At 72.3% G+C, this 56,898-nt stretch carries 51 protein-coding genes and 1 tRNA gene (1 of these 52 only partly in view); 22 read left to right on the top strand and 30 right to left on the bottom strand.

The features are described 5' to 3' along the window. From B056_RS0111690 to B056_RS0111680, 3 genes are all read left to right on the top strand, one after another. On the top strand, positions 1 to 634 hold the 3' portion of the coding sequence (locus B056_RS0111690; protein WP_018502045.1) for a DUF305 domain-containing protein. It extends 308 nt beyond the left edge of the window; the window shows 634 of its 942 coding nt (coding positions 309-942); its start codon lies beyond the left edge, outside the window; its stop codon occupies positions 632 to 634. Positions 635 to 760: 126 nt separating this feature from the next. After that, entirely contained in the window at positions 761 to 2,440 is a 1,680-nt protein-coding gene (locus B056_RS36180; protein ID WP_230202970.1) for a SulP family inorganic anion transporter, read from the top strand. A gap of 138 nt (positions 2,441 to 2,578) precedes the next feature. Then, entirely contained in the window at positions 2,579 to 3,304 is a 726-nt protein-coding gene (locus B056_RS0111680; protein WP_018502043.1) for a YceI family protein, read from the top strand. A 91-nt stretch (positions 3,305 to 3,395) separates the two neighbouring features. On the opposite strand, the gene B056_RS36175 is transcribed toward B056_RS0111680, so the two are convergent. From B056_RS36175 to B056_RS0111665, 3 genes are all read right to left on the bottom strand, one after another. Continuing rightward, positions 3,396 to 5,081: a xanthine/uracil/vitamin C permease gene (locus tag B056_RS36175; RefSeq protein ID WP_018502042.1), complete on the bottom strand. Its 1,686-nt coding sequence runs from the start codon at positions 5,079 to 5,081 to the stop codon at positions 3,396 to 3,398. Positions 5,082 to 5,104: 23 nt separating this feature from the next. After that, positions 5,105 to 5,857 carry a cysteine hydrolase family protein gene (locus B056_RS36170; RefSeq protein WP_018502041.1) on the bottom strand — a complete coding sequence of 251 codons (753 nt, stop codon included), beginning with the start codon at positions 5,855 to 5,857 and terminating at the stop codon, positions 5,105 to 5,107. A gap of 429 nt (positions 5,858 to 6,286) precedes the next feature. Further along, positions 6,287 to 8,365: an MFS transporter gene (locus tag B056_RS0111665; RefSeq protein WP_018502040.1), complete on the bottom strand. Its 2,079-nt coding sequence runs from the start codon at positions 8,363 to 8,365 to the stop codon at positions 6,287 to 6,289. A 143-nt stretch (positions 8,366 to 8,508) separates the two neighbouring features. Here B056_RS0111665 and B056_RS0111660 point away from each other — a divergent pair, with 143 nt between their 5' ends. Further along, a complete protein-coding gene (locus B056_RS0111660) occupies positions 8,509 to 9,249 on the top strand; it encodes a TetR/AcrR family transcriptional regulator (RefSeq protein WP_018502039.1) in 741 nt (246 codons plus the stop codon). 164 nt (positions 9,250 to 9,413) lie between these two features. After that, positions 9,414 to 11,090, top strand: a complete 1,677-nt coding sequence (locus B056_RS0111655) for a protein kinase family protein (RefSeq protein ID WP_230202953.1) — start codon at positions 9,414 to 9,416, stop codon at positions 11,088 to 11,090. Between the two features lie 21 nt (positions 11,091 to 11,111). Here B056_RS0111655 and B056_RS0111650 read toward each other — a convergent pair whose 3' ends face one another. The 5 genes from B056_RS0111650 to B056_RS36165 form a co-directional block, all read right to left on the bottom strand. Next, a complete protein-coding gene (locus B056_RS0111650) occupies positions 11,112 to 11,591 on the bottom strand; it encodes a hypothetical protein (RefSeq protein ID WP_018502037.1) in 480 nt (159 codons plus the stop codon). Positions 11,592 to 11,839: 248 nt separating this feature from the next. After that, on the bottom strand, positions 11,840 to 12,523 hold the full coding sequence (locus tag B056_RS0111645; RefSeq protein WP_026239594.1) for a DUF4232 domain-containing protein: 684 nt from the start codon (positions 12,521 to 12,523) through the stop codon (positions 11,840 to 11,842). Positions 12,524 to 12,679: 156 nt separating this feature from the next. Next, the gene (locus B056_RS0111640) at positions 12,680 to 13,603 is read right to left on the bottom strand and encodes a TauD/TfdA dioxygenase family protein (RefSeq protein WP_026239593.1); all 924 of its coding nucleotides are present in this window, start codon (positions 13,601 to 13,603) and stop codon (positions 12,680 to 12,682) included. Between the two features lie 274 nt (positions 13,604 to 13,877). Continuing rightward, the gene (locus tag B056_RS46015) at positions 13,878 to 13,961 is read right to left on the bottom strand and encodes a putative leader peptide (protein WP_407672358.1); all 84 of its coding nucleotides are present in this window, start codon (positions 13,959 to 13,961) and stop codon (positions 13,878 to 13,880) included. A gap of 125 nt (positions 13,962 to 14,086) precedes the next feature. After that, positions 14,087 to 14,908 (bottom strand): AraC family transcriptional regulator, encoded by an 822-nt coding sequence (locus tag B056_RS36165; protein ID WP_018502034.1) that lies wholly within the window; start codon positions 14,906 to 14,908, stop codon positions 14,087 to 14,089. 479 nt (positions 14,909 to 15,387) lie between these two features. On the opposite strand from B056_RS36165, the gene B056_RS0111630 reads away from it, so the two are divergent. The 5 genes from B056_RS0111630 to B056_RS46010 all read left to right on the top strand — a co-directional run bounded on the left by B056_RS0111630 (position 15,388) and on the right by B056_RS46010 (position 20,424). Further along, positions 15,388 to 16,653, top strand: coding sequence for an amidohydrolase family protein (locus tag B056_RS0111630; protein ID WP_026239592.1), 1,266 nt, complete (start codon positions 15,388 to 15,390; stop codon positions 16,651 to 16,653). 287 nt (positions 16,654 to 16,940) lie between these two features. Beyond that, entirely contained in the window at positions 16,941 to 17,696 is a 756-nt protein-coding gene (locus B056_RS0111625; protein WP_026239591.1) for an NPP1 family protein, read from the top strand. Positions 17,697 to 18,048: 352 nt separating this feature from the next. Then, entirely contained in the window at positions 18,049 to 18,258 is a 210-nt protein-coding gene (locus tag B056_RS0111620) for a hypothetical protein (RefSeq protein WP_018502030.1), read from the top strand. Positions 18,259 to 18,371: 113 nt separating this feature from the next. Beyond that, on the top strand, positions 18,372 to 19,862 hold the full coding sequence (locus B056_RS0111615; RefSeq protein WP_018502029.1) for a flotillin family protein: 1,491 nt from the start codon (positions 18,372 to 18,374) through the stop codon (positions 19,860 to 19,862). Between the two features lie 88 nt (positions 19,863 to 19,950). Further along, complete coding sequence (locus tag B056_RS46010) at positions 19,951 to 20,424, top strand: ArsR/SmtB family transcription factor (RefSeq protein WP_018502028.1); 474 nt, start codon at positions 19,951 to 19,953, stop codon at positions 20,422 to 20,424. Between the two features lie 344 nt (positions 20,425 to 20,768). On the opposite strand, the gene B056_RS0111605 is transcribed toward B056_RS46010, so the two are convergent. The 3 genes from B056_RS0111605 to B056_RS0111595 all read right to left on the bottom strand — a co-directional run bounded on the left by B056_RS0111605 (position 20,769) and on the right by B056_RS0111595 (position 23,319). Continuing rightward, positions 20,769 to 21,401 carry a TetR/AcrR family transcriptional regulator gene (locus B056_RS0111605; protein ID WP_018502027.1) on the bottom strand — a complete coding sequence of 211 codons (633 nt, stop codon included), beginning with the start codon at positions 21,399 to 21,401 and terminating at the stop codon, positions 20,769 to 20,771. A gap of 105 nt (positions 21,402 to 21,506) precedes the next feature. After that, a complete protein-coding gene (locus tag B056_RS0111600) occupies positions 21,507 to 22,433 on the bottom strand; it encodes a TIGR03564 family F420-dependent LLM class oxidoreductase (RefSeq protein ID WP_018502026.1) in 927 nt (308 codons plus the stop codon). 142 nt (positions 22,434 to 22,575) lie between these two features. Continuing rightward, positions 22,576 to 23,319: an SDR family NAD(P)-dependent oxidoreductase gene (locus B056_RS0111595; protein ID WP_026239589.1), complete on the bottom strand. Its 744-nt coding sequence runs from the start codon at positions 23,317 to 23,319 to the stop codon at positions 22,576 to 22,578. Between the two features lie 256 nt (positions 23,320 to 23,575). Between B056_RS0111595 and B056_RS0111590 the strand changes: the two genes are divergently transcribed. After that, positions 23,576 to 24,859, top strand: a complete 1,284-nt coding sequence (locus B056_RS0111590; RefSeq protein ID WP_018502024.1) for a cytochrome P450 — start codon at positions 23,576 to 23,578, stop codon at positions 24,857 to 24,859. Positions 24,860 to 24,913: 54 nt separating this feature from the next. On the opposite strand, the gene B056_RS0111585 is transcribed toward B056_RS0111590, so the two are convergent. Further along, complete coding sequence (locus B056_RS0111585; RefSeq protein WP_018502023.1) at positions 24,914 to 25,960, bottom strand: aldo/keto reductase; 1,047 nt, start codon at positions 25,958 to 25,960, stop codon at positions 24,914 to 24,916. Between the two features lie 75 nt (positions 25,961 to 26,035). Here B056_RS0111585 and B056_RS0111580 point away from each other — a divergent pair, with 75 nt between their 5' ends. Next, positions 26,036 to 26,572 (top strand): TetR/AcrR family transcriptional regulator, encoded by a 537-nt coding sequence (locus B056_RS0111580; RefSeq protein ID WP_018502022.1) that lies wholly within the window; start codon positions 26,036 to 26,038, stop codon positions 26,570 to 26,572. On the opposite strand, the gene B056_RS45740 is transcribed toward B056_RS0111580, so the two are convergent. From B056_RS45740 to B056_RS0111535, 10 genes are all read right to left on the bottom strand, one after another. Next, positions 26,562 to 26,768 carry a HepT-like ribonuclease domain-containing protein gene (locus tag B056_RS45740; RefSeq protein WP_084647139.1) on the bottom strand — a complete coding sequence of 69 codons (207 nt, stop codon included), beginning with the start codon at positions 26,766 to 26,768 and terminating at the stop codon, positions 26,562 to 26,564. The two genes, B056_RS0111580 and B056_RS45740, sit on opposite strands and share 11 nt — an antisense overlap. Positions 26,769 to 26,794: 26 nt before the next feature. Beyond that, positions 26,795 to 28,084, bottom strand: a complete 1,290-nt coding sequence (locus B056_RS0111575) for a GGDEF domain-containing protein (RefSeq protein ID WP_230202951.1) — start codon at positions 28,082 to 28,084, stop codon at positions 26,795 to 26,797. 931 nt (positions 28,085 to 29,015) lie between these two features. Beyond that, positions 29,016 to 29,092 (bottom strand) — tRNA-Ala (locus B056_RS0111570). Positions 29,093 to 29,108: 16 nt separating this feature from the next. Beyond that, positions 29,109 to 29,729: a hypothetical protein gene (locus B056_RS0111565; RefSeq protein WP_020572447.1), complete on the bottom strand. Its 621-nt coding sequence runs from the start codon at positions 29,727 to 29,729 to the stop codon at positions 29,109 to 29,111. A gap of 757 nt (positions 29,730 to 30,486) precedes the next feature. Then, complete coding sequence (locus tag B056_RS0111560) at positions 30,487 to 32,517, bottom strand: gephyrin-like molybdotransferase receptor GlpR (RefSeq protein WP_026239586.1); 2,031 nt, start codon at positions 32,515 to 32,517, stop codon at positions 30,487 to 30,489. Positions 32,518 to 33,201: 684 nt separating this feature from the next. Further along, on the bottom strand, positions 33,202 to 33,834 hold the full coding sequence (locus tag B056_RS0111555; protein ID WP_018502019.1) for a GNAT family N-acetyltransferase: 633 nt from the start codon (positions 33,832 to 33,834) through the stop codon (positions 33,202 to 33,204). After that, entirely contained in the window at positions 33,831 to 34,367 is a 537-nt protein-coding gene (locus B056_RS0111550; protein ID WP_018502018.1) for a MogA/MoaB family molybdenum cofactor biosynthesis protein, read from the bottom strand. The genes B056_RS0111555 and B056_RS0111550 overlap by 4 nt, the downstream gene beginning before the upstream one ends. Then, entirely contained in the window at positions 34,364 to 34,828 is a 465-nt protein-coding gene (gene moaC / locus B056_RS0111545; RefSeq protein WP_407672357.1) for a cyclic pyranopterin monophosphate synthase MoaC, read from the bottom strand. The genes B056_RS0111550 and moaC overlap by 4 nt, the downstream gene beginning before the upstream one ends. Before the next feature lie 47 nt (positions 34,829 to 34,875). Continuing rightward, positions 34,876 to 36,150 (bottom strand): molybdotransferase-like divisome protein Glp, encoded by a 1,275-nt coding sequence (glp, locus tag B056_RS0111540; RefSeq protein WP_026239585.1) that lies wholly within the window; start codon positions 36,148 to 36,150, stop codon positions 34,876 to 34,878. Between the two features lie 375 nt (positions 36,151 to 36,525). Then, positions 36,526 to 37,497 carry a UTP--glucose-1-phosphate uridylyltransferase gene (locus B056_RS0111535; RefSeq protein ID WP_026239584.1) on the bottom strand — a complete coding sequence of 324 codons (972 nt, stop codon included), beginning with the start codon at positions 37,495 to 37,497 and terminating at the stop codon, positions 36,526 to 36,528. 435 nt (positions 37,498 to 37,932) lie between these two features. On the opposite strand from B056_RS0111535, the gene B056_RS0111530 reads away from it, so the two are divergent. Further along, positions 37,933 to 38,586, top strand: a complete 654-nt coding sequence (locus B056_RS0111530; protein ID WP_230202950.1) for a 5-formyltetrahydrofolate cyclo-ligase — start codon at positions 37,933 to 37,935, stop codon at positions 38,584 to 38,586. Between the two features lie 91 nt (positions 38,587 to 38,677). Continuing rightward, positions 38,678 to 39,064: an FmdB family zinc ribbon protein gene (locus B056_RS40580; protein WP_076784682.1), complete on the top strand. Its 387-nt coding sequence runs from the start codon at positions 38,678 to 38,680 to the stop codon at positions 39,062 to 39,064. A 925-nt stretch (positions 39,065 to 39,989) separates the two neighbouring features. Here the strand turns inward: B056_RS40580 and B056_RS0111520 are convergent. Then, a complete protein-coding gene (locus B056_RS0111520) occupies positions 39,990 to 40,220 on the bottom strand; it encodes a hypothetical protein (protein WP_195905892.1) in 231 nt (76 codons plus the stop codon). A 78-nt stretch (positions 40,221 to 40,298) separates the two neighbouring features. On the opposite strand from B056_RS0111520, the gene B056_RS0111515 reads away from it, so the two are divergent. Beyond that, complete coding sequence (locus tag B056_RS0111515) at positions 40,299 to 40,661, top strand: hypothetical protein (protein ID WP_018502012.1); 363 nt, start codon at positions 40,299 to 40,301, stop codon at positions 40,659 to 40,661. A 184-nt stretch (positions 40,662 to 40,845) separates the two neighbouring features. Beyond that, the gene (locus B056_RS43570; RefSeq protein ID WP_018502011.1) at positions 40,846 to 40,989 is read left to right on the top strand and encodes a hypothetical protein; all 144 of its coding nucleotides are present in this window, start codon (positions 40,846 to 40,848) and stop codon (positions 40,987 to 40,989) included. A 73-nt stretch (positions 40,990 to 41,062) separates the two neighbouring features. On the opposite strand, the gene B056_RS36155 is transcribed toward B056_RS43570, so the two are convergent. After that, positions 41,063 to 41,815: an alpha/beta fold hydrolase gene (locus B056_RS36155; protein WP_026239583.1), complete on the bottom strand. Its 753-nt coding sequence runs from the start codon at positions 41,813 to 41,815 to the stop codon at positions 41,063 to 41,065. Between the two features lie 326 nt (positions 41,816 to 42,141). Here B056_RS36155 and B056_RS0111500 point away from each other — a divergent pair, with 326 nt between their 5' ends. From B056_RS0111500 to B056_RS45365, 5 genes are all read left to right on the top strand, one after another. Then, positions 42,142 to 42,867 carry a GntR family transcriptional regulator gene (locus tag B056_RS0111500; RefSeq protein ID WP_026239582.1) on the top strand — a complete coding sequence of 242 codons (726 nt, stop codon included), beginning with the start codon at positions 42,142 to 42,144 and terminating at the stop codon, positions 42,865 to 42,867. Between the two features lie 112 nt (positions 42,868 to 42,979). Next, entirely contained in the window at positions 42,980 to 43,723 is a 744-nt protein-coding gene (gene biuH / locus B056_RS0111495) for a biuret amidohydrolase (RefSeq protein ID WP_026239581.1), read from the top strand. Between the two features lie 28 nt (positions 43,724 to 43,751). Beyond that, on the top strand, positions 43,752 to 45,341 hold the full coding sequence (locus tag B056_RS0111490; protein WP_018502005.1) for an allophanate hydrolase: 1,590 nt from the start codon (positions 43,752 to 43,754) through the stop codon (positions 45,339 to 45,341). Between the two features lie 191 nt (positions 45,342 to 45,532). Next, positions 45,533 to 46,210, top strand: a complete 678-nt coding sequence (locus B056_RS36150; protein ID WP_026239580.1) for an STAS domain-containing protein — start codon at positions 45,533 to 45,535, stop codon at positions 46,208 to 46,210. 69 nt (positions 46,211 to 46,279) lie between these two features. After that, complete coding sequence (locus B056_RS45365; protein ID WP_018502003.1) at positions 46,280 to 46,666, top strand: metal-sensitive transcriptional regulator; 387 nt, start codon at positions 46,280 to 46,282, stop codon at positions 46,664 to 46,666. Positions 46,667 to 46,694: 28 nt separating this feature from the next. Here the strand turns inward: B056_RS45365 and B056_RS0111475 are convergent, their stop codons facing one another. Next, complete coding sequence (locus tag B056_RS0111475; protein ID WP_026239579.1) at positions 46,695 to 47,162, bottom strand: MarR family winged helix-turn-helix transcriptional regulator; 468 nt, start codon at positions 47,160 to 47,162, stop codon at positions 46,695 to 46,697. Positions 47,163 to 47,287: 125 nt separating this feature from the next. On the opposite strand from B056_RS0111475, the gene B056_RS0111470 reads away from it, so the two are divergent. Beyond that, positions 47,288 to 47,977: an alpha-ketoglutarate-dependent dioxygenase AlkB gene (locus tag B056_RS0111470; RefSeq protein ID WP_018502001.1), complete on the top strand. Its 690-nt coding sequence runs from the start codon at positions 47,288 to 47,290 to the stop codon at positions 47,975 to 47,977. On the opposite strand, the gene B056_RS0111465 is transcribed toward B056_RS0111470, so the two are convergent. From B056_RS0111465 to B056_RS0111445, 5 genes are all read right to left on the bottom strand, one after another. Continuing rightward, positions 47,947 to 49,455, bottom strand: coding sequence for an MFS transporter (locus B056_RS0111465; RefSeq protein ID WP_018502000.1), 1,509 nt, complete (start codon positions 49,453 to 49,455; stop codon positions 47,947 to 47,949). The two genes, B056_RS0111470 and B056_RS0111465, sit on opposite strands and share 31 nt — an antisense overlap. Positions 49,456 to 49,548: 93 nt before the next feature. After that, a complete protein-coding gene (locus B056_RS0111460) occupies positions 49,549 to 52,356 on the bottom strand; it encodes a WD40 repeat domain-containing serine/threonine protein kinase (protein WP_076784681.1) in 2,808 nt (935 codons plus the stop codon). 106 nt (positions 52,357 to 52,462) lie between these two features. Beyond that, a complete protein-coding gene (locus B056_RS0111455) occupies positions 52,463 to 53,209 on the bottom strand; it encodes a hypothetical protein (protein ID WP_018501998.1) in 747 nt (248 codons plus the stop codon). 161 nt (positions 53,210 to 53,370) lie between these two features. After that, positions 53,371 to 54,015, bottom strand: coding sequence for a response regulator (locus B056_RS0111450; RefSeq protein WP_018501997.1), 645 nt, complete (start codon positions 54,013 to 54,015; stop codon positions 53,371 to 53,373). Between the two features lie 139 nt (positions 54,016 to 54,154). Next, a partial coding sequence (locus B056_RS0111445; RefSeq protein ID WP_018501996.1) for an ATP-binding protein occupies positions 54,155 to 56,898 on the bottom strand: 2,744 nt, incomplete at its 5' end.

The raw sequence follows: 56,898 nt of genomic DNA, 5'->3' as shown, positions 1-56,898 counted from the left end.
CCGCCCGCCCGCCGACGACTCGGTCGACGTGGGCTTCGCCCGGGACATGTCCGAGCACCACTCCCAGGCCGTCCAGATGGCGATGGTCGAGTTCAGCCACGGCGGCAACGCGGACGTCCGCAACATGGCCCAGGACATCGCGCTCAGCCAGCAGCGGGAGATCGGCGTCATGAGCACGTGGCTGGCCGGCTGGGGCCGGAGCTCGACGTCCGCCGACACGCCCATGGCCTGGATGGCCGGGGACGGCTCCGGCTCCGGCCAGAGCGGCCACGGCGACCACGACACCGGCGGCGCGATGACCGACGGCGCCATGTCCGACGGAACCATGTCCGGCGGTGCCACGACCGGCGCGGCCACCACCGGCGGGACAGGCGAGACCGTGCGGATGCCGGGCATGGCGACCGAGTCCGAGCTGGGTGCGCTGGCGGCGGCCAGCGGGCGTGAGCTGGACGTCCAGTTCCTGACCCTGATGATCCGCCATCACCGCGGCGGCGTGGCCATGGCGCAGTACGCCTCGATGCACGCCGGCGACGACCGGGTGCGGGCGCTGGCCCGGGCGATGGTGGTCAACCAGGCCTGGGAGATCGACCAGATGCAGCGGTACCTCGAGCAGCTGGGCGCGCCGCGGGCCTGACCGGAGCCGCCCGAGGAGAGGGCCCGAAGATCCGGTTTCGAGCGCTTTGTATCGTCATATCTGACCTACCGGAAGAGTTGGGGGACGTCCCCGCCTCGCGCCTTGTGAGAGTTCCGCGTGCCTGAGATGTCCCGGGGCCAGCCCCTGCCCCTGCCCCAGTCCGCCGACCGCCATGCCCGGCTCCCCCGGGCCCGGCGACGGCTGGCCGGTGTCCGCTGGCCGGGGCTGCGGGTGGTCCGCGTCGAACTGCTCGCCGGCCTGGTCACCGCGCTCGCGCTCATCCCCGAGACCATCTCGTTCTCGGTCGTCGCCGGGGTGGATCCCAAGGTCGGCCTGTTCGCGTCGTTCACGATCTCCGTCATCATCGCCTTCACCGGCGGCCGTCCGGCGATGATCTCGGCGGCGGCGGGTTCCATGGCGCTCGTGGCGGCGCCGCTGGTCCGTGAGCACGGCCTGGACTACCTGCTCGCGACCACGGTCGGCGTCGGCGTGACGATGTTCGTGCTCGGCCGGCTCGGGGTGGCGCGGCTGATGCGCTTCGTGCCCCGCACGGTGATGATCGGCTTCGTCAACGCACTGGCCATCCTGATCTTCATGGCCCAGATGCCGCACGTCATCGGTAAGTCGCTGCCGGTCTACCTGCTGGTCGGCGCCGGCCTGGCGATCATGCTCACGGTCCCGCGCCTGACCCGGGCCGTGCCTCCGCCGCTGGTCGCCGTCGGCCTGCTGACCCTGACGACCGTGGCGTTCGACCTGTCGGTGCCGACGGTCGGCGACGAGGGCGCCCTGCCCGGCTCGCTGCCGGTCCCGGGGCTCCCGTCCGTCCCGATGACCTGGGAGACGCTGCGGATCATCGCACCGTACATCGCGACGCTCACCGCCGTCGGCCTGCTGGAGACCCTGCTCACCGCGCAGATCGTCGACCGGATGACCGACACCACGCACGACGCCAACCGCGAGGCCTGGGGCCTGGGGCTGGCGAACATCGTCAACGGCTTCCTCGGCGGTATGGCCGGCTGCGCCATGATCGGCCAGACCATGGTCAACGTCTCCTCCGGCGGGCGGACCCGCCTGTCCACCTTCGCCGCCGGCGCCTTTCTGCTCCTGCTGGTGGTCCCCCTGCGGGGGATCGTCGGCGTGATCCCGATGTCCGCCCTGGTGGCGGTCATGGTCCTGGTCTCGGTGATGACCTTCGAGTGGCGCAGCGTGGCGCCGTCCACGCTGCGGCGGATGCCGCGCTCGGAGACCCTGGTGATGGTCGCGACGGTCGCGGTGGTCGTGCCCACCCACAACCTGGCGTACGGGGTGCTGGTGGGTGTCGTGCTCTCGGCGCTGCTGTTCACCCGCCGGGTCGCGCACCTCACCGAGGTCACCAGCGTGCTCGACCCGGAGGGGGGCGAGCGCCTCTACGCCGTGAGCGGCCCGGTCTTCTTCGGCTCCAGCAACGACCTGGTGAACGCGTTCGACTACGCCCACGACCCGCCCCGGGTCGTCATCGACCTCGCCAAGGCCCAGGTCCTGGACTCCGCCGGGGTGGCCGCGCTGGACGACGTCCTGCAGAAGTTCGCCGAGCGTGGCACCACCGTGCATCTCGCCGGCGCGGCCGGCGGCACGGCGGCGATGCTCTCCCGGCTCTCGGCGAGGGGGCCGGCCGTGACTCCCGCCACCGAGCCGTGCCCGGACGAATCACCCGGCGGCACCGCGGGATCGCCTGGCAGCACCGCGGGATCGCCCGGCAGCACGGCGGGATCGCCCGGCGGTGGCGCGGGTTCCCGACCCCGAGTGACGGACCGGCCGGACGCCTGAGCCGGGCCGGGCGTGCCGCGGCGGTAGCTGGACGGGTGACCCGACACGGTCACCGGCACCGCTTCCTTGGTTTTCGTTCAGGTTGTCTGTGCAACATTGCCATCAGGACGATTGAACCTTCAAGAAGGTAGGTACCCGGTGGCAGACAGCACGCCTCACAAAAAGCGGCGCTGGCCGCTCTTCCTGGTCGGCGCCGTCGTGGCCGTGGCGGTCCTCGTCGTGGGCGGCACCGCGTTCTACATCAACGTGATCAAGGAGGACGCGCCGGAGGAGTTCACCCTCGACGATCCCGCGCCCGGCTCGTCGGCCGCCGGCTCGACCGCCGACGGTTCGGTGGACGGCCGGTGGCGGGTCGGCGACGGCTCCGAGGCCGGCTACCGCGTCAACGAGGTCCTCTTCGGCCAGAAGACGACCGCCGCGGGCCGCACCTCGGAGGTCTCCGGGACGATGACCATCGCCGACAGTGCCGTCACCGAGGCGACGTTCGAGGTGCAGATGGCCTCGGTGCGCAGCGACGAGGACCGCCGCGACAACCAGTTCCGTGGCCGGATCATGGCTGTCGACACCTATCCGACGTCCCAGTTCACGCTCACCAGGCCGATCGACCTGGGCACGGTGCCGGCCGGCGACGAGACCCGCACCTACCAGGCCACCGGGACGCTGACCATGCACGGCACCGCCCGCGAGGTCACGATGGACCTGCAGGCCCGCCGCGCCGGCGACCTGATCCAGATCGTCGGCCAGATCCCGGTGACCTTCTCCGACTACAACATCCCGAACCCCAGCCTGCCGGGGATCTCGACCGAGGACCACGGCACCATGGAGGTCTCGCTGCGGTTCACCGGCGTCGAGGCGAACGAGTAGCTCCGCCGCGCGCCCGGCGGCCCACCCACCCGGTCGCCGACGCCCCCGACCGCCTCGGCGTACCAGGCCCGGGCGGTCGGGGGCGCGGGAGTCAGGACGTCGCCGCCGCCGGCTCGGCCACCGCCGCCGGCTCGGCCACCGGTGTGCCGGTACCGCGGGGCTGCTGCGCCGGCACGCCGTGCACCCGTTCCAGCTCGATCTCCTCGGCGTCGGGCACCCGCGGCGCGGGCTTCGTCAGGGCCCAGGTCGCGCAGACCACCGCCAGGAACAGGTAGCCCAGCGCCACCTGGCCGCTGGCGTTCCACTCGACCTTCTCGCCGTGGATCAGACCGACGAACGCCAGCGCGGCGCCGGCCGCGGACGCGATCGTCGCCTGGACGAACCGCTTGTCGATGATGAACGCCACGATCGTGCCCAGGACCAGGCCGGCCAGGACGGCCCCGTCACCGAGGACGTGCAGCCCGTGCAGCAGCACGCTGTTCGCCTCCAGGTCGTCGTCGGTGACGTTCAGCTGGACCGCCGGATTCAGGTTGGACGCCACGCCGACCGCGGTGGTGACCGTGTTGTCGATCAGCCCCGCCGCCCAGGACGCGATGTTCGGGATGATCGCCGCGACCACCGCGGCACCGTGCGCCTTCGGCGACACCTGGAAGGCCTGCGCACCGATCAACAGCCCGATGTAGAGCAGGATCGGCACGATCGCCGGCAGCGGCAGCACCGCGTTGAGCAGGCTGAACATCCCCAGGAAGCACAGCAGCGCGATGACGGCCCCGGTGGCCAGCGAGTACCCGGTCCGACCGCCGGCCGCCTTCCAGCCGGGATGGCCGATGTAGACCGCGGGCGGGAACGGGGAGCCCAGCGCCGCGCCGACGACCGCGCCCAGACCGTCGGCGAGCAGGATCGGCCGCAGGTTGTAGCTGTCCCCGGCCGACGCCGCGCTCTCCACGTTGGTCATGCCCTCGGTGAAGTTGTAGACCCCGAGCGGGATGGCCGTCGCGAGCAGCGGCGAGATGTCGGACAGGCCGTCGATCAGCTTGTCGAAGTGGAACGTCGGCAGCGAGACGGCGATGTCCTTCGCCGCGTCGCCGACCGCGGGGGCGTCCATGAAGCCGCCGATCCAGCCGATCGCCGTCCCGAGCAGCAGCGCGACCGCGCCGATCGGCAGGTTCCACGGCAGCTTCAGGTCGGTGAGCAGCCCGATCAGCAGCAGGCCGAAGACCGGCAACGCGATCCAGGCGGCGTCCCACATCTGCGCCGCCGGCCGCATCGAGATGAAGGCGATGGAGATGCCGGCGAGCGTGCCGAGCATGGCCGCCCGCGGGGCGTGGCGGCGGATGGTCGGGCCGACGAAGGCACCGATCATGACGATGATCCCGATGATGAACGCCCAGGCGAGGCCCGCCTGCCAGGCGGCCACCGGGTCCTTCGTCCTCAGGTAGATCGGCAGCATGATCACGAAGACGACGATGAACATGTGCGGCACGCTCGGCCCGTACGGCATGGCCGTGACGTCGTCCCGGCCCTCCCTGAACGCCAGCCGGCGACCGAGCCAGGCGTAGAAGAAGTTGCCGAGCAGCATCGCGATGCCCAGCGCGGGCAGGATCGCGCCGAACACGTCCCCCTTGGGGATGTTCACCACGAACAGGCACAGCGACGTCAGGACGATCACGTTGACCAGGACGTTGATGCCCAGGCCGAAGAAGGCGTTGGTGTCGCCCTTCGTCCAGTAGGGCAGGTTGAGCGACCTCTCGGCCGGCGGGCTTCCGATCTTGATCATGACGGGCACGGTCTCCCTGGGATTCAGGACGCGGCGACGGCGACGGAGGCGACGGAGGCGGGTACGGCGGAGGAGGGCGCGGCGGCGGGGGCGCCCAGAACCGCGAGGGCGTCGAGGAACCGCTCGGAGGAGGCGACCCAGCCGAAGATCCCGCCCTGCGCGGCGATCATCTCCAGGGCGACCCGCTGGAACTCGGGGAAGTAGGAGCCGACGCAGTCGGCGAGGACGAGGCACTCGTAGCCGCGGTCGTTGGCCTCGCGCACCGTCGTGTGCACGCAGACCTCGGTGGTCACCCCGGTGACGACGAGGCTGGTGATCCCGCGCGCCCGCAGGACGTCACCGAACTCGGTGGCGTGGAAGGCGCCCTTGCCGGGCTTGTCGATGACCGGCTCGCCCGCGACCGGCGCGAGCTCGTCGATGATGTCCTGGCCGTACTCGCCGCGGATCAGGATGCGCCCCTTGGGGCCCACGTCGCCGATCTTCAGCGTGGCGCCGCCCCGGTTGAGCTTGGCCGGCGGCAGGTCGGAGAGGTCCGGCAGGTGCCCCTCCCGGGTGTGGACCACGGTGAGGCCGACGGCCCGGGCCGCGGCGAGCACGGCCGCGAGCGGCTCGATCGTGCTCCGCAGCTGGGAGACGTCGTTACCCAGGCTCTCGCCGAAGCCACCCGGCTCCAGGAAGTCGCGCTGCATGTCGATGAGGACGAGCGCGGTGGTCGCCGGGTCGAACGTGTAGTCGTAGGGACGCGCACTCACGGTGAGCGGTGCTGTGGGTGTCATGGCGTGTCTTTCGCGCGAAGGGATGGGAGATCCCCTCCGGCCGGCCGGCGCGGGGCCCGGACGAGGGCCGCCAGGAGGATCCGGTCCAGGGGCGAATCCGCTGCCGGGCGGGCGGATCCGCGCCCCGTCGGCGGTCGGACGTCCGAAGACCATCCCCCGGTGTGCTGCATGCACGTCAGGGTCGAGCGCGGTCGTTTCAGCTCACGTCCTGTTACGTAACACGGCGATGAACATGTATCCCGACTTGTATCCATCTCCGTATACAGATCTTGGATGACAGGTCGGCCACGGCCGGATTCGTCGCCCCGGGAACGCGTAGGGGCCCGTCGCCACAGGCGACGGGCCCCTACGCGGACTGTTCGGTTCTCCGGACTCGGCGGTCTCAGTTCTCCGGACTCGGCGATCCGCCGGTCCGGACCGGCGGACGGGTCACGCCTCGGCGAGCGCCTCCACCCGCTCCCGCTCCGGCTCCGGCTCCGGACGGGCCTGGACCGCGCCCGCCCGGGAGACCAGCGCCTCCTTGCGCGGCATGAACACCGCGACCACGGCGGCCCCGAGCATGAGCGCCGCGCACACCAGGAACCCGAGCGAGTACCCCGAGGTCAGCGCGTCGGCCTGGTTCGCTCCCGCGGCCAGCTCGCTGTCGGTGTGCGTGTCCGCGATGATCGCCAGGACGGCCAGGCCGACCGCGGCGCCGATCTGCCGCGCGGTGTTGAGCAGCCCGGACGCGAGCCCGGCGAGCTGCGGCGGCACCCCGGCGGTGGCGGCGGTCGTCACCGCGACCATGTTGATGCCCATCCCGAAGCCCAGCAGCACGAGCGGCCCGAACACCTCGCTCCAGTAGGAGCCGTGGGCACTGAGGGCACTGAGCCAGCAGATGCTCGCCGCCACGATCACCGACGCGCCGATGATCAGCGGACGGGGGCCGAACCGGCTGACCGTCCGGGAACTGATCTGCGATCCGACAATGATCATGATCGGCATCGGCACCAGCGCCAGGCCGGCCTCGAGCGGCCCCTGGCCCTTGACCTGCTGCAGGTACAGGGTCAGGAAGAAGAACAGCCCGAACATGATCGAGCCCATCACGACGCCGATCATGTTCGCGTACCGCAGCGCCCGGCGTCGGAAGATGCCCAGCGGCACCAGCGGGTTCGCGGCACGCGACTCGATGATCAGGAAGGCCGTGAGCAGCACGGCCGCGGCCGCCAGCCAGCCGATGGTGACCGGCGAGCCCCAGCTGCTGGACTCCGTCCGCACGATGCCGTAGACCAGCGCCGTGAGCCCGGCCGTGACCGTGAGGGTGCCGGGAATGTCGAGGTCGCTCACCCCGCGAGCCTGGCCGCGGGACTCGATCAGCGCCGCCCGCGCGCCGACGATGAGCACCAGTCCGATCGGCACGTTGACGAACAGCACCCAGCGCCAGTCGGCGATCTCCGTCAGCACGCCCCCAGCGAGCGCGCCCATCGCACCGCCACCGGCCGCGGTGGCGCCCCACATCCCGAGTGCCCGGGCGCGCTCCCGCGGATCCGGGAACGAGGTCATCAGAATGGTCAGCGTCGCGGGCGCGAGCACCGCACCGCCGAGCCCCTGCACGGAGCGGGCGACGATCAGCATCGTCTGGTTGTTGGCCAGCCCGCCGACAAGGCTCGCCGCCGTGAACAGGGTGAGCCCGGAGATGAACACCCGGCGCCGCCCGAACAGGTCCGCCGCCCGCCCGCCGAACAGCAGCAGACCGGCGAAGGCCAGCGTGTAGGCGTTGACCACCCACTGCAGGCCCGACGCGCTCAGCTTCAGCTCGGACTGCATGGACGGCAGCGCGACGTTCACGATCGAGATGTCCAGGACGACCATGAACTGCGCGAAGCAGCACACCGCCAGCACCGCCCAGGCCGGCACCCGCCGGCCCCGGCCGGCCGGGGCTGCCGCGGCGGCCGGCTGCCCCTCGGGCTTCTCCTCCGCTTTCTTTTCCGTCTTCTCCGCGGCGATCCGGCCCGGCTCGACCGCCTTCTCTCCGGCGGCACCGCCCGGCGCGACCGCGGTCTCCGCGTTCTCATCCGCGACCGCCGCGGCCTGCGCTTCGGCTTCGGCTTCGGCTTCGGCTTCGGCTTCGGCTTCGGCTTCGGCTTCGGCTTCGGCTTCGGCTTCGGCTTCGGCTTCGGCTTCGGAGGAAGTCTCGACCGCGGGCTCGGAATCCGCTTCGACCGTGGCTTCGGATCCGATCTCGGGCTCGGACCTGGCCTCGACGTCGGCCTCGGCCGGGCTCTCCCCCGCGGCCTCCTCCTCGATCACCGCCGCGTCAAGGACCGCCGCCTCGGGCGCCGTGGCTTCGGGTCCCACCGCCTCAGACGCCACGACCTCAGACGCCGCGACCTCAGGCGTTACGACCTCAGGCGCCGCCGCCTCGCTCGGCGTGTCCGGCGTCTCCGTGCTGGTCTTCCCGCCGGCGGACGTCCGCCCGCCCGCGGACCTCGCGGACCCCGCTCTCGGCTTGCCCCTGCTCTTCGCCATCGCGCCCTCCCACAGCCGCGCCGGTCGTCGATCTGGCGGCCGCGCCGGCTCGCGACCAGGCCCCCGTACACCGTACGGACGTGCGCCCGACCCTACGTCGTACGCTGTACGGAAGCCAAACCGTATCCGGGGAGCAACGTGCGATGAACACCACATCCGTCGACCCGGCCAAGCCCCACGGAACCGGTGACCGACCGGTCACCAGCCGGGCCGGGCTGTCCCGTGAACGGATAGTGGCCGTGGCACTGGAGATCGCCGACGCCGAAGGGCTCGAAGCGGTCTCGATGCGGCGCGTCGCCGCCATGCTCGGCGTCGGCACGATGACGCTCTACACCCACGTGCAGGACAAGGAAGCGCTACTGGAGCTGATGCTCGACATGCTGACCGCCGAGCACATCCTCGCCGACACCGGCCCGGACTGGCGCACCGGCCTCACCCTGATCGCCCGCCTCACCCGCCAGAGTCTGCTGCGTCATCCCTGGGCGCTGGCGCTCGGCCTGCGCCCCGCCCTCGGGCCGAACAAGCTGCGGCACATCGAGCAGTCCCTCGCCGTCGCGGCCGGGCTCACCACCGACCCGGCGGCCCAGCGAACCATCGTGCACGCGGTCGACGACCTGGTCGTCGGCTGCGCGATGCGGGAGCTCGCGGCGCGGGCCATCGAGGCCGACGTCCCACGCCCGCTGTGTGGGCTGCGGCGGCGCATCGACGCCGAGCCCACCCTGCGCGAGCTGCTCCACAGCGGAGAGTTCCCGCACCTTGCCCGAATGCTCGCCGGGGACGCCCCCTTCGCCTCCGAACGCTTCGAACAAGCCCTGACCTGGCTGCTCGACGGCATCGAACGGACCTACCACCCGGCTCCGTCCAGAAGCGTGGCGGGTGAGTGAGTCCATGGGCCCCGTCACCCGCCACGCATCCACGGGGGTGGGGCTGAGGCAGGGTGAATTCGGTGGGAAGGGGGCGGACCGGTCTTCACGGAAACGGTCTGAGCGGCTACCTTCGACGAGGTGAGCACCGTCGGTCAGCACGCCGCCACCAGGCAGGGCTCCGCGTGACCACGGCCGCGTCCCGGATGAGCCCGGCCCTGCCCAGGCGGGTGCGGCCTCCGCTGGACGGCGACCCGACCTCGATCGGTCCCTATGCCGTCCTCGGCCGGATAGCCGAGGGCCCGGGCGGGCTCGTTCTCCTGAGCCGTGCCGTCGGCGGCACCCGGGTGGCGCTGCGTGTCCCGGAACCAACCACGACCGGCGAACAGGACTCGGCGCGGCTGCGACGCGCGTACCTGCGTGAACGCTTCGCCGCGGCCGTCGAAGGCGTCCGGGCCGCCGCCGGCCCGCACCGCTGCGCGGTCCTGGACTCGGGAGTCGTCGGCGGCGGGCCGGCCGCGCCGTCGGGGTTCGCGGGCCTGCCCTACCTCGTCACCGAGTTCGTCGACGGGCCCACCCTCGCCCAGGAGGTCGCCGAACGCGGGCCGCTCTCGCCCGCCGAGCTGCACGTCCTGGCATCGGCACTGCTCGACGGACTGCGGGCCGCCCGGCGGGCCGGCGCCCAGGCCCGGGAGCTGTGCGACCCGACCGCCGACGACATCGTGCTCTCGCTCACCGGCCCGCGGCTGGTCAACCTGGGTCTCGGCGCGACCGCCCGACCCGGCGGGAGCGAGGGCCGGGGCGGCAACGGCGGCGGGGCGCCGGACCGGGCGGTCGCGGCCTGGGCCCGTGCCGTCGCGCTCGCCGGCACCGGACGCCTCCTCCCGCCCGGCTGGCCGCACAGCACCGGACCGGACGACCCCACCACCGCCGCCGTGCTCCACGCCATGCCACACGGCCAGGTGCGCACCGCGCTGCGGGACGCCCTCCCGAACGCGAGTGACACGGACGGAAACGGTGCCACGGAACGGGACGCCGCCGGGCTCGCCCGGCTGGACGGGTTGCGCGCCCGCCTCGACGGCCGTCCCGGTGCGCCGGCGCGCGGGCGCCGCCGTGTCGGATCACGGTCGCCGGTTCGCCGCCCTCCCGGTGCCGTCGGGGCCGGTGGCACCGGGAGGGTCGACGGTGCCGGCAGGGTCGACGGTGCCGGTACCGGCGGCGGGGTCGGGGGTGCCCGTTCCGGCGGTGCGGCGCGTGGGCCCGGGCGCTGGCGGCCGGTCGCGGCCGGGGTGATGACCGCGGTCACGGTGGTCGCGGTGGCGGCGTCCACGGGGCCCTCGTCAGGGCCGACCGCCGTCGCCGCCGGTGCCACCGTGCCGCTGGCGGGTGCCCCGCGCGGCGCGCCTGTCCCGACGCCGGACCTCGCGCCGGATCCGCCCGGCGACCGGCGGCATCCCGCGACGGCGCGGGTGGCACCCGCACCGCCACCCGCGGAACCGGACCCACCCGTCGTCGAGCCGGCCACGGCGGAGCAGACCGCGATCACCGGGCCGGGCACCCCACCGGGTCAGCTGTCGAGCGGTCCCACCGCGGCCGGCGGAGCGGTCAGGGCCCCGGCCCCGCCCGATCGTCCGGGGCTGTCACGCCTCGCGGTCGCCGCGCCTCCACCGGAGCCGGCGAGCGCCCCGCACGCCTCGGTCCCACCGGCCGCCCCGATACCCCCGGCCGCCGCCGCGGGCGCCGGTCCGGCGGCCGCCGACCCCGGCCCGGCCTCGACCTCGCCGGCGCCACCGCCACCGCCACCGCCGACCAGCGGTCTCACTCCCGTTCAGATCGGCGTGGTCCCGCTCTCCCCGCGCTGATCTGACGGGAGGCGCCGAGGCCTAGTCCCGGACGGCGCCGGCGGGCCAGACGACGTGGACCGGCTTGTTCCGGCTGCGCGCGTACGCGACGACGTCCGCGGTGCCGGCGTAGTCGCGGGCGGGCTGGCCGTCCCAGACGGCGATCAGCTCGTCCGCCTCGTCGACCAGGGCCTCGCTGGCCGCCATCAGCGCCGGCAGGTCCACCTCGGGGGCCGGCAGCGCGTGCACGCGCGTGGCGGCGGCGCGCAGGCGATCGTAGTCCGCCCGGTGCTCCGATGGGAGGAACTCCCGGTAGTCCCGCGCGGGCTGAACGGCCACGAGCCGGCCGCCGAGCCCCAGCACCAGGTCGGCGAAGGTGCTGTCGGCCCCTTCGGCGAGGCAGCTCACTCCGACCAGCTCAGCGGCCCGGTGCCGGCCCAGCAGCCGACGCATCTCGGCGGTCGTGAACGTCTCGACCTCCGGCGGCAGGACACGGTGCCCGGTGATCCCCACGACAGCCATCTGTGCAGGTGTTCCTCTCGCTCCGCTCCCCGTCACAGGGTGCTCCGTCCCTGGGCGGCGAGCGCGAGCCGCCGGGCCTCCCCTCGGGTGGGCGCGTCGCCCCACCCGGATCTCCGCACGAATCGCAGCGTATGCGGGGCCCTCCGGCGCGGTGGTTGCTTCGGGCCAGATGTGGCCGCCTCGACGATCTCGTTAGCGAACCACCGGTGTGCGGGCGGGACAGCCGGCGAACTCGTGCGGGACGGCGGTCAGGGCTGACCGAAGGCGCCGACCGTGAGCTGGTGCACGGCCGGATCCCGACACGTCTCGACACCGGCCGGCAGTGCCGCGAGCAGGCTGGCCCGGTTGTCCGGCGGGTACACGCGCAGGTTCGCGCCGCGCACCGCCTGGCCGGCTTCCTCGCACCCCGGGAGCAGCCCGACCTGGGTGATCGCCAGCGTCGCGCCGGTGCTGCCGCCCGGGGGCAGCGTCACCGGGGCACCGGCCGGCCCGCCGCGGTCGGCCGCCGCCCCGATCTGGCCACCGCCGGCGTCCACCACCGACACGCCGGGATAGCCGACGAGCCCGCAGGCGCCGGGTCCCGTGTTCCGGAGCACGATCCGCGCGTAGACGTGACCCGCCGCGCCCTGGACGTCCTCCAGGGAGACCGTGAGGCCGGTGGACGCGCAGGTCGGCCCGGTACCACCAGCACCCGTAGTCGAGGTCCCGGTGACCGGACCGGCCGGGGTGCCCGCGTCCGGCACGGCCGTCGGGCGCGCGGTGGACGGACTCTCGGCGGACGCGGTCGGTGGCCGGCTGGTCCCGGAGACGGCCGGTGGGCCCGGCGGGGCCGACACCGCCTGGTCCGCCGGCCCGTCCGACCCACCGCAGCCGGCGACCGACGCCGCGAGCGACAGCGACGCCACGATGAGCATGTTTCGGCCTGTGCGCATAACGGCCTGCCTACCCCACGCCGACCGCCGCGGACCAGGGCCGGTCGGCCAGCAGGCATCGCTCCGTCGGCGTCGTGGGTGACCGAGGAGGACCACGGGGCGGCCGGCGGGGAACGCCTCACCGCCGGCCTCGGTTCAGAACGCCGCGGACTGCCGTCAGGAGCCGAGGAACGGCTGGCCGGCGACCAGCTCCGACTCCGCCCCGTCGACACCGACCGGGACGTCGCCCTCGAGGGTCACCCGGTAGAGAACCCGGTCGAAGTCGAGGTGACCGAGGTCGGACGGCCCGAGATGCGCCGTGGCGCGGTTGTCCCAGAAGGCGATGTCGCCCGGGTTCCACCTGAACCGCACCGTGAACTCCGGCCGGGCGATCTGCTCGTAGAACAGTTCGAGGACACGGTGGCTCTGCCGGGCGGACAGACCGATGATCTCGTTCTCCCGCGCGGTGAAGCTGGGGCTGACGAACAGGGCCCGCTCACCGGTCTCCGGGTGTACCCGGACCACCGGGTGGATGGCGACCAGCGGGTTCGACGCGATCCGCTTCCCGTACTCGCTGCCGTCGAAGACCTGCAGGTTGAAGCTGTGCCGCGCGCGCAGGCTGTCGGCCAGTGTCCGCAGCGGCTCAGGCAGGGCCTGGTAGGCGGCGACCAGGTTCGTCCAGGCGGTGTCGCCGCCGTAGGGCGGGACGACGTCGGCGCGCAGGATCGATCCGGCGGGCGGGTTGACCAGCGCCGTCACGTCGGTGTGCCACCCGTTGTCGTGGGTGACCTTCCGCTTGCCGACGAACTCGGCGTAGCGCCGGCGGTCAACCGGCAGGATCTCGGGGAACCCCTCCGGGGGCGTGCTCTCGTACGGGTGAGCGGGGGTGAGCCTGCCGAAGCGCCGCCCGAACGCCACATGTTGAGCGTGGTCCAGGTTCTGGTCGCGGAAGAACACCACCTTCCAGGTCAGCAGCGCGGACCGGATCTCGGCGACGGTCGCGTCGTCGAGCTCCTCCCGCAGGTCGACACCGTGGATCTCGGCGCCGGTGTGGCCGGACGACGGCCGGACGTCTATCAGTGCCTGGACTCGGCTGGTCATCGTCACATTTCCCTTCGGGCGGTGAAGACGTGCTGGAAAACGAGGAAAGACCGCCCGAGAACGCGGCTCGGAACAGGCTGGCGCGACACCGGGAGTCAGGAATGATTCCGAACACGCGACACGCAGGCCGGTCACCCTCCCGACGACGGGGCGCGGGTGGGTAAAAGGTGGTGGAGCGCGTTTTACGGGCCACCGGGGCGACAGGGGAGGCCCCGGCCAGCGTTAATCCACCAGGAATGGCAGAAGTTCGGTGTTCCGAGTGGGCGGCGGGCGGTCAGCCGGCCGGTAGACAGAGCGCGCTGGCGACGCGACGGAGATCAACATGAGCACGACGAACAAGGCGCGGGCGCTCGGCCATGAACAGAACGTAGGTATTGGCGACACCATTTGTCAACCACTTTGGTAGAAATAGCGTTCTTACGCCCCCGCCAGGTCCGCCGCTGCCAGGTGTCACCCGGTCACGGCCACGCGGCGCGGGGGCGGTCAGCGCCCGTCGCGGGACGGGCGCCGTCCCACCGGGGCCGGAGGCGGGGAGACAGCCCCGATCCGCTGCCGGTAGGCCGACGGGCGCTCGCCGCAGTACTGGGCGAACGCCCGGGCGAAGGCGCTCGGACTCTCGAAGCCGACGGCGGTCGACACCTCGAGCACCGACCGGGCGGGGTCGGCGAGCAGCGCCATCGCCCGCAGCAGCCGGGCCTGCACCAGGTAGTGCCGCCACGACAGGCCGAGGGCGGTGCGGAACAGGCGGCGCAGGGTGCGTTCCGAGACGCCGACCGCCCGGCCGACCTCGGCCACGGAGACGGCGTCGAGGTGGCGCTGGGTGTAGGAGATGGCCGCGGCGACGACCGGGTCGGACGAGGTGGGCAGGCTCAGCGGAGTCTCGTGGCCGAGCGCCTCGACGACGAGGTGGCCGAGCGTGCGGAAGAAGCCGTCGGACAGCGGATCGCCGCTCGGGCGGGTGATCGGCCAGCGCCGGGCATAGATGATCATCTCCCGGACGAGCGGCGGCACGGCGAGGATCCGGGCGCGGTCCCCCGGCCGGTCGATCAGCCGGGTGTCGAACAGCACGGCGATCGAGCGGACCGCCGAGTCGATCGTCACCTGGTGTTCGAGCCCGGCCGGGATCCACGCGGCCTGCCGCGGCGGCAGCAGATAGTGGGTGCCGGCGGTCTCGACCTCGACCACCCCGGAAATCGCGTACTCGATCTGGTGCAGGTCGTGCGAATGCCAGCCCGTGACGAGGCGATCACCCTCGTAATGATGGCTGCCGCCGAGGAGACGGGCCCCGCGCCGCAGGTCGACCACGCCGACACCGACCGGTTCAGGACCCACGCCGACCGGTTCAGGACCGACGCCGACCGGTTCAGGACCGACGCGGGACGAATGCGCGGCGGTGACCATGTTGTGTAACAGTAGTTGAAATTCCCGCCGGCCACGCCGCTATGCGGTCAGGGCCCGCACCGGCATGATCCGGACCTGGCACACCGCGGCTGACCGTTTGGGCCGCATCCCTGACCGGACAGAACATCGACGCCGGCGTTTGGTCTGAATTACGCTGTCTCCCATAGCACTGTCCGTCGTTCAGCGCTCCGCCGGGCGACGAGGATCACAACCACGGCTCGGCGACGGGAGGTGGCCACCCGGCTCCCGCGCGCGCCGGAGTGCGCGCGCCGGAGTGCGGTACCGCCACCGGAGACATCGACCCGCCTCCCGTAACGACCTGTTGGTCCACGGCGACCGGTCCGTTCACCACGGACCGGTCCACAGGGAGAGGAATCCGGACCATGCACATGGACGACATGATTCTGCTGAGCATCGACGATCATGTGATCGAACCGCCGGACATGTACAAGAACCACGTCCCGGCGAAGTGGCTCGATTCGGTGCCGAAGGTCGTCCGGAACGAGGCCGGGGTCGACGAGTGGGTGTTCCAGGGGGAGAAGACGTCCACCCCGTTCGGCATGGCGGCGACCGTCGGCTGGCACCGTGAGGAGTGGGGGTTCAACCCCGGCGCCTTCACCGAGTTACGACCGGGCTGTTTCGAGGTCCACCAGCGGGTCCGGGACATGAACGCCAACGGCGTTCTCGCCTCGATGTGCTTCCCGACGATGGCGGGCTTCAACGCCCGCACGTTCTCCGAGGCCCTCGACAAGGACCTGTCGCTCATCATGCTGCAGGCCTACAACGACTGGCACATCGACGAGTGGTGCGGCGCCTACCCGGGCCGGTTCATCCCGCTGGGCATCGTGCCGATGTGGGACGTCGACCTCGCGGTGAAGGAGATCCGGCGGATCGCCGCGAAGGGCTGCCGCTCCATCAGCTTCCTGGAGGCCCCGCACGCGCAGGGCTGGCCGAGCTTCCTCTCCGGTCACTGGGACCCGATGCTGCAGGCCCTCGTCGACGAGAACATGGTGCTCAGCCTGCACATCGGCGGCGCCTGGGACATCGTCAAGCTCGCCCCCGAGGTACCGATCGACCACATGATCGTCATTCCGTCCCAGCTGACCATGCTCACCGCCCAGGACCTGCTCTTCGGCCCGACGCTGCGACGCTTCCCCGAGCTCAGGGTGGCCCTCTCCGAGGGCGGCATCGGCTGGATCCCGTTCTACCTCGACCGCGTCGACCGGCATTTCCAGAACCAGAGCTGGATCGACAACGACTTTGGCGGCAAGCTGCCCTCCGAGGTGTTCCGGGAGCACTTCCTGGCCTGTTACATCACCGACCCGGCCGGGCTGCACCTGCGCGAGCAGATCGGCATCGAGACCATTGCCTGGGAGTGCGACTACCCGCACACCGACACGACCTGGCCCGAGTCGCCGGAACACGCCTGGAACGAGCTCCGGCAGGCCGGCTGCCGCGACGACGAGATCCACAAGATCACCTGGGAGAACGCCAGCCGGTTCTTCGGCTGGGACCCGTTCTCCCACACCCCCAGGGAGCAGGCCACCGTGGGCGCGCTGCGCGGACTGGCCGCCGACGTCGACGTCACCCGGATGTCGCGCGAGGAGTGGCGCAAGCGCAACGAGGCCGCCGGAATCGGCGTCTTCTGACCTCCGGCCGGTGGGAGCCCCGAACCGGTGCTCCCGCCGGCGCCGGGATCAGCCCGCCCCGACCCGTGGATGGTTCACAAACCACGGGCTCTCCTCCCCCATGCGTCCTCTTTCCTGACGGGCCGCGGCGACGCGCCGGCCGACCTGCGCGTTCGTTCCCAATATTGGCCGACGCTTCATCGCGGGGAAACCCGGCCCGGCCGTGATTGTCGGAGAGGGCCGAAATGCTGGTGGCAGCATGCCCATCCGACCGCCCTGCCCATGCTGCGGTCAACCAGGAGGACGTGGTGAGGAAGAAAACGCGCATCCGTCGGTTCTCGCTCGTGATCGGCGGCGCCCTGGCGCTCGTCGTCGCGCTGCCGACGATTGCGCTCGCGGCACCCCCGGCCGCACTGCCCGGAAACGCCGACACCCTGGAACAGACGTACCAGCCGGCCTACGACTACGACACAGACGGGTGCTACCCGACGCCCGCCATCGGGGCGAACGGAGTCGTCAACGGGGGACTCAACCCGTCCGGCGCGCTCAACGGCGGCTGCCACGACCTGGCCGACCTCAACAACACGAACGGCTACGCCCGTTACAAGTGCAACAACGGCTGGTGCGCGATTCTGTACGGCCTCTACTTCGAGAAGGACCAGGCGACGATCGGCGGCCACCGGCACGACTGGGAGCATGTCGTGGTCTGGGTGCAGAACAACCAGGCTCAGTACGTCTCCACCTCGGCCCACGGCAACTTCAACATCTACCCGCGGAGCCAGATCCGCTGGGACGGTAACCACCCGAAGATCGTCTACCACAAGGACGGCGTCAGCACGCACGACTTCCGCCCCGCCAACTCCGGCGACGAACCCCCGGAGAACGAGCTGCACACCTGGCGGTACCCGACCCTCGTCGGTTGGAACGGCTACCCGGCCGGGATTCGTGACCAGCTGAGCGCGGCCGACTTCGGCAGCGCGATCTTCGGCCTCAAGGACGGCAACTTCAACTCCCACCTCGCCGCCGCGATGCCCGCGGGCATCTCCTTCAACCCGAACGCCTGACGGCACGGGCCCTGGTTCCGCCACGGCGGGTGGGTGGGACGGCCGCCGCCCCACCCACCCGTCCCGGCCGCCGGGCCCCGTACGGCGATCCCCACGCGGCGATCCCCACGCGGCGATCCCAGCACGACGGTTCCCACACGGAGCAGACTCCGCACGGCAGGACCCCGCCACCGGGCGGTGAGCCGACCACGGACTCCCGCCGGCCGGCGCACGCGACCGCCATCCCCCCGACAACCTGCGATGATTGTGAAGTGCGGCCACAGTCGCGCTGACGACAGCTTTTCCCCGGGCCACAGGCATTGCCAGCCGACCGGAAAAGCCTACGATCATTAATTGTCGCGTGGGGGGGCCGATGGCCGACCAGACAGTGATCGGCAAAACAGGGCGGGTGACGGGAAAGATAGCTCCGGGCATGGTCGGCGAGGTCATGCTCCCGGTGCGAGGCGGCTCTGAGGCATTCCACGCTTACGCGGCCGACGACGGGGTGACCTTCGCCGTCGGCTCGCGGGTTCTCGTCGTCGAGTATTTCCCTCCTCGTACCGTGCTGGTGATCAGGCTGTGACCGCTGTCGGGGCCGCCCACCGGCCAACGGTGCCCCGGCGCGCCAACCGCTGCGACCCGCCGCGGGCCGGCTGACGCCTGTTGACCAGATCTCCCGTGGGGTGAACCGGAGGCATGATGATCACAATCATCGCGGTGGCGGTCGGCATAGTGCTGGCCGTCGCGTTGTTCAAACTGATGTGGCGGGTGGCCGAGCCGAACGAGGCCCTCATCATCTCCGGGATGCGGGCGTACAAGGACCCGAACGACGCCGTGGCCGAGAGCCTGGGATTCAAGATAGTCACCGGAAAGGGCGTGCTGGTACCGCCGGGCGTGCAGACCGTCCGCCGGATGTCGCTGGATCTGCGGGCCGCCCAGCTCGGCATCGAATGCGTCACCCAGCAGGGGATCCCGGTCGGTGTCCGGGGTGTGGTCATCTTCAAGGTCGGTGACGACTACGCGTCCATCGCGAATGCCGCCCGCCGTTTCCTCGACCAGCAGGACAAGATGGACACCCGGGTGCACAACGTTTTCGCCGGCCACCTGCGCGCCATCGTCGGCCAGCTCACCGTCGAGGACCTCATCCGGGACCGGGAGAAGCTGACGCAGCTGACCCGGGCGAGCTCCGGGACCGAGATGGAGAAGCTCGGCCTGATCGTCGACTCGCTGCAGGTGCAGGAGATCGACGACCCGACCGGCTACATCCGCAACCTCGGGCGCCCGCACGTGGCCACCGTCGCCGCCCAGGCCAGGATCGCCGAGGCGGAGGCCGACCGGGAGGCCACCGAGCAGGAGCAGATCGCCCTGGCGCTCAAGGCGGAGGCGAACCGCAACAGCTCGATCAAGCAGTCCGGGTTCCAGGCCGAGGTCGACGAGGCCGCCGCCCGGGCCACCCAGGCCGGCCCGCTGGCCGAGGCCACCGCGCACCAGCAGGTCGTCGTCGAGCAGACCAAGGTCGCCCAGCTCGCGGCCGAGCTGGAGGAACAGCGCCTGCAGGTGTCCGTGCGCAAGCCGGCCGACGCCCGCGCCTACGAGCAGACCACGCTGGCCCGCGCCACCCGGGACGCCCAGATCAGCTCGGCCGAGGCGGCCGCCCGCCAGATGGAGCTGGCCGCCGCCGCGGACGCCACCCGGGTCCGGACGGAGGCGGATGCCCGGGCGCAGCAGGTGCGGGTCCTGGCGAGCGCCGAGGCGGCCTCGACCCGGGCGATCGGCGACGCGGACGCCCACGCCAAGCGGGCCGTCGGGTCGGCCGAGGGTGACGCGATGCGGGCCCGCGGCCTGGCCGAGGCCGAGGCGATCAAGGCCCGCGCCGACGCGCTCGCCGTCAACCAGGACGCCGTCATCGGCCAGCAGCTCGCCGAGCAGTGGCCGGCCATCGTCGAGGCCGCGGCCAAGCCGTTCGGCGCGGTCGACCAGCTGATCGTCCTCAACGGCGCGGCCGGCCTCGGCGAGGTGCTGACCCAGGCACTCTCGCAGGGCGCGGCGGGCCTGCAGCTGGCCCGCTCCCTGCTCTCCGGCGGCACGCCCGGCGCCACCCCGGCCGCATCCACCACACCCACCGCGCCGGGCACACCGGCGAACGGCGCACCGGCGAACGGCACGAGCAGGCCGGCGGACAGGTGACAAGCAGGCCGGCGAGACATGCGTGGAAGCCCGGTCGAGAATCAGGGAGGACATAGACAGCTGTCAATGGCTGCGGCATGCTGTGCCCATGACGACGACGCAGTCGGAAGCGACCAGCGGCTCGGACGCCGACGCTGCCGCTCACGGCGACGCTGCCGCTCACGGCGACGCTGCCCCTCGCGTTGACGCTGCCGCTCACGGCGACGCTGCCGCCGACGCCCCGCCGCTCCCGCCCGGACCGCTCTCAGCCTGCTGCACACCGCTGACGCAGGCACCGCTGTCCGCCGAGGACGCCGAACGGCTCGCCGCCGCGCTCAAGGCCGTCGCCGTCCCCGCCCGGCTGCGCCTGCTGTCGATGATCTATGCCGGGGCCGGCGGCGAGGCGTGTGTGTGCGAGCTGACCGAACCGCTCAGGCTGACCCAGCCCACCGTCAGCCACCATCTGAAGATCCTGGTGGACGCCGGCCTCGTGACCAGGGAGAAGCGGGGCGTGTGGGCCTACTACCGGGCCGTGCCCGACGCCCTGGCCGCGCTGGCGGCCGTGTTCACCGCGCACCGGTGAAGCCCGCGCCCGGCCGGCGCCATCGCCGACACCAGGGTTCCGGCAGATCGAGCGTGCCCGGTCGATCTTGGCCGATCCCGGTCGATCCCGGCCGAACGGACTGTGCGCAGTGAACCGACCGCCCTGGCGACGAGGTCGCATACCGACGATCGCCGGCTGGGCGAGTGTCGTCTGGCCGCCTTCCTACGCGCCTGAGCTGAACCCGGCCAAGGGTGTCTGGTCGTAGCTGAAACGCATGCAGTACCGGCCGGGAATTCTCGTCGGGTTCCTCACCGAAACCGGACCGACCCGTAAAGGCCTCCGATAAACATAACTTCACACGTTAATCTTCAGTAACTATTCAGCTATTCGCGCATGGTCGCCGGAGCGGTTTTCGGTGCCCGGTCGGAGTCCGCGGCCCGGGGCTCGACCTCGTCGAGGTAACGCTCGATGAACTCGATCGTCTCGGCGTGGAAGGTCGACAGGCCGATCGTCTCCTCCATGGCGATCATCCGTGGAGTACTGATCATGAGAAATATGAGGGCTTCCGGAGGCGCCGTCCCCGCTGGCCGCCCATAATCACCCGATCTCTCCGACACCGCGGCGAGGGCGAGTTCACGGGCCTGTTCGCCCGCCTTCGCGAGTTCGGCCCGGATCGTCTTGTGGTGATTGGCGAGTGCCATGAATTCCGCCATGAGCGCCGCTCTGGTCCTGTCGCCGGCGTGCTCCCAGACCGCGCGCAGGGGCGGGGACGTCTCGAGCGAGGTGGCCAGCCGGGCGATGTTGTGCTCGATGCCACGCCGGACCAGGGCGACCAGGAGGTCCTCAAGGGTCGGGAAGTAGTACTGGACGAGCCCGGCGGTGACCTCGGCCTGGGCGGCGACGCCCCGGTAGGTCACGGCGGCGTAGCCCTGCTCGAGCATGAGGTTCTCGGCGCAGTCCAGCAGCAGCGCGCGTGTCTTCGAGGTGACCGCGCCGACGCGGCGGGGTGACGTCATCGACCACCTTCCACGAGGATGCCGGATCTGACGCACGACGCTATCCGACAGTGGGCCGGTCTTCGATCCGCGAACGGTCAGGTGCGGCCACCTCGCTCCGCGCCGTCAACCGGTGGCCAGTTCACGCAGGAGATCCGTCGTTCGCCGCGTCGACGCCGCGCGTTCCCGCCTGTCCCGGCCGACCGGGAACACGGCCGCCCAGATATCGGTCGCGCCGGCGTCGAGCAGGGATCGCAGCGCAGCGCGGACCGCTTTCTCGTCGCCGACGACGGCGGCCTCGACCGGGTCGGACACACCACCGATCTCGAGGATCCGGGTGTAGTTGGGCATCCCGGCGTAGGCCGTGGCGTACCTCGCGGCGGCTGACCTGGCCTCGGCCTCGTCGTCGTGCACGGCGAGCGGCAGGCCGGCCACGATGCGCGGCGCGGGACGTCCGGCCGCGGCAGCGGCGGCGTGGATCCGCGGGGCGACGTGGGATCCGACAGCGCGGGCCGGGGCCATCCACAGCACCGTTCCGTCGGCGACCTCGCCGGCCACTCGCAGCAGCCTCGGCCCGAGCGCGGAGACCAGGACCGGGACGGGATGCGCCGGTGGGGTCATCCGGCCGGCGCTGTGGACGGTCCAGTCGGCGCCGTCGACGTCGACGTCCCGGCCACGCAGCAGACCGGCGAGGATCCGCACGTACTCCTCGGTGCTGCGACCGGGGTGGTCGTAGGACATCCCGTAGACGCCTCGCACCAGCGGCTCGTGGGACGGTCCGATCCCGAGAGTGAGGCCGGGGCGGCCCATCGCGGCGACCGCGGACGACGCCCGGTTCGCCTGCAGCAGCGGATGGCACGGGTAGGTCTGCAGAACCGCCGTTCCCAGCTCGATGGACGTGGTCTCCCGACCGGCGATCGCCATCGCGACGAGCGGGTCGCCCGCCACCTCGCTGGCGTACCACAGGGAGGTGAAACCGTCACGCTCCGCCTGTTCGGCCTGCTGGACGATCGCGTCCACCGATGTCCCGCCGCCGGTCAACCCGATCCGCATGGCATTCTCCTCCTGCGCTTTACGCTCGTATAACCGACTGGTGTGACCGCCCGGTGGCGGGATGCCGCCCGGTGGCGGGATGCCGTGCTCGCGGCATCGCTGCTCACGGCATCGCTTCCGGGGCCGCCGGGGTACCCGGCGCTCAGGTGACCGCTCCACCGTTGACACCGATTACCTGGCCGGTGGTGTAACCGGCCTCCTCCGAGCACAGGAACGCGCACATCGCGGCGATGTCGGCGCCGGTGCCGAGCCGACCGGCCGGGATCGCCTGTGCCAGCGATTCGCCGTCCGGCACATGCCCGGCGTGCTGCGCGGCACGCAACATGGGAGTGTCGATCGTGAACGGCGCGACCGTGTTGACCGTGATCCCCCGGGCCGCGTATTCGAGGGCCACGGTCCTGGTCAGCGCGATCACCCCGCCTTTCGACGCCGAGTAGTGCGCCTGGTGCCGGGAGCCGATCTGGCCCGCCGCCGACGAGATGGTGACGACGCGGCCCCAGCCCGCCGCGGTCATGTCGCCGATGGCCGACTGCAGGCAGTTGAACGTCCCCGTGAGGTTGACCGCGATGGCACGGGACCAGTCGTCGAGGGCGAGCGCCTCGAACGGCACGAAATCGGCGACGGCGGCGCTGGTGACGAGGATCCCGATCGGCCCGAGCTCGTCCCGTACCAGGCCGAACGCCCGGTCGACCGCGGCGCGGTCCGACACGTCGGCCTGGGCCGCGATCGCGACCACCCCCCTGGCGCGAAGATCCGCGGCCACCCGCTCGGCGGCGGCGGCGTCCAGGTCGAGCACCCCCACGTGCCGACCCTGGCGGCCGAGGTGCTCGCAGACGGACAGGCCGAGACCCGACGCACCGCCGGTCACGACAGCGACCCGACTCATGTGTTCCTCCTTGTTCGCACCTGTTCGCGCGCCCTCGGTCTCGGGCAGCACCCGGCTGGACTCGCCGAGTTTCTATACAAACGTATATTAGGATGCTATACACATGTATGGGCCGTGTTTCAGAAGATGCGGCGGCCAGGAGAGACCCCACGACGACCCGCGCGACGGCGGAATCGACCGCGATCCGTACCACCGCACACCGGCAGTCACTCCCGAGGGATTGACCGCCTTTTGGCGAGCGGCTGAAGGAGCAGGGATGAGCGACTGGAAGTCGATCGACTACTTCACGGACGAGTCACTCGTCGCGGACCCCTACCCGTACTTCGACGAGCTCCGCGAGGCGGGCCCGGTGTTACCGCTGCCCCATCTCGGGATGGTCGCCGTCACCGGCTACGAGGAGGCCAGCCAGGTCTACCGTGAGGCGGAGACGTTCTCCTCGTGCAACTCGGTGGTCGGACCGTTCGCCACCTTCCCGGTCCCGCTCGAGGGCGACGACGTGAGTGAGATCATCGACAGGTACCGCACCCAGCTGCCGATGTTCGAGCACATGGTCACGATGGACCCGCCGGACCACACCCGGGAACGGGCGCTGCTGATGCGCCTGCTGACACCGAGACGGCTCAAGGAGAACGAGCGGTTCATCTCACGCCAGGCGGACCGACAGCTGGACGAATTCATCGACCGGGGTACCTGCGAGTTCGTCCGGGAGTACGCCCAGCCCTTCACCATGCTCGCGGTCGCCGACGTGCTGGGCGTCCCGGAGGAGGACCATCAGCGATTCCTGGAGGGTTTCGGGCTCAGGCCCTCCGCCGGGGAGATCGGCGCGGAATCAGCGGACGGCGACCTCAACCTGCTGTCCTGGCTGGACGACTGGTTCGCCGCGTACATCACCGACCGCCGCCGGGAACCGCGCAAGGACGTGCTCACCGATCTGGCCCTCGCCACCTACCCGGACGGGACCACGCCGGACGTCGCGGCCGTGGTGCGGACGGCCTCCTTCCTGTTCGCCGCCGGCCAGGAGACCACCGCCCGGCTGCTAGCCGCCGCGCTGAAGTACGTGGCCGAGCACCCGGACACCCAGGCCCACCTGCGCGCGCACCGCGAACGAATCCCGGATTTCATCGAGGAGACGCTGCGGTTCGAGAGCCCGGTCAAGGTCGACTTCCGGCTGGCCCGGCGCGACGCGAGAGTCGGTGACATCGACATCCCGGCCGGCACCCCGGTCGCCATAATGAACAGCGCCGCCAACCACGACCCGCGCCGATTCTCCTGCCCGGCCGAATTCGACATGGACCGGGAGAACGTGCGACAGCACATGGCCTTCGGCCGCGGCAGTCACTCCTGCCCCGGCGGACCGCTGGCGCGCGTCGAGGGGCGGATCAGCCTCGAACGCGTCCTGGACCGGACCACCGACATCCGGCTGTCCGAAGAGCACCACGGGCCGGCGGGTGCCCGGCGTTTCACCTACGACCCCACCTGGCTCATGCGCGGCCTGACCGAGCTGCACCTGGAGCTCACCCCGGTGCCGGGCACCGGGTGACCGACCGCCGCGGGAGGGTCCCCTCCGGTCGATGCGGCGGTGAACGCACTCCGGTCAGATCACGGGGAGGTACGGGGTCTGCAGCAGGGTGCGGTCGCCGTCGAGGCCGCGGGCCAGAGCTGCCGCGACATCCTCGTGCGGAGTGCCCAGCCGGATCGCGCTGATGTCGTCGAGACGCCGACAGTGCTGTTCGTCGAGTTCCAGCTCGAGAGAGCGCAGGTACTGCTCGAGATGGGGCAGCGTGCGCGGCCCGACGATCGGGATCAGCGCGGTCCGGGCCGACACGGCCCGGTGACGCAGCCAGGCCAGCGAGACCTGGACCGCGGTGCTGCCGATCTCGTCGGCGACGGCCAACACCCCGTCGACGACGGCGCTCTGCTGAACGGTGCGCTCGACGGCGTCGCCGCGAACGCTCAACCGGCCTTTCCCACCCTGCCGGTACTTGCCGCTGAGCAGACCTCCGGCCAGCGGCGAGTACAGCAACACTCCCAGGCCATGGGCCTGCGCCATCGGTAGCAGTTCCCGCTCGGCGGAGCGTTCGGCCAGGCTGTACTCGGTCTGGATGCCGACCAGCGGGGCGAGCCCGCGCAGGTCCGCCCGGACCGCGGCGCCGGCGACCCGCCAGGCCGGAAAGTTGGACAGCCCGCCGTACCGGATCTTCCCGGCGCGGCTCAGGTCGTCGAACCCGGCCAGGATCTCGTCGATCGGGGTGGTCCCGTCGGGGAAGTGCGGCATGAAGACGTCGACGTAGTCCGTGTTCAGCCGCCGCAGGCCGGCCTCCAGGGAGCGGATCATGATCTTGCGGCTGTTGCCGGTCGTGCCGGGGCGGGGCTGGTCCTGCCTCGTCCCGCCGTACTTGGTGATCACGACGAAGTCGTCCCGGCGGCCGCCGAGCAGCTCACCGAGCACGATCTCGGCCTGTCCGTCCTGGTAGACGTTGGAGGTGTCGAAGGTCGTGCCGCCGGCGGCGACGAAGGCGTCGAAGATCTGCCGCGAGGTGTCCCGACCGGCGCCGGTGCCGTCCGTGCCGAAGTTCGCGGTTCCGAGCGCGTACTCCGAGACCCGCAGGCCGGTGTGCCGTCCGAAGGTCTGATAGCGCATGAGGACTCCCGGAGGGTGTGTGGTGCGAGGTAGGCTGCCGTGCCGCACCAAGTAAAACGAGGGGTCGTTCTTTTTATGCCGAGGGTAGGGCAGGCGCACCTCGACGCCCGACGGCAACAGATCCTGGACGCCGCCCGCGCACGCTTCGCCAGCCACGGTTTCGCCCGGACCTCGATGGCCGACGTCGTCGCGGAGTCAGGGCTCTCCACAGGGGCGATCTACCGGTACTTCACCAGCAAGGACGAGATCGTCATCGCCGTCTGCGAGCAGGCGAGCGACGCCCTTCCGAAGGCGCTGACCATCGAGGCCGTGAGCGGTTTCCTCGAGCACGTGAGAACGTTGGCGCGGGAGACAGGCCATGCCCGGCTGGTGGCCCAGATCTACGCCGAGGCGGCGGTGTCCCCGGCGCTCGCGTCTGTCGTCCAGCGACAGCTCTCCACGATGCGCGCGGCGGTCGCCGAGCTGCTGCCTGACCGCCAGCCCGACGATGCCGGGCAGATCGCCGAAGCCTTCGTGGCCGTCTGCGGCAGTTACAGTCAGCAACTGGCCGTCCGCGGCGATCTGGACCCCGCGCCCTTCGCCTCGGCCCTGATGGCGATCGTCAGGGGATAGCCGAGGCCGCAGGCCGGCCAAGGCGTGGAGACGGCTCCCCTGACCAGTCGACCTCGAAGTACGCGTGGATGGCGATGTCGCGGAACCCTGTGACGGACCGCCACGGCAGGTCGGGCCAACGCCCGCGGATCTCGGGGGAGAACCGAAGGCGAGCGCTGAAGCCGCCGGCGGCCAGCGGGTTCCAGCACCTCCACATCCGGCGACGGCATCCGACGGGACCTGTCAGCTCCTCATGGACTCCTCGTACAGGAGATAGCGCCCCCGCCCCTGCCGTTTGGCGGCATACATCGCGATATCGGAGGCGTTGAGCAGCTCCTCGGGGTCGAGGAGTTCCGGGCCGGACAGAGCGACGCCGACACTGGCGGCGACCGTGGGCCTGTCGTGGGACCCGGCCAGCGTGAGCACCTCGACCACCTGGCTGGCAATCGTCTCGACCGCGCCCATCGTCGCGATCTCCTCACAGAGCACCGCGAACTCGTCACCGGCGAACCGTGCCACGACATCGGCGGGGCGGACGCTTCGCCGCAGGCGGCTCGCGACCTCGCAGAGAAGATCGTCACCCGCGCGGTGGCCCAGTGTGTCGTTCACTGCCTTGAAGCCGTCGAGATCGATGAACAGGACGGCCACCCGACCGCTTCCTCGCTGGGACCGGAGAAGCGCCCTCCCAAGATTCCGCAGGAACGAGATCCGGTTCGGCAGCCCGGTGAGAGCATCACGCAGAGAACTGCGCCGCGCGGAGACCGCACGGGTCCGCTCGGCCTCACGTGCACGTGTCAACATCAGACCAGACGAGATCTGACCGGCGATCGTTTCGACAAAATCTCGGTAGTCCTGATCCAGGGCAAGGAGGTCGCTGGCCCCGACGATGAGGAGGCCGACAGGCGCGGCACTCGTACGGTTCCGCAACGCCACCGCCACCGCGGTCGCCGGCGCGGAAGAACCGCCGGCCAACAGGACGGATCCCCACCCCGGAAGCCCCGAGACAACTCGACCGCCTGCCAGCGGCGTCTCATTGACCACCTCGGGCAGGACGTCACTCCGGTCGAACACGGCGAGAGCGCGCCGGGTCGCCTGTCGCCCTCCCAGTCCTGATGTCGCGACCAACTGCGGTGTCGACAGGGACGGATATCTGCCCCAGAGCAGCACGATGCTGTAAGGGATGTCCTCCGGATGGTCTCCCAACACGGAGGGAGCACGGATGCATACGGACCGCTGCGTCCGCAGCCGCGTCAGGGCGGCGGTGAGTTCCCGCTGACAGGCGAGACGTCTGGAACGAACAACCTCCTGAGTCGTCTCCTGATAAGTCGACAGGACTCCCGCTATACGCCCACCGTCAGACATCTCTCGTAAGGGGCTGAACGAAAAGGTGAAGTACGCCTCCTCCAGGTAGCCGTGCCGGCGGACCAGGAGGCGCTTGTTCGCCGACCACGTCGCGCCGCCCCCGGACATCACCCGGGCGGACAAGGGGCGCAACTCGTCCCAGATCTCCGGCCAGACCAGCCGCAGCGGCATGCCCATGGCGGCTGGATGCTTGTCACCGAGATGAGGTATACACGGGTCGTTGTAAATATAGGCGAGTTCCGGTCCCCACATGACTATCATCGGGAACCGGGACTCCAGGCAGATGCAGACCGCCGTCCGCAGACTCGGGCTCCAGTCCCGAGGCGGATTCAGCGTGGTGGAGGACCAGTCCCTGGCGGCCAGTACCCTGCCTGCCGCGCCGCGCGCCGCGAAAAACGTCTTCATGTTCAGGCGCCCACGCCCCACGGCCCGGGACGCGACGGGCCGCACCATGTTCCCAGCGCCGCGAGCGCTCATGAGCCGCGGTACAGCCGGCCGAGTCCGAGTCCGAGATCGAGACCGAGCCGTCGCTCACCGACCCCCATCCGCCATCGCCTGACGCCCTCCGGCCGCATGACACGTCACCTGGACCAAGGTCCAGCCTTCCCCTGACGGCACGGCGAACGCCCGTCGTCCGCAATACCTCCGCATGTGTTCCCCCGCACCAGATCAAAAAACCGATCAGGAAGCTTGTCACCTTTCGCTATCTCGCCCGGGTCGTCGCCAACCCGGACCACCGGACCGCCAGCCTGCTCCAGCTCACCGACCACGGCAGGGATGCACTGAGCCGGATAACCGCCCGCTCCACCGAAACCCACCGCGAAGTGCTCGCCGACTTCCCACTCGACGACGTCACCCACGCCCACGCCGTGCTGCGCGAACTCGTCAACCGCGTACTAGCCGTCGACCAGGCGACCGGCACGCCGGACCCGCCCGAGTGCCAGGACCACCCACGATCGGAGGCGGATCAGCGCCGCACTCGCCTACGGCGGCACCAGGCCCCACAGGGGACAAACAAAGACGCCGCCCGGGTTGAACCCGGACGGCGTATTGCTTGCCAAGGAGCAGAGAAACCATGGTCAAGTTTCGAACACGGCAACTCTGGTGGAGGTGAGGGGACTCGAACCCCTGGCCTCCTCCGTGCGAGGGAGGCGCTCTACCAGGCTGAGCTACACCCCCTGGAAGCAACTGAAGCTTACAGTACGCCGGATGGAAGTGGGTGGGCGCCCTCGCCGGCCGCCCGGCGATCGGTCTGGCGGGCGATCCGGCCGCCGTCCCAGCCGGCCGGGTCGGCCTGGACCAGCGGCCACGGCGTGCCGGGCAGGACGGCGAAGACCGGTGGGTCCGCCGGGTCGGGGAGCTCGTCGAGTTCGGCGGCGAGGCCGGCGACCACCAGCATGTTCTCGAACAATGTCGCCGCCTCGGCTGTCCTGAGCAGCCCGGCTTCGTGGCCGCGCCAGCCGCGGCTGCGCGCGCCGTCGAGGACTATCTCCGCGTCCGGTTCCGCGGCGCCGCCGTCCGCGCCGTCCGCCACGAAGACGAGGCGGCCCTGGGCGGGAACGGTGCCGTCGCGCAGCGGGCGGCGCTCCCACAGTTCCAGGGATTCCTCGGGCGCCCAGTTCTCGTCCCGCAGCGGTGTCTGCCAGGCCGCACGGCCGGGCCGGTAGACGGCGAGCCGGACACGGACGCCGCGGCAGCGGAAATGCAGGCCGGTGCCGTCGGCCGCGACGGCTTTCACGTCGACGGGGATGGCGCTGCTCGCCGGGCACATGACGAATCCCCGGTCCCGCAGCCGGGCGAGCCAAGATTCGAACATCAAGACCGGATCTCTCCTCCTGCCGCGGGTTGTACCCGCCGGCGCCTGGTCCCGACTGGCGCCGCGCCTCGCCGGCGCTCCGGATCCCGCCTGGGACGCCGGACGGGCGCGTGGCGGGGAACGGACGGAGACACCGACGGCACGGCCCTTGGGACGCACCGCTGAACGAACACGGAAGGACACATCGCCGGAGCACGAGCGCGGGCGTCGACCCGCGGTGAGCTCCGGAAGGCTGGCACGTGATCACGGGCCCCGCGTGGACTCAGGCCGCTGGCCGGCCAGGCGGGAGGAATGTGATCCGGAGGCCCCTCACGCCCCGGCCCGCCGGGTGGAACCGGATCGGGCGACGCCGGGCGGTGGTTCGTGGTTCGTGCGCGGCGTCAGTGGGCGCGAGGGCAGGGACAACACCGCGGACAGGCAGCCAGGACCCCGGCACGCCGACGAGCGGTGGCGCGGGTGGTCTGCGAGCGGAGTGTCACGAGGCCATTATGCACGCGGACCGAGCCCCCGGCCGGACGTGCCCGGCCCGTCAGCGACCCTCTGCGGGCCGGCGAGCGGTCGGCGTCGCCGGCCCACCGCAGGCCAGCGCCGCCGGCCTGGACATCTCCGGAGGCGGCGGCCGCTCGCCCGCCGGAACCTGTGACCCGTGTCACCCACCTGACGGTGCCGGGCACCGACCGGTGCCCGTGGCCCGGCCACCGACCGCCCCCGCCGATGATCGGCTGCTGGTCGGCTGCCGCTGGTCGGCCGCCGGCGGTCAGCTGCCGACGGCGTGCCGACGGAGCAGGGTCTCGAGCTCGTCCGGTGCCTGGGCTCCGGCGGCCGGCCCGGTCGCCTCGGTGGCCGCGACCGCCTCGCCCTGGCTCGCGGTCGCCGCGGCGGGCGGGATCAGGCCACCGTGCGTTCCGGGCGGGTTGACCTGGACGCGTCCGGGACGCGAGGTGTTCGGCCGGGCCCCGGGGCGCGGGACGGGGCGGGGCGCGCCGCCGGAGCGGGGCGCGGCGGGCCCGGCGGCCATCGCGCCACCGGCCGGCGCGGTGTGGCCAGTCCCGTCAGCGGCGCCACCGTAGCCGTAGGCGATCTGTTCGTGGGCCTCGTACCCGACCTGCTCGGCGTAGCCCGCCTGCTCGGCGTACCCGACCTGCTCTGCGTACCCCGTCTGCTCGGCGTAGCCCGCCTCTTCGCCGTAGCCGGCCGCCGCGGCATAGCCGGCCTCCTCGGCGTGCCCTGCCTGCTGGACGTACTCGACGTACTCGGCCTGGTACTCGGCGTGCGCGTGGTACCCGACGTACTCCGTTTCCGGGTACTCGGCCTGGCCGGCGTACTCGGCGTACTCGGCCCCCGTGCCGACGTCGGCGGGCGCCTGGTAGGCCACCGGAGCGTCGTAGCCCAGCTGTTCTGCGTTGACGTACTCGACGTACTCGACGTCACCGGAGGCGTCGCGGCGGGCCGTGTACTCGGTGTACCCCGGCTGGTGGCCGGCGTAGGCACCCTCCGCCGACGAGACCGACGAGGCCGCTGCCGCGTCCGTCGCGATCTCGTGGGCGGCACCGGAGTGGGCGTCGTCGGAGTAGTACTCGGCGGAGTAGTGATCGCCGGGCGGGGCCGCCGGGTCGTCTCCCTCCGCGTCGTCGTCGCCGGCACCGCCACGGTGGTCGCCGGCCTCGCCCGTGACGTGCGCCCGGTCGGCGCCGGCGCCGAGATCAACGGTCTCGGCGCGGGCGTGCGCGAGGTCGCCGGCGGTGAACGCCTCGTCCGCGCCCCCGGCGGATGGCCGCACCGGCGGGTACCCGGTGCCGTGCGCCGGAACGCCGGCCCAGGACGCGGAGCCCGGGGTGTGCTCCCGCGCGCCGCCGGTCCAGCCGCGGATGCCACCGTTGGCACGGGCGGCCCGCTCGGCGGCGATCCGCCGGTCGAGCGCGGCCCGGGAGCGGATCAGCCGGCGGTGTGTCTGGGCGGACCGGCGCAGGTGCAGCACGTAGCCGGCGGCGACGACGTCGACGGCGAGGTGGACGATCATCCACATGCCACCGAGGGTGGCGGCGAGGATGACGCTGATCGGCAGCGCGGTGAGCAGGACGAACAGCCGCTGACGCCGCAGCCGGACGAGCGCGGTGCGATCGGCCTGCGCCGCGCGGACGGCCCGGTCGACCGGGACACGGCGCAGCACACCCGAGGTCGGCCCGAACAGCCGTGGGGTCGCGTCGACGTCCCCCGGCGCGACCGCCGAGCGGTCGTCGTCGGCGAAGTCGTCCATCCCGTCGGCGTGCTCCACGCCGTGGCCGCCGTCCACGGCGTCCAGATGCTCGAGGCCGGCCAGATGCTCGAGGTCGTCGTGCTCGAGGTCGTCCATGGGGTCGAGACTGTCCATGGGGTCGAGGTCGTCGACCAGGTCCGTACGGGGGTGCGCGTCCGGGCCGGTGCCCGCGGGGAGATCCGCGCCGGCGGAGGTCACCGGAACGGTCCGGCCGGCGGCCGTGGAGTTCACGCCGGCCCGGGAGTCCGCCGGGTCGGCAGCGCCGCGCGGCCCGGTGCCGGGGCCCTCGCCGATGCGCGATCGCGCCATCCCTGCCGCCTCCTGTGCCACCGCCGGCGAGCCCTCGGACGGGGCCCGCGTCAGCGGGCCCGTGCCGGCGCGCGGTGAGCCGCGCCGCGAGAGCACCCGCATGGCGGTCGAGAAGCGGTCCGCCGACCGCTGCTCCACCGCCGAATCATGGTGACGCAGCCACATGGGGATGAGCACGAACCCCCATACGGCAACGATCGCCAGCCAGATGAGCGCACTCACGACGTCACGCTCCGCGCTGTTCCCGGGACGTCGTTCGGCGCGCTGACACCGTTCGGCCGACGCGAACCGTTCGCGATGCCGGCCGGGTCGGCCTGGCCGGCCGGGCATCCCTCAGGGCGGCCGGGGAGAGGGGACCTGGCCCCCGCCCGCCCGCCGCGAGCCGGGCGCGGATCGGACGCGCCAGGCGCGGTATGCGCGAGCGAGCAGAGCATCGGGACGCCTCTTCTCGATGTCGTCGTTTACGATTTCGTGCTCGACGCTAGTGAGCGGAATGCGTGCGGTCACCGACCGGAAGCCCGCGTGTCGCACTCGTCGGCGAGGTTCACCGGGTGGCCGTCCACTGTCAATCCGAGGTGGTGCCGATGTGGGCCAGGTGATACTCCCCCCGTCCGGGTGGGCAGGTCACACTACGAGCACCCAACGTAACGCCGGGCCGGTCGGGCGACGACCCCCTCGACCCGAGTGGGCCACAGCGAGCACCGGCGACAGCGCACGGGGTCGCCGGAGCCGACCCGAACGGCGCGCGTTGGACATCCAAAGAGACTGCGTGGGACGTGCGGAGGGTCCACGAACCGCGCTCCGGAGCGGGGCCCGGACGACCCGGAGAACCGCGCTAACGGGCCCTGGACAAACAGTCATCGGCACTGACGGCGCCCGGGGCGAAAGTCTGTGCCGTAAGTCTCCTCAGGAGGAGGGCGAACGGGTGCGGCTCCAGTGGGCCAGCAATCCCCCGGGGACGTCCTCGGTGGTCAGCGCATAGCCGATATGGTCGCGGTACCGGCCGTCGATCGCGAGAAATCTGCGGTGCAGGCCCTCCTCGCGGAAGCCCAGCTTCACCAGCATCCGGCGGCTGGCCGCGTTCTCCGGGCGGACGTTGGCCTCCAGCCGGTGCAGCCCGACCGGGCCGAAACAGTGGTCGGTGACCAGTGCCAGCGCCGTCGGGGCGATGCCACGCCCGGCGTGCAGGCCGTCCACCCAGTAGCCGACCTGGCCGTTGTTGAACGCCCCGCGCACGATCGTCGACACGGTGAGCTGCCCGACCAGCCGGCCGTCGACGGCGATGGCGAACGGGAGCGCCGCGCCCACCCGGGCCTGCGCCCGCAGCCGCTGAAGCATCTGGGTGTAGACGCCGATGGTCTGACGCTCGTTCCAGGTGGCCCGCACCGACGCCGAGCCCGGCGAGGTGGCCTCCCACGGGGCGAGCCAGTCGGCGTTGCGCGTGCGGACCTCGACCCAGGTCGGGGCGTCACGCAGGCGCATGGGCCGGACGACGACGTCGTCGTGGCGGAGGGTGACCGGCCAGCCGGGCGCTCTCACGCCGGTGTGCCGCCGGTGGGCGAGGCGCCGGTGTGGTCGGTGTCGCCGCGCAGCTGGGCGATCGCGTGCGCGACGACCGGGGAGAGGACCGCGGCGCCGTCACGCACTCCCCCGGTCGACCCGGGCAGGTTCACGACCAGGGTCGCTCCGACAGTGCCGACGAGACCACGGGAGAGGACCGCGGTGGGCACCTTGACCCGCCCGGCCGCCCGCAGCGCCTCGGCCAGACCGGGCACCTCTCTGTCCAGCAGGTCCCTTGTGGCCTCGGGCGTGACATCCCGCGGCCCGAGACCGGTGCCCCCGGTGGTCACCACCAGATCGACCCCGGCTTCGACGGCCGCGCGCAGGGCCGCGGTGATCTCCGCCCGCTCGTCCGGGACGACCACCGGCGCGGGCACGTCGAAGCCCATCCCGACCAGGGCGTCGACCAGCAACGGGCCCGAGCGGTCGGGGTAGGCGCCGCGGTGGGCGCGGTCGGAGACCGTCACGACCCGCGCCCGCGCTCCCGCCGGCAGCTCGGAGGGGCCGCTCACGACGAGCCGGCCCCGTCGCCGGGCGAACCGGCCCCGTCGCGGTGCCAGTCCCCGGACTTGCCGCCGGTCTTGGCGACGACCCGGACCCCGGTCAGCTCGGCCAGCGGGTCGACCGCCTTCACCATGTCGTGCAGCGTCAGCCCGGCGACCGCGACAGCGGTGAGCGCCTCCATCTCCACCCCGGTCCGGTCGGCGGTGCGCACCGTGGCGGTGATCTCCACCCCGTGGTCGACCACGGTCAGCTCGACCTGGACACCGGAGACGGCGATCGGGTGGCAGAGCGGGATCAGGTCAGGGGTGCGCTTGGCGCCCATGATCCCGGCGATGCGGGCCACGGCGAGCGCGTCACCCTTGGGTACCCCCGCGCCGCGCAGCAGCGCGACGACGTCCGGTGCGGTGCGCAGGCAGCCGGTGGCGGTCGCCGTGCGCGCCGTCACCTCCTTGGCCGAGACGTCGACCATCCGCGCCGCGCCCCGGTCGTCGACGTGGGTGAACCGCCCGGGACCGGTCACCCGCGGGCCTCGGTGGACGGGCCGGCCCACTCGGGCTCGGGCAGCAGCACCGCGGGGAGCTTCGTGCCTGCGGGCACCTCGGTGACCTCCTCGGGGACGACGAGCAGCGCGTGGGCCGAGGCCAGCCCCGACATCTGGTGGGCGCCCTGCCCCCCGGCGGACGTCGCGACCAGCTCACCGGTGTCGTCACGTTCGAGACGGACCCGGGGAAAGGTACGCCTTCCCGCTGCGGACTGCATAGTCTCGCTCACCCGGACGATGACGGTGCCGGTGGCCGGGCGCTGCCAGCCCGCTCCCTCCGGGGCGACCGGCAGGCCCCGCAGCCGCCGCAGCGCCGGCCGGACGAACAGCTCGAACGACACCAGGGCGCTCACCGGGTTACCCGGAAGCGTGAAGACGGGAACGCCACCGACGACGCCGAAGCCCTGCGGCTTGCCGGGCTGCATGGCGATGCGCTCGAACCGGATCTCGTCGGACTTGCTCAGGACCTGCTTGACGACGTCCCGCGCGCCGACGCTGATGCCGCCGGTGGTGATCACGACGTCGGTGCTGCGCAGCAGTTCGTCGAAGGTCGCGCCGAACTCGTCGGGGTCGTCCGACACACCGTCGACCCGGCGGACGAGCGCCCCCGCCTCGTGCGCCGCGGCGGCGATGGCGTGGCTGTTCGAGTCGACGATCTGGCCGGGCCCGAGCGGGGTGCCGACCTCGACGAGCTCGCTGCCGGTGGACAGGACGGCCACCCGCGGGCGCGGGTGGACCGCCGGCCGGGCGATGTTGACGGCGGCCAGCAGGCCGATCTGCGCGGCGCCGAGCACGGTGCCCGCGGCGAGCACGAGGTTGCCGGGCGCGATGTCCTCCCCGGCCCGACGGATGTGCAGGCCGCGGCGCGGCGCCCGGTCGATCCGCACGGTCTCGACGCCGTCGTCGGTCCACTCGAGCTGGACGATCGTGTCGGCGCCCTTCGGGAGCGGGGCACCGGTCATGATCCGTACGACGGTGCCCGGCGCGAGTGCCGCGGGGGACACCGGGCCGGCCATGATCTCGCCGGCGACGGGAAGCGTCACCGGGCTGTCCGCACTCGCCTCGGCTACGTCCGCGGCGCGGGCGGCGTAGCCGTCCATCGCGGAGTTGTCGAACCCCGGTACGGCCACCGTCGCCCGCACGTCCGCCGCGAGGACGCAGCCGTGGGCCTCGCGCAGCGCCGTCCGCCGCGGCGGCATGGGGCCGATTGCGGCCATAATGTCCGATGCGTGCTGGTCTACCGTTTTCACAGGCACCCGTCCCGTTCTTTACACTTCTGTTCAGGCCATATAGCCTTCGTGTCAGCGGTGGCCGGGCAGCAGGTCACGACGGCCGCCGAGTGGGCACCCGACAGTCGTTGACCCGCGGGCGATTCCTCGCCTGACGTGGCGACTGCAGGGCCAGCCTGTCAGGAGCCTGGACATTCCGCGCGAAGACGCGCGCTCAGTCTGCCCGAAGGTGCCGATGCGCCCAAGCAAGGGCCCCGGGAAATTTTCAGTCTGTCCTTCGCAGCGCAGGCCTGGTCACTTTTCGTCAACGCGACCGACCGCCGGCGGGCAGGGCGAGCCAACGGCCGGGGCGGGCCGGCCCGCGACCCACGGTCGCGGGCCGGCCCGCCCCGCCGGTCAGCATTCGGCCTTGGGACCGCCGGACGCCACGTACTCCTCCAGCCACGGGTAGAACTCCGGGCCGAGGTCCGGCCGCTCGCAGGCGAGCCGGACGACCGCCTTGAGGTAGTCGACCCGGTCACCGGTGTCGTAACGGCGCCCGGTGAACACGACGCCGTGCACCGGAAGCTCCGCGCCCGGGTCGGCGCCGGCCCGCCCCGCCAGCGTCCGCAGGGCGTCGGTCAGCTGGATCTCGTCTCCCCGGCCGGGCGGCGTCACACGCAGGACGTCGAAGATCTCCGCGGGCAGCACGTAGCGCCCGATGACGGCCAGGTTGCTGGGCGCCTCGTCCACCGGCGGCTTCTCGACCAGGTCGGTGATGCGCACCGTCCGGTAGCGCCCCCCGGACCCGACCGCCGGGACCGACCCCGCCGAGGCGGCCGGAGCGGGAGCGACGGCCGACGGCGCGATCGTCGCCACTCCGTACAGGGAGACGGCCTCCTCGGGCACCTCCATCAGCGCGACGACCGCCCCGCCGTGCCGCTCCTGGACGGCCAGCATCTCGACCAGCAGCGGGTCGCGCTCGTCGATGAGGTCGTCCCCGAGCAGCACCGCGAACGACTCGTCACCCACGTGCGCGGACGCGCAGAGAACAGCGTGGCCGAGCCCGCGCGGCGAGGGCTGGCGGACGGAGTGGACCTCGGCCAGCTCGGCGGAGGCCCGGACGCGTTCGAGGCGAACCTTGTCGCCCTTGCGCTCAAGCGCGGCCTCGACATCCCCCTCCCTGTCGAAGTGGTCCTCGATGGCCTTCTTGGTGCGGCTCGTCACGAGCAGCACGTCACGCAGGCCCGCGCGCGAGGCCTCTTCGACGACGTATTCGATGGCCGGCCTGTCGACGACAGGTAGCATCTCCTTCGGAACCGACTTCGTCGCGGGGAGGAACCGGGTCCCCAGACCCGCGGCGGGAATGACCGCCTTCGTCACTGGCATGGGCGAAACCTTAGTCGGGCGGGCAGTCCCAGGGCACGACAGTGTACGCACACAGGGCATTCACAGCCGGTGATCATCCATGATGACCGTGCATCCGCGTGCGGCCTCGGGCCGCCGTGGTCCCCGATGCCGCGTCCCGGCGCCCCCGCTCCGCGGGGCGTCAGCGAGCGTCGGGCAGCACCCGGACCGACGGTCCGCATCCGGTAAGTCACGCTCACCGACCTGTCGGCCAGGCCCGGCGGGTCCGAAACGGGCAGGCCTCCACGTGCGGGTCGATCACGGTACCGTGAGGCCTTCGCCAGCGGGATGTCGTGCCGGTGTCGTCTTTCGGATCACCATCGGCCGCATGGACAACGTGCCGGCGCGGAAAGCTCGAGGAGTCTGGTGACGGGCCCAACGCCCAGGTCACCGGGCCCGAGTGCGCTGAGGGTGGGGATGGCTGTGACCGGAGGTACCGTCACCGGCAGTGGCGTGGTGGGCCGGTCCGGCTCCGGATCCGGCGCTGGCGCCGAGTCCGACTCCGGCGCCGCGGCACCACCGGCCAAGAGCGAACTGCGCAGGCGGCTGCTCGCGTTGCGCCGGGCAGGCGTGCTGCCCGACCCGGCCGTGCTGACCGAGCGACTGCTCACGCTGCCCGAGGTCACCGCCGCCACCTGCGTCGCCGCCTACGTGGGGATGGCCGACGAGCCGGACACCGCCGAGATCCTCACCAGGCTGCGTGCCCGAGGGGTCCGGGTGCTGCTACCGGTTGTCCGCGCCGACCTCGATCTGGACTTCCGCGAGTTCGTCGGCACACTGATCCCCGGCGCGATGGGCACCCGGGAGCCACCGCCGAGCACGCCGCTCGTCGAGATCGCCAAGGCCGACATCGTGATCGTGCCCGCGCTCGCGGCGGATGAGCGCGGCAACCGGCTGGGACGCGGCGGCGGCTCCTACGACCGCGCGCTGACCCGGACCACCCCCGGGGCCCCGGTGATCGCGCTGCTGAACGACCGCGAGGTGCTCGGGGACGTCCCGGCGAAGCCGCACGACCGGCCGGTGACCATCATCGTGACGCCGACCAGAATCGTCCGGGTGGCACCGCTGTGACACCCGCTCCGGCATTCGGGAAGCCAGCGGGGCCGTCCAGGCGTTAGAGTTGGCAGTCCTTACCACCGAGTGCCAACTCCGGGAGGAGTCCGTGCCGACCTACCAGTACCGCTGCACCGCCTGCGGGCACGATCTCGAGGCCGTGCAGAGCTTCAGTGACGCGGCACTGACCGAGTGTCCTGCTTGCACGGGCCGGCTTCGGAAGGTGTTCAGCTCCGTTGGCCTCGTCTTCAAGGGCAGCGGCTTCTACAAGACCGACAGCCGGTCCGGGTCCTCGTCCGGGGTCCCCGCCCGGTCCAAGGAGTCCGCGGGCTCGTCGGACGGCGACTCGTCCGCCAAGAGCGGCGCCGACGGCGGCTCCTCCGCCAGCACGTCGGACTCCACCGGCTCGTCCTCGGGCTCGGCCGGGTCCTCGTCGGGTGACGGCGGTTCGTCCAGCACGTCCAGCAGCACGGCCTCCAGCACCGCGGCGGCCTGACCGGCGGGCCGGGCCCATCGCCCAGCCCTGACCGGGAGGCCGGGAACCCCCCCGACCCACCTGGCCAGCCTGACCGGGAACCACTCCGGCCCGCCTACGCACCTTTCACATGGGACAGCCCCCGGCAGTCGCCCGGGGGCTGTCCCATGCCCAGCCCAGCCCAGCCCGGCCACCCGCCGGGCTGTCGGCAGCCCGGACCCGTCGGCACCCAGGGCTATCAGAGCCCGGGGCCGTCAGCGGCGCCGGGGCCGGGGCCGCCAGCGAAGCGAGTTGTCTCAGCCGCTCTCCTCGCCGCTGCGGCAACTCGCTTCGGGGCGTGCCCCGGCCGGCGGCGTCGGGGGTCTGCGTTTTCGGCCCGGACCTGCGGATCACCAGGCTCCCGCCGACCGTCCCGGCTCCCGTTTCGTGCTCTCACCAGCGACTTCGTGTTTCGACGTCACGCTTCCCGGGCGGCGAACCAGCTTGCGCGGCGACAACAAGTCGGCTCGGCGACAGCGGACCGACACGCAATCAGCCGGGCGGGCGACCCATCGGAACGGATTGGTGTACCCGATTAAACGGATTCAAGGTCGGCCGGGTAATTTCGACCGGCAGCAGTGGAGGAACCCACGCCCGCGCACCCTCCGGCCGCACGCGTTCAAGGCGGAGACGGCGTCACCCGACCGGTTACCGGAAGGCACCCGGTCGCGCTAACAGACCAGCACGGCGACCCGGGCACCGAATACCGTCGATCCACGAGATCGGAGACAGCACTCCGCTTAAGCGGGTCGAATCACATACCCAGCGACCCTTGTCGTGGGCGTTTCGGGCGTATTGCCCGTTTCCTCGATCAAGGCCACCTGAGGCTGGGATCCCTGATACCGCACGGCATCCCGACCACCGGGACCGGCCGCGCCTCGATCGGCCATACCGGCCGCGCAGGCCACTACTGTTTGCGCCGCCGGTAGTGCTCCACGATCCAGGCATCGACCTCACGCTTGCGCCAAACCCTGGTTCCTTTGGCCCCGCTGCCGGCCGGCGCGTTGATGACCTGCAGAGGCTCCGGAAACTTGGCGTCCTTGCGAGTCCAGTAGTCCACGGCCTGTCGCGTGATCTTGAGTTGGAACGCGATGTCCCCGATGCCTACCAACTGCTCACCGTCGTCCACAGCGAACATCGTAACCACTTTGCTCTTGTCCAAGAACCTCGCTAGGGTCGTTTTTGCTTGTCGACAAATAATGTCCGAGGAGGAAACATGCCCCCAGCAGACCCATCCGCAGCGCATCCGTCGGCAGCGCACCGGCCGGCGCGGCCGATCGGCGGCGACGAGATCCGTGAGCTGATAGACCGCGACGAGGCGTACGACGAGAATCCGTACGGCGAACCGCCGCTGCTCGTGGCCAGGTACCGGGCCTCGCTACGGGCCGTCCTGGCCACCGAGCCCGCGGAGCCCGGCCTGTTCGAGCGGGCCTGGTCCCAGCGGGAGCGCGACGCCTACCGCGCGGGCGGCCAGACCACCCACCGTGCGATCGTCACCGCACTGGCGACAGCCCTGACCACCCCACCCCCCGACCACGAACCCGGTGGCCCCGCCAACACGACCATGGCGGGTGGGTGACCCACCCGCCACACTTGGTTCGGGGCGGGCTGGGGTGGGGCGTGTCGCCCGCTCTGGTCGGGGTGGGTGCGCCGGTACATTGGGGCCGCCGTCGGTGCGGTCACTCGTGAGGGCACCGGTTGGACGGACCGCCCCGCACGGACCGAGTGGCCGCCGGGCCGCGTGGTGATCGGAGGAGATCCTCATGGGAGACACGCCGCTAATCGACGACGAGGTCCCCGGCGACGAGCGGGAGATCGGCTGGGGCGACGAGACCCTGCTCGACGAGAGCGAGGCCGACCTCGCTCGTCTACTGGCGGATCTGCCGCCCCACCACGTCGAACGCTGACCCGGCCGCCAGCCGCCCGGCGCCGGCCGCCTGACATCGGCTCGCCCGGCACTGGCCGCCCGGCGCCGGCCGCTCAGCGGGGAAGGCCGTCCGCGGTCTCCGCGAGCAGTGCGGCGAACAGCTCCGGTGCCTCCAGGTGGACGGCGTGACCGCACCCCGGCAGCACCCGGACGGGAAGACCGAACCGGGCCCGCAACGCCGCGGCCGCGCGATGGCGTACCGGCGGTGACTGCGCGCCGACGGTGACCAGCACCGGCGGTGCCCCCGCGGGCGGCGGGCCCGGCTCGAAGGCGAGGAACATCGCGAGGTCGCGTTCCACCATCGTGAGGTCGGACGGCGCGTGCCCCACGTTCCAGCGCGGGCCGTAGAGCCGCTGCCCGAACGCCACCACCCCACCCGTGGTGAACGCCTCCGCCACCGGGCCGAGCAGTCCCGGGACGAGCGAGCCGACCGCCGGCTCATGCAGCACCGCGGCGGCCATGGGGACGCCGGCCGCGAGCATCGCGAGACCGAGGGTGGCGCCGCCGCTCACTCCCCCGAGCACCCGACCGGCGACGGACGGCGCCAGTGCCGCGATCTCCGCGGCCAGGTCTCCGGTGGACGGGCGGTCCGGAGCGTGCACCTCCCGCCCGGCGAGCGCCACGCGCACGCCTGACCACACCGCCCCGGTCGTCGCGGTGCCGTGCAGCAGAAGGAGGGCCGGGCCCACCGCGGCGCCGTTCCGGGCGCCGGCACCGCCCCGGGCGCCGCCGCTCTGCCCAGCGCCACCCTGACCAGCGCCCCCCTGGGCGGCGCCACGGGTCCCGTGCGCTCCGCGCGGCTCCATCCGGCCACCTTCCGCGCCCCCGATTAACGGGCACTTAACCGTCGACGTGTGAATGTAACTGCGCGAGTGTCGATCAGAAAATTCTTCGTCTCCACCTTCACTTTCATGTACACGACACTGTATACAGCTCGGTATGCAGAAAGCCGTGGGCGGGTGCCCCGTCCGCCACCGCGGGCCGGGCCCGGCCGCGCACCCACCGCGACGTGCGCTGCCACCCGTCCCGCGATCCCGGCGCGGCCTCGCGCGGCGGGCCCGGCGGAGCGGATCACCGGCCGGACGGCGGGCGGGTGGTACGCCCGCGCCGTCCATGGCAGATGCTCGGCGTCATGACACCGTCGCCAACCACCCGGGCCGCCGGCTCGGGAAACCTGCGGGACCATGTCTACGTCGCGCTGCGCCATCGGCTCATGTCAGGGGAGTTCTCCTTCCGGGACCGCCTGGGAGAGGAACGCGTCGCCGCGCTGCTGGGGGTGTCGAGGACACCGGTGCGCGAGGCCCTGACCCGGCTCGCCGGGGACGGCCTGGTCGAGAAGAGGCAGGACGGCGGCTACTACCCCGCGGAACCCGACCTCGCCGGGCTGCGCGACCTGTACGAGATCCGGGTCACGCTGGAGCTGCGCGGGCTGCAGCGGGCGCTGGAGTCCGGCGCGGCGCACCAGGCCGCCCTGCTCGAGCCGCTGCGCGACGACTGGCGGGCGCTGCGCGCCGATCCGCCCACGCCCGACCCGGCCTTCGTCGCCCTGGACGAGAACTTTCACATCACGCTCAGCCGGGCGTCCGGCAATGGCGAGCTCGCGAACATGCTCGACGCGGTGAACGCCCGGATTCGCCCGGTGCGGATGTACGACTTCCTGACCGCCGACCGGATCGAGCTGACCATCACCCAGCATCTCGACATCCTCGAGAAGGTGCTCGCCGGGGAGATGGAGGCGGGCGTGCGGGCGCTGCGCAGCCACGTCGGCGAGTCGATGGAGGTCGTGGAGCGGCGGGCGGCCCGGGCCATCACCCAGATGGTGCTCAACCGCGGGCGCCCACCCCGCTCGGCCACCTAGCACGAACGTCCCGCGTCACGGCCCGTCCACCAGCACGGCCCCGTCCACCAGCAGGGCGTGCCGACCCGAGACGGCGTGCCGACGAGAGACGAAACCGGCCGAGGAGGAGCAGATGACAGTCACCACCGAACCCGTGGCCCCCACGAACGCTGGCCTCACCGTGGGTCCCGTCACCGCCGAGCCCTACGACTGGCCCTACGACGGCTCGTTCAGCCCCGCGACCACCGCCGTCATCAACATCGACTGGCAGGTCGACTTCTGCGGCGAGGGTGGCTACGTCGACGCGATGGGGTACGACCTGGCGCTCACCCGGGCGGGCCTGGCCCCCACCGCGGCACTGCTGGCGGTGTTGCGCCCATTGGGCTTCATGATCATTCACACCCGGGAGGGGCATCGCCCCGACCTGTCCGACTGCCCGCCGAACAAGCTGTGGCGCTCGAAGCGGATCGGCGCCGGGATCGGCGACGCGGGCCCGCGCGGGCGCGTCCTCACCCGTGGCGAGCCGGGCTGGGAGATCGTCCCCGAGGTGGCTCCCCTGCCGGGCGAGGTGATCATCGACAAGCCGGGCAAGGGCTCGTTCTACGCCACGGACCTCGACCTGGTGCTGCGCCGGCGCGGGATCACCCACATCATCCTGACGGGCATCACCACGGACGTCTGCGTCCACACGACGATGCGCGACGCCAACGACCGCGGCTACGAGTGTCTGATCCTCTCCGACTGCACCGGGGCGACCGACCCCGCCAACCACCGGGCGGCCCTGCACATGGTGACGATGCAGGGCGGGGTGTTCGGTGCGGTCGCGACCTCGGCGGCGGTGCGGGACGCGGTCTCGGCCGCGCTCGCGGCGGCCTGAGCGACCGCCCGGTGAAGGCGACCGCCCGGTGAACCGGCCCCCACCGGACCTGCAGGCCGACGTCCTGCGCGCCGGCTACCTCTCGGGACGGCTGAGCGTGCGCGAGGTGGTGGACGGCGTCTACGACCGGATCGCCGCCCGCGGCGACGACGGAGTGTGGATCACTCCGGTGCCGCGCGCGGAGGCGCTGCGCCGGGCCGCCGAACTGGACGGCCTGCTGGTGAGCTCGCGCCGTGGGGCCACCGGAGCCGGGACCGCCGAGGCCGGGACCGCCGGAGCCGGAGCCGCCGGGGCCGGGGCCGGCCTGCCGCCGCTGTTCGGGCTGCCGTTCGCGGTGAAGGACAACATCGACCTCGCCGGGCTGCCCACGACGGCCGGCTGCCCCGATTTCGGGTATCTCCCGGCGGACAGCGCGCCGGCTGTCGCCCGGCTGCTCACGGCCGGCGCGGTCTGCGTCGGGAAGACCAACCTCGACCAGTTCGCCACGGGACTGTCCGGCGCCCGCTCTCCCTACGGGATCCCCGCGTCCCCGTTCGACCCACACATGATCTCCGGCGGGTCGAGCTCCGGATCCGGGGTGGCCGTAGCGGACGGGCTGGTCACGTTCGCGGTGGGCACGGACACCGCCGGCTCGGGCCGGGTGCCGGCGGCGCTGACCAACACCGTCGGACTCAAACCGTCCCGGGGGCTGGTGAGCACCAGGGGCGTGGTGCCCGCCTGCCGCTCGCTGGACTGCCCGAGCGTCTTCGCGCTCTCCGTCCCCGACGCCTACCGCGTGCTGTCGGTGATGCGTGGTTACGACGCGGAGGACCCGTACTCCCGCCGGTTCCCCGGGCCCGGCGACCCGGCGCCGGCGTGGATCGGCGGGCCGGAGCCGACACCGTCGCGGATCGGTGTGCCGGAGCCGGCACCGTCGCGAAGGGGCGGGCCGGGGCCGGCCCGGCCGCGGGTCGGCGTGCCCCGGGCCGATCAGCTCGACTTCCTCGGCGACGCGGGCGCCGCGGCCGTGTTCGGCGTGGGCGTGGGGCTGCTCGCCGACGGGGGCGCCGAGGTGACGGAGATCGACCTCGGCCCGTTCCTGGAGGCGGGCACCCTGCTTTATGGCGGCCCGTGGCTGGCGGAGCGGTACGCCGCCGTGGAGGCTTTCCTCCGGAGGGTCCCGGACGCCGGCCCGACGGACCCGGTGCATCCCGTCATCCGCGCGGTTCTCGAACCGGGCGCGGCGATCACGGGGGCCGAGGTGTTCCGCGGCCTGACCCGGCTGCGCGCCCTGCGGCGCGGCGCGGAACGGACCTGGGCGGACGTCGACGTGATCGTGGTGCCGACCGTTCCGACGACTTACCGGATCGACGCGATGCTCGCCGACCCGATCCGCCTCAACGCGAACCTCGGCCGGTACACGACGTTCGCGAACCTGCTGGACCTGGCCGCGGTGGCCGTTCCGGTGGGGTTCGCGGCGGGCCTGCCGTTCGGCGTCACCCTGCTGGCCCCGGCGGGAGGCGACGACCTGCTGGCGGCGCCGGCCGAGCTGCTGCACCGGCGCAGCGGCGTGCCGGTCGGCGCGGGTTCCCATTCCCTGCTGCTCCCCGCCGGCGCCGCGGCGGAGATCCCGACCTGACGGACCAGCGCCATTACCAGCTCCGATCCAGGCGAAGCCCATAAATGTGACGCGCTATACACGAGTTAGCGACACAACACAAGGTGACTTTCGGCATTGGTTTCCGTCACGAAGGGGCGCGATACTTATCGGGTAGGAACCTGGGGTAACTCTGGCGCGTCCACCGCGACCTCGCTCCCTTCGGAGACGACGTGACGCTCACCATCGGCAAAGAAGCCGGCACTCTCACCACACCTGGCGGCCGTGCGGCCGGACCTTCGACGGCACTCGTGCCGGTCACAGCACCCCCGCCGCCGGGGGCGACACCGTCGCGCGCCTCCGGAGCGGCACCACCCGGCCCGGTGGGCCCGGTCGAGATCACATTGACCGCCGGGGCCACGGCCACCGCCGGGCTCGGAGCCACAGCGGGCCTCGCGACCACCGCGGGGCTCACAACCACCGCGGGGCTCACGACCACGGCGGGGCTCACGACCACCGCGGGGCTCACGACCACGGCCGGGAGCAGGGCGGTGGCCACCGCCGCGCTCTCCGCCGTCGAGCTCCGGCCCTCGGCGTGCCCCCTCTCGGCCCGCGTCGAGCTCCTGGAGGAGGGTGCCGTCATCCATCTGTCGGGGCTGCTCGTGGCGAGCGCCGCCGGCGCGGCGCGGTCCGCCGTCACCCGGGCGGCCGCCCTCGGGCAACGGGAGATAATCGTCGATCTCGCCGCCGTGCGGGACGCCGACCCGCTCGGCGCGGTGCTGCTCGGAGCCATGAGCCGGCATGCCACCCGCTGCGGCTCCCGGTTGCGCCTGCGCAACGCGGGGCAGCGGGTCCGCCAGGCGCTGGACGACCGTGGCGTCCGGGTCGAGGTGCTGGGACCTCTGGGCTGACCTCGACGGTCGCCCCTGTTCGCACGTACCGTTGGGGGGTATTTCCGGGGTGACGGCGCGGGGCGGGCGGTGCGGGTGAAGGCCGAAGTCAGCCAGACGGCTCAGGGCGGGACGGCGCAGAGCCAACCGGCCGAACCCCAGTCAGCCGTACCCCAGTCTGACCACGCCAAGTCACAGCACGGCTACACCAACAGCAAGGACGAGTACACCGCCCGGCTGCGGCGGATCGAGGGCCAGGTCCGCGGTCTGCAACGCATGGTCGCCGAGGACAAGTACTGCATCGACATCCTCACCCAGGTGTCCGCGGCCACCCGTGCCCTGCAGTCCGTCGCGCTCGGCCTGCTGTCTGATCATCTCGCGCACTGCGTGGCACAGGCCGTCGCCGAGGGCGGCCCCGCGGCGGACGAGAAGGTCCGCGAGGCGACCGCGGCCATCGCCCGTCTCGTCCGGTCCTGAGGCCCGGCCCGTCGTCTGACGGGTGGTCTCATTCGCCGGGCGGGCGGGGGCGGTCGTCGAGCGCCTCGACCAGGCGGCCCAGGGCCGGCAGGGCCGCGATGATCGCGTCACGGTCGTCGTCGGCGAGGATCTCCATGGCGGAGCCGATCCGCCGCTCGTGCGCCTGCAGCCATCCGGTGAGGGCCCGCTCGCCCGCCTCGGTGAGCCGCAGGGCCACGGCCCGGCGGTCCGCCGGATCGCGCTCGCGCCGCACGAGACCGGCATCGGTGAGCTGGGCGACCAGCGTCGAGACCGAGTTCGGCGCGAGCCGCAGCAGCCCGGCGAGCTCCCCGACCCGGGTGCCGTCCCGCTCGGCGACGCACTGGAGCAGCTCCACCTGGGCCATGGGCAGCGACTCCCAGGGGATGTCCGTGCGGATGCTGCTGCGCAGCACCCGCCGCAGCCGCGTGACGACCTCGGTGAGGCCCACGGCGTTGGCATGCTGATCTACCGTCATGACAACGGGCAGGTTACGCCCGCGGGAGCCCGACGTCCGGCCATCCCGCACACGGTCCGCTCCCCTGTCTCCGGGTCCGCCCGGGACGGAGACCGAGGTGACGGTGACGGAGGTAGCGTCGGGCGATGACGGGTACCGGTGAGGACGGCCGGCGGGTCGTCCCCGGCGTCGACCCGGCCGCGGTGTTCGAGCGGGTGCGGCTCGACGACCACTCCTGGGTGGACGTCGCCCGCGGCTGGATGTCCGGCGCGGACGAGCTCTACGACACCGTCCGGGACGGGACCTCCTGGCGTCAGGGAACCATGTGGCGCTACGAGCGCCACGTGACCGAGCCACGGCTGAGCGCCTTCATCCGCAGCGGGCGCCCGGTGTCCTTCCCCGCCCTGCTGGACGCCTACCGCGCGCTGCGCCGCCGCTACGGCGTCGACTTCGACGGGTACGGGATGTCCTGGTACCGCGACGGGAACGACGCCGTCGCCTTCCACCGCGACCGCGAGATGCGCTGGCTGGACGAGACGGTCATCGCGATCCTCACCCTCGGCGCGCGCCGGCCGTTCCTCGTGAAGTCCCGGCACCTGCCGCCCGGCCGGCGCATCCTCAACGACCCGACGGCTCCCGGTGGCCGCGATCTCGCCCCGGCCGGCGGCGACCTGCTCGTGCTCGGCGGGCGCGCGCAGGCCGACTGGCTGCACGCCGTGCCCAGGGTCCCCGGGTACGTGGGCGGGCGCATCTCGGTGCAGTGGCGGTGGACGTCCCGCGCCGGGCGACCGGAGATCGGGCCCGGTTACGGCGCCGCGCGGTCGTTCTCGCGCTGAGGCGGCAGCGCGCCCGCCGTCGCGGCGGTGGCGGCGGCGCCCGCGGCTGGCGCGGCCGAGGTGGCCGAGGTGGCTGGGGTAGCTGGGGTGGCCGTCGCGGCGAGCAGGGCGCCGCCGAGTGCGACCGCGGCGAGCAGCAGCATCGTCGTGGTGAAGCCACCGGCGGCGTAGGCGAGCGCCGACACCGAGACCCCGAACGCCGTGCCGAGCCCGCGGGTCATGTTCACCACGCCGCTGGCCATCCCGCTCTGCGGCGCCGGCACGACAACCATGACGGCGCCGTTGTTCGACGGGGTGAACAGGCCCAGCCCGCAGCCGATCAGCGCCAGCGCGGGCACGCCGACAGCCGGGCCGCTCCCCCCGGCCGCCAGCAGGCCGAGGCCGCCGGCCACGCCCACCATCGCCCCGGACGTCACGGCACGGACACCGAACCGGGCGACGAGCGTGCCCGCGACGGGCGCCGCGACCCCGATCGAGATCGGCAGCGCCGCCAGCAGCAGGCCCACCGCCACCGCGCTGTCGTCGGAGTTCTGCGGGATCGTCAGCAGCAGCCCGAACAGGACGAGGAAGGAGAGCGTCCCCGCGGCCAGCCGCGGCCCGACCGCCCGGTGCGCCACCAGCGCGAGGTCGACCATCGGGCTCACCGCGGACGACTCCCGGCGGACGAACAGCACCCCGCCCAGCGCCGCGACCAGCACCAGCCCGCCGACGGCGGCGAGCGGGCCGGCCGAGCGGGCGGACTCGCCGACCGACAGCGCGAGCAGCACGGCCGACACCGTGGGCACCAGGAGGGCCAGGCCCGACCAGTCGAACGGCGTCCGGGGCGCGGGTGCCCTGGTGCGGGGCAGCAGCAGGACTCCGAGCACGAACCCGAGCACTCCCGCGGGTATGTGCGCCCAGAAGACCCACCGCCACCCGCCGAGTTCGAGCAGCAGGCCGCCGGCCAACGGCCCGAGGGAGAGCCCGAACGCCTGGGCGGCGCCCTGGGCGCCGAGCGCGGCGGTGAGCCGCCTCGGCTCGACGCTCGTCGCGATCAGGGCGACGCTGTTCGCCTGCAGCATGGCCGCGCCGAGAGCCTGCGCGACCCGGCAGGCGATGAGCACCCCGATGCCCGGGGCCAGCGCGGCGCCGACCGAGGCCACGGTGAACAGGGCGAATCCGTACAGGGACAGCAGCTTGCGGCCGTACATGTCGGCGAGCCGGCCGAGCGCGGCGATGGTCGCGACCAGCGTCACCAGATAGGAGAGGCTGACCCAGGTCGCCAGGCCGAGGGAGACGCCCAGGTCGGCCCGCAGGTCGGCGAGCGCGATCGTGACGATGCTGGCGTCGAGCTGCCCCAGGAAGCTGCCGATGCAGACGGTGCCGACCGTGAGGACGGTCGCCAGCGAGGACTCCCGGATCCTGGCCGGCCGGGCGGGCTCCCGCAGCAGGGCACCGGCCACACCGGAAATCCGTCCCGGCCAGCTCGCGATCTCCACGTCTTCATATTCCTCTGTAACAGAGGTATCTGTCGACCGCGACCGGACGAAGTCACACGGACACACATCGCGCGTCTCCGCGTCCCGGCGGGGTCAGGCTTGGGGGCAGGGCGGTGAGTAGTGGCGGTTCGGGATGTAGCTGCGCCAGTCCTGTCTCGTGATCTCGGCCTGGACCCGGCCGCAGACCTGGTCCCGCGCGGTCCGCGGGTCGAGATCCCAGACCCGCGCGCCGTTCCCGTCGGCGACGGCGAGAGTCCGGGCGGGCCCCTCGGCGAAGGCGAGCGCGGTCGGCGCGAGACTCCCCGGCTGGGGCGTCGCCGCCGCGAGCGCCGCCGGTTCGAGTGGGACGGCCGCCTGCCCGGTGATGGCGAGCGCCGCGAGCTCGGAGGGCCCCTCGGCGCCAGCCGGCGCCGTGCCAGCCGGCGCCGTGGGTGTGGACAGGGTCAGCCGGGCCCGCGGCCGGGTCGGGTCCGACATGTCCCAGACACCGACATCGCCGCCGCCCACCGCGGCGGCCACCGCCAGTGCCCGCCCGTCCGGTGAGAAGGCCACCATCCCCGCGCCACTCGCGGTGGCGAAGGAGGTGAGCCGGCGCAGCCCGCGCGGGTCGCCCGGCCGGTAGATCTCCACGACGGACCGGGACTTCTCCGGCGGTGCCAGGGACGAGGCGACCGCCGTCGCGGCCGGCGCGGCGGGCTGCGCCGCGATGTCCCGCAGGCCGGTGGTCGCCACCGCGAGCGTCCGGCCGTCCGGTGAGTAGGAGGCGCCGGCGACGACGCCCTCGCCGTGCAGCAGGCCCTGCCGGCGCGGTTCGCGCGGATCATCCAGGGACCACAGGGAGAGGCGGGCGGCCCCACCGACCACGAGCTGATCCCCGCCCGGGGAGAACGCGAGCGCCGTGATCGGCCCGGGGGTCCGCAGGACGGCCAGCTCGGCGGGCGCACGCGGGTCGGTCACGTCCCACAGCCGGAGCGTGCCGTCCGAGGAGCCGGTGGCGATCGCGTCACCGGCGCGGCTCACCGCGATCTCGCCGACGGTGCCGGTCTGCCCGGCCAGCACGCCGAGCCGTTCCACCGCGCCGTCCGGCGTCACCCGCCAAAGCTGGACGTTGCTGGCCCCCGCGCCGGCCGGCTCCCCGGCCGGACCGGCCGCGGTGACGATGATCTGGCCCGCGGCGGCCGGTCGGCCGGGCGGCGACACGTAGCCGACGGCGCTGACCGCGGGCCCGTCGACCGGGAACGCGGTGATGCGACGGTTGCCGGACGGGTCGGTGAGGTCCCAGAAGCCGGCACCGGTGTCGCCGGCGGTGACCAGGCTGCTGCCGTCCGGGGCGACGGCGAGGTCGCGGACGTCGCCGGGCAGATGGCCGGTCCGGCGGACGGCCGCGGCGACGAGTGCCTCGCCGGCCGCCGCGGTCGGAGCGATCTCGTAGGCCGCCGCGGCGAGCTGGCCGGCGAGATCCGGCTGACGCTCGAGCAGTGCCCGGGCCTGGCCGGCGGTGGCCTTGGACGCCCGCACCGCGGCCTGGGCCCGGACAGCCCCGGTGATCTCGACCGCCAGGGTGAGGACGGCGAGGCTGGCGATCCCCGCCAGGAACAGCCGGAACAACCAGTGTCCGTCGGGCCCGCGCCGACGCCCGCCCGCCGGCTCACTCCGTTCAGCCGGCTCCGACAGCTCTGCCGGCTGAGCCGGCTTTGATGCCTTGGTCGACTCCGATGGCTGAGCCGGCGGGTCTTCGACGCGGGGCTCCGCCTCAGCTTCCGGCTCCGCCTCGACCGCCGGCTCCGGCTCCGCCTCGGCCTCCGGCTCCGCCTCTGCTTCGGGCTCCGGCTCCACCGCGGCCCCGAGCTCCGGCCCCGCCTCGGCACCAGGCCCGGTGTCGGCGGCGGGAGCCGGCTCCGAAGCGGCCGCCGGGTTCGGCACGTTCGCCGGCAGCACGGTGGCCCCGGTGAGTTCGGCGAGTTCGACGCCCGCCGAAGAGGTCTCCGGGCCCGCTTCGGCGACGGCGTTCACCGCCGCCGCGACGGCGATCTCGAGCGGATCCAGGCCGGTGGGCGCGGGCAGGCCGTCGCCGAGCCGTCCGAGCACCTCGAGCAGTTCCGCGGCGCCGGGTCGGCGGGACGGATCCTTACGCATCGTGGCGCTGACCACGTCGCGCAGTACCGGGTCCAAACCGGTGAGATCAGGTTCCGCATAGACCGCTCGTTGCAACAGAACCTGCGGTGATCCGTTACCGAACGGCAGTCGTCCGGTGGCGGCGAAGAGCACCGTGCCACCCCACGTGAAGATGTCCGACGCCATCGTGAGCGGCTGCCTCAGGACATGCTCCGGGGTAATAAAAGCGGGGGTACCCATCCCGGGCCCTGATCCGCCGCGGCCCGGCAGGGCGACGGTGTTAAGTACTCGCGACAGGCCGAAGTCGACCAGCCGGATTCCATCCTCGAAAAGCACCACATTCGCCGGCTTCAGGTCACCGAAGACAAGACCGGCGCCATGGAGCCCGGTCAGCGCCGACCCGAGCGCCACGGCGAGCCGTCGAACGTCGGACACCGCCAGCGGACCGCCCTGCGCGACCGTCGCCGCCAGGGTCGGAGCGTCCACGAACTCGGTGACGACATACGGCGGATCGGCGGAGGTGTCGGCGTCGAGGATGTCCGCCAGGCACAGAGGTGCCAGTGCGCGGACGGTCTCGAGATCAGCGCGCAGCCGGCGGCGGAATTCATGGTCGCGGGCGAACGCCGCACTGATCACCTTGATGGCCACCTGGCCGCCCTCGGGATCCCTCCCGAGATAGACCGGCCCGGTTCCGGCCTCTAGCAGCTGACGTTCAACAGCATACGGACCGACCGAAACCGGTTGATTGCCGCGCGAACGTTCGAGGTGTCGCCGGGCAATGACCACAGATTCGACACCTCCGAAATATTTGTGAAACCCCGTAACGGGATGTCGCAGGCGCCTCGGGCGCAACCGCATGTTATCGGCGCGGTCGGGCCCCTACGCGGCCTGGTTACGCTTCGCGGTTCCCGAGGACGGCCGCGGCGGCGAGCAGCGGGCCGGGATGGCGGTGCACCGCCTCGGTCGTCAGCGGGCCGCCGGCGAGCGCGCGGAGAACCTCCTCGCGGTGCGGGACCTGCGTACCTGACGCCCTTACCAGCCCGGCGAGTGCGACGAGCCCGCCCAGATGACGCTCCAGACCATCCCGATCCGGGCCGGGAAACCCGCCCAGCCACGCCCGGTGCTGGTCCGCGCTCATGATTTCCCACACCACCCGGTCCGTCACCCCCACGGGCCCCTTCGGACCACCCTGCGGACCACTCGGACCATTCGGCCAGCCGTGAACGGCCACGATGTGCGGCACTCTAACCAGCCCGCCGGAGAGTTCCGGGCGGTGGTCCGCCAGGACGATCCGCACCGACAGGTCGCGGCCGGCCCGGGCGTCGCGGACCCGGCCGGCGAAGCAGACCGCGAGCGCCGCGACGGCCGTCGGCGCGTAGCGCGCGTGCACGGCGACGGCTGTCAGGTCGGCCGTGCGCACCAGGGCGGTGGCCGTGCGGGCGGCCTGGGCGGGGTCGGCCGTGACGAAGTCGACCAGCGTCACGATCGAGCCCTCCGCCGGGTCTCCGGGCCGCACCCGGCAGACCGGGGAGTCCGGTGCGCGGCGGACCCGGTCGATGGTGATCAGGCCGTCGGCGTAGGGCAGCCGCAACGGGGGCAGATCCGCGGCGGCGATCGCGTGCGGGTCGCCGCCCGCCATCGACCCGCCCCCTCGCGACCACTCCCGGTAGGAGGGATCTTACCGTCAGCGCACACGGCAGGGGGGCGAATCAGCGACAAGCCGGTCGGGGCCACTGACAGCCCCGCGACACGGACAGCCCCGGGATGCCGGCGACCCCGGGACCGGGCCGCCCGCTCGGGCTACTCGGGCTGGCCGCCCGTCGAGCGGGCGAAGGGCCGCAGCCGGGAGACCAGGCCGCGTACCTCGGCGCTCGCGGCGGCGAGCGTCTCCTCGTTCGACGTCGCGGCACCGTCGAGGAGCACGTCGAGGCCGATCAGGCGCTCGGCGACCTCGGCGATGAGGTCGAAGTCCCGCACCCGCTGGTGGGCGAGCTCGGCCAGCCGCTCGTTCTTCTCGAACAGCTCGACGAAGACGCTCACCTTGGCCCGCAGCAGCCAGGGGTCGAACGGCTTGGCGATGTAGTCCACCGCGCCGACCGCGTAGCCGCGGAAGGCGTGATGCGGCTCGCGGTCGATCGCCGTCAGGAAGATGATCGGCGTGTCCCGCGTCCGCCCGCGCTGCTTGATGCGATGCGCGGTCTCGAAGCCGTCCATTCCGGGCATCTGGACGTCGAGAAGGATGACCGCGAAGTCGTCGATGAGCAGGCGCTTGAGCGCCTCCTCACCTGAGGACGCGGTCACCAGATCCTGGTCCAGGGAGGCGAGGATCGCCTCCAGCGCCATCAGGTTGTCGGGGCGGTCGTCCACCAGGAGGATCTTGCTCCGGGGCCGCTCAGTGTTCGACGCGCCCTCGGTGTCGACAGGACCGCCGGTCCGCTCGGTCACCCGCCTACCTCCTCCTTCGCCGGTCGGCCTGGGTGTTCGTGGCGCCGACGCCACTGCTCCACCATCGCCGATCGGCATGTCCGGGCCAGCACCGGCCCGTCGACACCTACCCGAATGCGCACCATACGCGATCTGATCATCACAGATACGACCGCATCACTCCGAGCAGGAAATCAAGATCCACCGGCTTGGTGATGTAGTCGCTCGCACCGGCGGAAATGCTCTTCTCCCGGTCACCGGGCATCGCCTTGGCGGTCAGCACGAGGATCGGCAGCGCCGCGAAGGCCGGCATCGCCCGGATCTCCAGCGTGGTCGCGTTGCCGTCCATGCCCGGAAGCATGACGTCCATCAGTACCAGGTGCACCGGTGTGCCGTCCTGCTGGAGCATCCGGATGGCGTCGTGGCCGTTGTCGGCGTACAGCACCCGCATCCCATGCATCTCCAGGGCGCTGGTCAGGGCGAACACGTTACGGACGTCGTCGTCGACCACCAGGATGCTGGCGCCCACGAGCGGGTCGCCGCCGTCGGTGTTCGGCGTCGGCGGCCGCACGGGCGCCGGCGGGTCGAGCAGGAACGGGGTGCCCTCGGCGGGCGCCCGCTCGCCGCCCGACCCGGTGCCGCCCCGGCCCGACCACGAGGTCCGCGACAGATTGCGGACCGCCTTGGGCTCGCCGGGCCGGCCGGGGGTGCCGTAGACCCGTTCGCCGTCACGCTGCCGGGTGGTGCCCGCCCCGTTGACCGGGCCGGCGGGAGCCTTGCCGGTGCCCTCCCGGTGTGCCGCGTCGCCGGGTGTCTCCGGCCCCGCCGGCCGGCGCTCCGCCGGGACGAGGGCGGCCCGCTCGACACCGGCCAGCACCGGCCCGCGGCCGTCGCCCCCGCCGTCGGCCCGCGGCCGCGACTGGACGGCGCCGTCCACGATCATCAGGACACCGTCGGGCTCGCCGGGGTGGGGGCCCACCGGCGCCTCCGAGGGCATCACCGACGGGACGAACAGGGTGAACGTGCTGCCCTGTCCGATCTGGCTGGAGACGGCGATCGACCCGCCGAGCAGCCGGGCGATCTCCTTGCTGATCGACAGCCCGAGGCCGGTGCCGCCGTAGCGGCGCGAGGTCGTGCCGTCCGCCTGCTGGAACGCCTCGAAGATCATCCTGAGCTTCTCGGCGGCGACCCCGATCCCGGTGTCGGTGACGGCGAAGGACAGCACCATCGGCGCCGAGCGCAGGCTCGGCGCGACGAACGGGGTCTCCGACGGGGCGACGGCGACATCCAGCCGGACGGTACCCGCGTCGGTGAACTTGACCGCGTTCGACAGCAGGTTCTTGAGCACCTGCTGGATGCGCTGCTCGTCGGTGACGAACTCGTCCGGCACGTCCTCGGTGACGCTGATCTCGAAGGTGAGGCCCTTCTCCTCGGCGGTGGGCCCGAACACGCCCGCCACCGCGTCGCACAGCGCGGCGGTGCGCACCGGGCCGGCGTCGACGTTCATCTTGCCGGCCTCGACCTTGGAGAGGTCGAGGATGTCGTTGATCAGCCCGAGCAGCTCGGAGCCGGCGGAGTGGATCGTCTCGGCGAAGTCGATCTGCTTCTGGCTCAGGTTGTGGTCGGGGTTGTCGGCCAGCAGCTTGGCCAGGATGAGCAGGCTGTTCAGCGGGGTGCGCAGCTCGTGGCTCATGTTCGCCAGGAACTCCGACTTGTACTGCGAGGACAGCGCGAGCTGCTCGGCCTTCTCCTCCAGCCCGATCCGGGCCAGCTCGATCTCCTGGTTCTTCTCCTCCAGCAGCGCCGCCTTCTCCTCCAGCTCGTTGTTCGTGCGCTGGAGCTCGACGGACTGCGAGCGCAGCTCCTGGGTCAGCCGCTGCGACTGGGCCAGCAGCTCCTCGGTGCGGGCGTTCGCCATGATCGTGTTCAGGACGACGCCGATGGTGTCGACGAGCTGGTCGACGAGCGTGAGATGCAGGTCGGAGAACGGGGTGAAAGAGGCCAGTTCGATCACACCGAGAACCTGGTTCTCGAAGATGACCGGAACCACGACCAGGTCGCACGGCGGGGCCTCGCCCAGGCCGCTGCGGATGTTGAGGTAGCCGGCGGGCACGTCCTCGACCCGGATGCGCTTCTTCTCCAGCGCCGCCTGGCCGATGAGGCCCTCGCCGAACAGGAACGTGCCGTCCGATCGGCGCCGCGGCACCGAGCCGTAGCCGGCGACGTAGCGCAGCTTGTCGCCCTCGATGAAGTCGAGCAGGTAGACCGTGCCCTGCTGGGCGTTCACCGCCGGCGTCATCTCACTGATGATCATCTGGCAGACGGTGTAGAGGTCGCGCTGGCCCTGCATCTTGCTGCCGATGAGGGCCAGGTTCGACTTGAGCCAGTCCTGCTGGGCGTTGACCTCGGTGGTCTCCCGCAGCCGGGCGATCATCTGGTTGATGTTGTCCTTGAGCTCGGCGACCTCGCCCTCGGCCTCCACCGTGATGGAGCGGGTCAGGTCACCGCGGGTCACCGCGGTGGACACGTCGCCGATCGCGCGGAGCTGGATCGTCAGCGTCGACGCGAGCTGGTTGACGTTGTCGGTCAGGTCCTTCCAGGTGCCCGCGACCCCGGCGACCGTGGCCTGGCCGCCCAGCTTGCCCTCGACGCCCACCTCGCGGCCGACCCGGGTGATCTCGGCGGCGAAGGAGGAGAGCTGGTCCACCATCGTGTTGACGGTGTCCTTCAGCTCGGCGATCTCGCCCTGCGCGGTCACCGTGATCTTCTGCGAGAGGTCGCCGCGGGCCACCGCCCGGGTCACCGCGGAGATGTTGCGGACCTGGCTGGTGAGGTTGCCGGCCATCGAGTTCACCGACTCGGTGAGATCCCGCCAGACCCCGGAGACCCCCCGAACGTGCGCCT

Source organism: Parafrankia discariae (assembly GCF_000373365.1).
GTDB classification, from domain to species: domain Bacteria; phylum Actinomycetota; class Actinomycetes; order Frankiales; family Frankiaceae; genus Parafrankia; species Parafrankia discariae.
This window is presented reverse-complemented; position numbering and strand designations above follow the sequence as displayed.

What these genes read in the sequence shown, in the direction of transcription:
- B056_RS43570 (WP_018502011.1), top strand. Translation starts at nt 40,846, where the DNA reads ATGGGAGACACGCCGCTAATCGACGACGAGGTCCCCGGCGACGAGCGG.
- B056_RS0111645 (WP_026239594.1), bottom strand. Translation starts at nt 12,523, where the DNA reads ATGCGCACAGGCCGAAACATGCTCATCGTGGCGTCGCTGTCGCTCGCG.
- B056_RS36180 (WP_230202970.1), top strand. Translation starts at nt 761, where the DNA reads ATGTCCCGGGGCCAGCCCCTGCCCCTGCCCCAGTCCGCCGACCGCCAT.
- B056_RS0111530 (WP_230202950.1), top strand. Translation starts at nt 37,933, where the DNA reads ATGGCTGTGACCGGAGGTACCGTCACCGGCAGTGGCGTGGTGGGCCGG.
- B056_RS46010 (WP_018502028.1), top strand. Translation starts at nt 19,951, where the DNA reads ATGACGACGACGCAGTCGGAAGCGACCAGCGGCTCGGACGCCGACGCT.
- B056_RS0111590 (WP_018502024.1), top strand. Translation starts at nt 23,576, where the DNA reads ATGAGCGACTGGAAGTCGATCGACTACTTCACGGACGAGTCACTCGTC.
- B056_RS0111650 (WP_018502037.1), bottom strand. Translation starts at nt 11,591, where the DNA reads ATGGCTGTCGTGGGGATCACCGGGCACCGTGTCCTGCCGCCGGAGGTC.
- B056_RS0111520 (WP_195905892.1), bottom strand. Translation starts at nt 40,220, where the DNA reads ATGTTCGCTGTGGACGACGGTGAGCAGTTGGTAGGCATCGGGGACATC.
- B056_RS0111515 (WP_018502012.1), top strand. Translation starts at nt 40,299, where the DNA reads ATGCCCCCAGCAGACCCATCCGCAGCGCATCCGTCGGCAGCGCACCGG.
- B056_RS0111585 (WP_018502023.1), bottom strand. Translation starts at nt 25,960, where the DNA reads ATGCGCTATCAGACCTTCGGACGGCACACCGGCCTGCGGGTCTCGGAG.
- B056_RS0111500 (WP_026239582.1), top strand. Translation starts at nt 42,142, where the DNA reads ATGACACCGTCGCCAACCACCCGGGCCGCCGGCTCGGGAAACCTGCGG.
- B056_RS0111615 (WP_018502029.1), top strand. Translation starts at nt 18,372, where the DNA reads ATGATGATCACAATCATCGCGGTGGCGGTCGGCATAGTGCTGGCCGTC.
- B056_RS36155 (WP_026239583.1), bottom strand. Translation starts at nt 41,815, where the DNA reads ATGGAGCCGCGCGGAGCGCACGGGACCCGTGGCGCCGCCCAGGGGGGC.
- B056_RS0111565 (WP_020572447.1), bottom strand. Translation starts at nt 29,729, where the DNA reads ATGTTCGAATCTTGGCTCGCCCGGCTGCGGGACCGGGGATTCGTCATG.
- B056_RS0111600 (WP_018502026.1), bottom strand. Translation starts at nt 22,433, where the DNA reads ATGCGGATCGGGTTGACCGGCGGCGGGACATCGGTGGACGCGATCGTC.
- B056_RS0111580 (WP_018502022.1), top strand. Translation starts at nt 26,036, where the DNA reads ATGCCGAGGGTAGGGCAGGCGCACCTCGACGCCCGACGGCAACAGATC.
- B056_RS0111665 (WP_018502040.1), bottom strand. Translation starts at nt 8,365, where the DNA reads ATGGCGAAGAGCAGGGGCAAGCCGAGAGCGGGGTCCGCGAGGTCCGCG.
- biuH (WP_026239581.1), top strand. Translation starts at nt 42,980, where the DNA reads ATGACAGTCACCACCGAACCCGTGGCCCCCACGAACGCTGGCCTCACC.
- B056_RS0111470 (WP_018502001.1), top strand. Translation starts at nt 47,288, where the DNA reads ATGACGGGTACCGGTGAGGACGGCCGGCGGGTCGTCCCCGGCGTCGAC.
- B056_RS0111475 (WP_026239579.1), bottom strand. Translation starts at nt 47,162, where the DNA reads ATGACGGTAGATCAGCATGCCAACGCCGTGGGCCTCACCGAGGTCGTC.
- B056_RS0111660 (WP_018502039.1), top strand. Translation starts at nt 8,509, where the DNA reads ATGAACACCACATCCGTCGACCCGGCCAAGCCCCACGGAACCGGTGAC.
- B056_RS0111455 (WP_018501998.1), bottom strand. Translation starts at nt 53,209, where the DNA reads ATGGCGGGCGGCGACCCGCACGCGATCGCCGCCGCGGATCTGCCCCCG.
- B056_RS0111575 (WP_230202951.1), bottom strand. Translation starts at nt 28,084, where the DNA reads ATGCCGCTGCGGCTGGTCTGGCCGGAGATCTGGGACGAGTTGCGCCCC.
- moaC (WP_407672357.1), bottom strand. Translation starts at nt 34,828, where the DNA reads ATGGTCGACGTCTCGGCCAAGGAGGTGACGGCGCGCACGGCGACCGCC.
- B056_RS0111605 (WP_018502027.1), bottom strand. Translation starts at nt 21,401, where the DNA reads ATGACGTCACCCCGCCGCGTCGGCGCGGTCACCTCGAAGACACGCGCG.
- B056_RS45740 (WP_084647139.1), bottom strand. Translation starts at nt 26,768, where the DNA reads ATGTGGAGGTGCTGGAACCCGCTGGCCGCCGGCGGCTTCAGCGCTCGC.
- B056_RS0111630 (WP_026239592.1), top strand. Translation starts at nt 15,388, where the DNA reads ATGCACATGGACGACATGATTCTGCTGAGCATCGACGATCATGTGATC.
- B056_RS0111620 (WP_018502030.1), top strand. Translation starts at nt 18,049, where the DNA reads ATGGCCGACCAGACAGTGATCGGCAAAACAGGGCGGGTGACGGGAAAG.
- B056_RS0111535 (WP_026239584.1), bottom strand. Translation starts at nt 37,497, where the DNA reads ATGCCAGTGACGAAGGCGGTCATTCCCGCCGCGGGTCTGGGGACCCGG.
- B056_RS0111640 (WP_026239593.1), bottom strand. Translation starts at nt 13,603, where the DNA reads ATGACCAGCCGAGTCCAGGCACTGATAGACGTCCGGCCGTCGTCCGGC.
- B056_RS36170 (WP_018502041.1), bottom strand. Translation starts at nt 5,857, where the DNA reads ATGACACCCACAGCACCGCTCACCGTGAGTGCGCGTCCCTACGACTAC.
- B056_RS46015 (WP_407672358.1), bottom strand. Translation starts at nt 13,961, where the DNA reads ATGGCCGAGCGCCCGCGCCTTGTTCGTCGTGCTCATGTTGATCTCCGT.
- B056_RS36175 (WP_018502042.1), bottom strand. Translation starts at nt 5,081, where the DNA reads ATGATCAAGATCGGAAGCCCGCCGGCCGAGAGGTCGCTCAACCTGCCC.
- B056_RS0111595 (WP_026239589.1), bottom strand. Translation starts at nt 23,319, where the DNA reads ATGAGTCGGGTCGCTGTCGTGACCGGCGGTGCGTCGGGTCTCGGCCTG.